The sequence below is a fragment of the Paenibacillus aceti genome, assembly GCF_003614185.1.
GTDB lineage: Bacteria > Bacillota > Bacilli > Paenibacillales > Paenibacillaceae > Fontibacillus > Fontibacillus aceti.
Map to the genome: position 1 here is coordinate 1,948,374 of NZ_KZ987724.1, position 57,671 is coordinate 2,006,044.

The window sequence follows — 57,671 nt, forward strand, 5'->3', positions numbered from 1 at the left end:
AATTGACCGGCCCGTCAGAGCTGACCGATAAGTCGGGCAGCAATAGGAACTTCTCCGCCCCATAGCCAAAGGCAAAAGAAGAGACGGGTGAAATATCCAGCGATCCCTCAAGCATCCTACGATTTAAGATCGACGGCACCTCCGTGATGAGGCGCGCCTTCTGCGACAGATCTGCTGGCTTGAAATGATGGAACATCGGCCAAGAGTTCGTGTATTTAATTTTGCCGATGAGGATGTCATCATTCTCCCGCTTGTTCATTGTGATCCCCCCATCTCGTAAATAGAGCATGTTCTATTCTTAAATTGTCCAGAACCTTGCCCACCAGAAACGCGACCAAATCATCAATGCTGGTTGGGCCAAAATAAAACGCCGGCATGGCAGGGATCATACGCACTCCCAGTCGTGCCAGCTTCAGCATATTCTCCAAATGGATGGCATGGAGCGGCGTCTCTCGCGGAACGAGCACGAGCGGACGCGCCTCCTTCATCATAACATCAGCTGCCCGGGCCAGCAGATTGTCGGAAGCTCCATTCGCGATCGCTGACAAGGTCCCCATCGAGCAAGGCATGATGATCATCCCTTCGACGAGATACGATCCGCTGGCAATGGAAGCGCCGATATCGTTAATCGGATGGTAAATGCATGCTCCGGTATAGCCGCCAAATTGCTCTTCTATAAGCCGTGCACGGTCCGCTACATTCCAGCCAAGCTCTTCCTTGATCACTCGCCAGCCGGCATTCGAGATGACCAGATGCACATCATAGCCGATTTCCAGCAAGGTCCGGACTAGCTTCACCCCATAGATCGAACCGCTGGCCCCAGTGATGCCGACGACCATCGCCTTCTGTCTGTTATAGCCTGTCACTAGTTGCGCACCACCAGATCGATCAAAGTGAAAGTGAAGACTACGATGCTGAGTACACCATTCATGTTGAAGAACGCAGTCTGCAAGCGGCTGAGATCTGTAGGCGATACGATGTGATGCTCATAGAAAAGAATCAAGTAAGCGATAATCATGCCAGCGGCGTACCACCAGCCCAGGTTAGTCATGAACAAGAGCAGAATGAAACCGATGGCGGTAACGATATGGAACCCCTTGGCGATCCTCAGCGCCCCCGCTACACCGAATCTGACCGGAATGGAATGTAACCCTTCCTTGGCATCGAACTCCACATCCTGACAAGCATAAATAATATCAAAGCCGGCAATCCAGAAGGAGATCGTCAGGTAGAGCACCATCGCGGAAGCATCGACCTTGCCTGTCACTGCCGCCCATCCGCCAAGTGGAGCCAGCGCGACCGTAAGCCCAAGCACAACATGGCAGAGCCAGGTGAAGCGCTTCGTATAGGAATAGAGCACCAGCATCACGACAGCGATCGGTAGCAATTTGAAAGCCAATGGGTCCAGCTCCGCTGCCGCCCAGAATAATAGTGCAAAGGAGAAAATAATGAATAATATCACTTCGCCGATTTTGAGTAGACCGGCAGGGATCGCCCGCCCTTTAGTGCGCGGGTTCCTCGCGTCGCTGACCCTGTCGATCAGGCGATTCAGCCCCATCGCCGCGCTGCGCGCACCGAACATGGCCATGAACACCCAACCGATCTGCGCCCAGGAAGGAAGCGTATGATGGATAGCTACCGAGCCGAGCAGCGCCCCCATAAAAGCGAAGGGCAGAGCAAAGATGGTATGCTCAAATTTAATCATTTGCAGAAATGTGACCGTTTTTTTTAGCATTAGGATGACTCCTTGATTCCAATATGTAGAGCGGCAATTCCGCCGGTTAGTGGATAGGCCTCAACCTGCCCAAGTCCCGCCTTGCGGAAGGCTTCCTTCAGTTCCTCGCGACCGAGGAACATCGTGAGAGAATCCGGTAACCACTTATATTGTTCGTAGCTCTTGGCGATCATTTTGCCGAGCAGCGGCATGATCTTCTGGAAATAGAAATAATAGATGCCCTTGAACGGCTGCCAGGTCGGCTTGGACAATTCCAGGCATACGACCATCCCGCCAGGCTTCACGACACGCCGCATTTCACGCAGCACCTGATGTAAGTCCGGCACATTCCGAAGCCCGAAGCCGATCGTTGCATAATCGAAGCTGTTATCCTCGAACGGCAGCTCCATCGCATTACCTTGCACGAGTGAAATTCGCTCGTCAAGGCCGTGCTCGCTCACCTTCCTGCGCCCGAACTCCAGCATATTCTCGCTGAAGTCGAGTCCGGTGATCTGTCCCCCGCTCGCCTCAGCCATGCTGATCGTCCAGTCACAAGTACCACAGCATAGATCGATAGCCGTATCACCTGGCTGCATATTCATCTTCTTCATCGTGAATCTGCGCCATGCCTTATGACGCCGGAAGCTCATAAGATCATTCATCATATCATATTTAGGAGCGATCCTCTCGAATACGGAATGGACATACTGCTCCTTTGGTTTTGAAGATACATTGCTCATAATCTTGTCATCACCTCAGCCTTCCTGCGCCGGCCGGCGCTGTATCGACAATACGGCCTGGAATGGCTCCAGCATGGCTGTAACCTCGGCGCGCAGCTTGTCTCCCCTGCACTCCTGGCTCAGCATTTGCACCCGTTCTACGGATTGCTGAAGTATCCCAGTCAATTGTTCCTTCACTTTGTATTTAACGAGCATGGAGCCCCATTCCCGTTCTCCGACCGGATGGCGCCGCAACAGCTCCTTATCCTCAGATGTTCCAGTCTCCAGAATATGTAAATAAGCATAACCCCGATGCTGATCCGGAATGCTTAAGCTGTGCTTCATTTCATCCAGTACCACTTCACAGCGGCTTAGCTCCGTAAGCAGTAATCTCCAGATATTCTGCTTGGACTTGTCCATCAAACCTGAGAAAGCCAGGAACAGGCTCATCTTAACCTGAGTGCTCTCCTTCAGATAATCCTCAGCCGATAGCAGCACTTGCTTCAACTTGGTATAGAGCTTGACCTTAAGCGTGTTCACCTCGCAGATCGCCGAGCTCATCGCCGATACCATATCGATCTCTCCAGCGCCAGCCAACAGCGCATAGAATACACTGCTGAAATAATCGCCGGCAAGCACCTTCAGTTGTCTGGAGCGCATCTTGCTCTCCTTCTGTTCCCCCCGGCCAAGATCAATCAGATCATGCGTATCCATTCCCGATTGCACAAGAAAAGCCGCCAACGCACAGTTCTCGGCTGATTTCTGCGAGCTGCCTTCCCTGTCTGTCAGAAATGTATAAAGCAAATGAACACGGGGTACCGGGAAATCCGGAAGCTCCGTGTGAGTTGAAATCATATCATATTCAACATACTTTCTTGCCAGTTCTGTTATGCGATCAAATCTCATCGTCTGCCTCCGAGCAACCTATTACTGACATGCCAAAAATTTAAAAATAGCAATGCCACAATCTTGTATATTATATCATATGTTATTTCCCAGCGCACGAAAGACCTGCTTCAATTTCCAGACTGCCGCCATAAATTCGTCCTGGTGATATGGAACCAGCTCAGCAAATCATCTGGCAGCTCCTCATCCCCGGTATTTCTCAGCAGCTCTAGTGCCCTCTGCGGCCACTCATCCCGATGGACATCTGCAGCCAGCAGCAAATACCTCGTACCCAGCCAGCGGTCTTCAGCGATGATACGCAGCAGCAGCTGATCAACATTCGTCGTGCGCTCGAACGCGAAGGAGATCAGCTCCGCCATGGCCGAGTATATCTGACTTTTATCGAATTGATCCTCGGCGATCTTCAAATCGACCGACAGAATTTCTTCGCCCAGATCCACCTTGGAGAGCGGCACCGGAAGCTGCAAGGCAACCAAGCCGTCAACCAGGTTTTCGTCACTTAGTAGCTCCGGCTGACCTTCTGCAAAGACCGTATACGCTGCCGTCTCCTTCAGCAGATGACTGTCCAGTCTGGATATTACGACCAGAAGCAGGACACTGCAAATCGATATACCTACCACTTGAAGCAACCATTTCCGTCTCATGAAGCCGCCCCTTCTTTTGTATTCACAGTCCTATTCCCATTGTACAAAAGAAAAAAGCAGGCTATGCCTGCAATCGCAAAAATCACTCATCCGTGTCAATAATACCATGCTTGGTGTACACAACCGCCTTGCCTCTCACCTTCACGGCAGAGGTGTGACTGGTGAACTGCGCGATAAGCACTTCACCTTTGTCCAGCTTCTCGGTATGGTGAAACCGCGTATCTTTACCACGGGTTAAGCCGATGACCGTCACGCCCTGGTCTTTGGCCTTCACAACGAAATAATCCCCGCCGCTCGTATTTGACCAGTCGTCATTATCCTTTTCTTGATGCCGCTGCTCCATGATCAACCGCTCCTTTTCGATACTACCATCTTACTTAAAAGAAAAGGCCGTGAACAAACGCCCACGGTCCTTCGCAAAAGAAGATATGTAGAAATCTTATTTAATTCCGTCTTTGAGCGCTTTACCCGGTTTGAAAGCGGGAATTTTGCTCGCAGGGATTTCGATTTCCTCTCCGGTTTGCGGGTTGCGTCCTTTGCGTGCGGAACGCTCGCGAACTTCAAAGTTGCCGAAGCCAACCAGTTGTACCTTGTCTCCACTTTGAAGCGCTTCAGAAATGGCTTCGAATACAGCGTCAACCGCTTTGGTTGCATCCTTCTTGGACAATTCTGTGCTCTCAGCTACCTTAGATACCAAATCCGATTTATTCATTACGATTCACCTCCCTAATCTAGAAAAATACTTCGCTCTGATATTCTGTGTTTCCGTTTTGCCGCAGAATATACGTTAAACCGCGTTATTACCATGTTTATTCCTGATAAAAGTTAAATTCAACACCCTTTTCAGTGACGCGGAACAAATTTATAGTAATACAGGAAATCAATATTTTCAAGCTCTTTAAATGCAAGTAACTGATTTATAGACAAAAAAGCAACCGCATGCAGCGCCTACGCAGCATACGGTTACTAGAGGAGGAAACCGGATATTCATTTGGAATCATAGTAGATGCGGTTCAAAACTGCACGGATGATCACAAAATCAGGCTACGAAATTACAAGATTATAGCGATCAAGCCACCGGAGCCTTCGTTAATAATGCGGCCGAGGGTTTCCTGTAATTTATAGCGGGCATTATCCGGCATCATAGCAATTTTGCCTTGAATTCCTTCTCTTACGATGGAGTGCAGGGAGCGTCCGAAGATATCGGAATCCCAAATCTTGATCGGATCGTTCTCGAAATCCTGCATCAAATAGCGGACTAGCTCCTCACTCTGCTTCTCTGTGCCGATAATCGGCGCAAATTCGGATTCCACATCGACCCGGATCATATGGATCGATGGTGCTGTCGCCTTCAAGCGTACGCCGAATCTGGACCCTTGGCGGATCAGCTCCGGCTCGTCGAGAGCCATTTCGGCAAGTGAAGGAGCGGCGATGCCATAGCCCGTCGTCTTGACCATTTCCAGCGCTTCCGCAAATCGGTCATACTCCCGCTTCGCATGGGTAAATTCCTGCATCAGCTGGAGCAGATGGTCTTTGCCGCGGATTTCAACACCGACGACCTCCATCAGGATATGATCATACAAGTCATCCGGCGCGTAGAGGTCGATCTCGGCGACGCCCTGCCCCATATTCAGGCCGCTAAGTCCGGCCCGGTCGATGAAGTCATATTCCATGAAATTATTAACGACGCGGTCCACATCGCGCAGACGCCGGATGTCTTTTACAGTATCCCGCACAGAATTCTCGTAATTGCTGCGCAGCCAGTGATTCTCATTCAACACCATAACCCAGCTTGGCAGATTAACGTTCACTTCATGAACCGGGAACTCATACAGGACTTCCCGCAGTACACCTGTTACATCTTCTTCCGTCATCGTGGCCGCACTGAGCGTAATGACTGGAATATCATATTTGGCGGCGAGCTCTCCGCGAAGCTCCTGAGCCTCCTCACCGTTCGGCCGCGTTGAGTTGATGACCAGGACGAACGGCTTGCCGACCTCCTTCAGTTCCGCTATTACCCTTTCCTCCGAGTCCACATAGGAATAACGCGGAATGTCAGCGATCGTCCCGTCGGTCGTCACGACAACGCCCAAAGTGGAATGCTCCTGAATCACTTTGCGCGTCCCTATCTCGGCCGCTTCCTGGAACGGAATCGGCTCTTCGAACCAAGGCGTCGAGATCATGCGCGGACCATTCTCATCCTCATAGCCTTTCGCGCCTTCTACTGCATAGCCGACGCAGTCTACCAATCTTACATTCACTTCGAGACCTTCAGAGACCTTGATCTGCACCGCATTGTTAGGCACAAATTTAGGCTCTGTCGTCATGATCGTCTTCCCGGCCGCACTCTGCGGAAGCTCATCCACAGCGCGGACCCGATCCGCCTCGTTCGTAATGTTCGGAAGCACGACAGTTTCCATGAAGCGCTTGATAAACGTGGACTTGCCTGTGCGGACAGCCCCGACAACACCAAGGTAAATGTCTCCTCCAGTTCGTTCGGCAATGTCCTTATAAATGTCTACTTTCTCCAATACCAATGATATCCCCTCCTCAAATTTTGCCGAAGGAAAAATGCCTTGAGAGCATCCGCTTCGCCATTCTCAATCCTTAACGCCTGCTGCTATAATAGGAGCGGCAGCTCCTCTTGCCCGTGCCCGCCGCCGCAAACCGCTGTGGAGTGAGTCTGAACGAGAGCGGCGTTAACTCGTACATGCATTTGGACTAGTATCATCATATGTACCAGACGCGGATTTATGACGGAAATATCAAGAGAAACCGTTTTTCATTTGAAACGCCGTAGGACGCCAGAAACGGGCATAATCCCGCCACACTGAATCCATATGATTATATGAGGTTAGTTATGACGAATAAAAAAAGAAGACTGCCAGAAAATATTCCGGTAATCTTCTCTACATCTCTATTCCATAACTGCTATAGGTGTATCATCCTGCCATAGATAGGGCAGAGATTTGACAGGAGCGTAATAGGAATGCTCCGTTAAATAAGTTCTCAGATCCTCATCTGCGCCTGGATTAATCTGCTGATGATCGATTACTTGCATAATATCAAATGCATAATCGAGATAGACTGTACCCGCCCTATTAACGAGAAAGGGCAGCTCCTGTCCTGAATAGACGCTGCTGACCTTATAATTTTGCGCTCCGGCCCGTTTCAAATCTACCGTGAACAAGCCTGGATAAGCCTCCCGCTCCTCTTGAAGCGGCAGAGCTTCGTCATGCTTGCTGCGATAGTTGTTAACCAGGCGCTGCACATCATTCACCTTCTGCACGGTTAACAAATCCATCACCTTGACCGTAGGCTGCACCTCTTCATTCAGCACAAGAAAATAAACGCTACCTCCTTGCTCGAACGCCGCGCTAGGGATTTCATCCAGGTAACCCTTACTATGCAGCTGATCCAGATCGATCCGGAATTTCTCATATCTCGGCGTCTCCGGCCCGGCGGTAATGATCGGCAGGATACCGGTGTCCGCCTGAAATTGATCCAGGGCCCGCTGGACGCGATCCACGCTTTCCTTATATGATCTCTTATTCCCTTCCCCACGCTCACCAGGGTACATACATCCCGTCAGCCCGATAAGCAGTGCAGCAAGCAGGATCAGGGCCAGGAAAGGCCTATATAATCGATTTATCGTTCTCTGATTCAATCCGATCAAGCTCCTCTCCCTCTTAGTCCAACTCCTGCTGCTCAAGCTGCTTGCGGATCGCCGCCTTGAGCGGATCCTCCGGCAGCTCTACCTTTGCGTCGCCGCGGATGATCGCCTGACAGGCTAGGCGATACCCTTGCTCCAGCAATGATCCGAGCTTACGCCGCTCAGCCTCATTCGGAGGCATCAGAGCCTGCGAATATTCCGGATCGACCTTGACTTTGCACATCAGGCAAGCGGCCTTGCCGCCACAGCGCGTCGTAATATGCACTCTAGCCTCCCGGGCAGCGCGCAGCACGCTGGTCCCCGGGCGCACCTTCACCGTCTTATGCGACGGATTGAACTCAATCTGCGTCTGTCCTTTCACCGCTTTTGCCTCCTAATTCATTTACTCGCGCCATGACCATGACAGCAGCGGCTGCTCCAATAGCTCGGCCATCCTGGCGATTAGCTCCCGGCTCCAATGATTACGCTCCAACAGGATCGCCAGCAGCGGCAGATGCTCCTGCGGCTGTTTCCGGATCTTGTCCGCAATATGAATATAGCGGTCTGGGCGCCCTCTGAGCACATTGAACACGAATTCATGGGCGAGCGGCATCAAGCTGAGCGGATGCCCCTGCAGCTCAACTTGCGGCGCAAATGGGGCCAGTACGTCGGCAATCTCTGTCCGGTACGTCGCCCCCTCCGCTTTCACCTCGAAGCCACCGACCAACTCTATGGAAATTCGGTCCATTGAATAGTGGCTCAGCAAAGAGACATAGCGCTCCGTCTGATCGAAGCGGGGTTCATCGACCGCGATATCCTGTAATAGCGCATGGACCCGCCCCGCATCATCCACATCGGTGTACACATCGATGTCCCGAGGTGAAGCCGAAAGGGCTACTTCCTGCAGCATGAGGCTGCAGCTCCCCCCGAGCAGCCAGATTCCTTCCACACTGCTTAATCGGGCCTCCAGCTCTGTCAACGCAGGGACCATCCCGGGATACTTAATGATGTCTGACTCGATCCCATCTGTCATGTTATTCCCTCTTTTCCTTATCCATCCCGAATCGGCGGTTATGTAATCGATACAAGTCCTGTCAGAAAGCCCGCCAGCATAATTACAAAAGCGATCAATGAAAGAATTCCTCTGAGCAGTCCCTTCGTCTTGGTTCTTGCCAACGTAATCAGGAATACGGACAAGCCCATGACGAGAATCGCAGCGATCGACAGCCACATCTTGGTCATTGCATCCAGAACCATTGTTCATACACTCCTATTAAGAGGTTGTTCAAAAAGGGACTAAAACCCGAACTTTTGAACACGCGCTATAAATTTCCACCGATTGATATGATGAATATTATAGCATTTCGACCGGAAACAGGCTATGCCATCATTACAAAATATAACAACAAAAAAGCCCTACAGAAATTTATATCAGCTGAACTGATGTTCAACATCTATAACTCTCCTGCAGGACTATTCCTAACTAATTCAGTTAGCCAAGTTACTTCTTTATCATCATCTTCATCAATGCTTGCATATTGCTCGTATTCATACCGCTCTTCTTCACTGCACTGACAATTTCATTGATCGTGCTCTCCGTAACAGGCACTTTGGCTGCTGCCGATACTTGCTTGATCAGCTTACGCAGTTCAGCTTCATTCTGCATTGTCGATGGTTTGACATTGCTGGCCAGCTTCTTGACTGTGCCTTCTGTTATATTTTTACCCGTTTTTTTATTAATGGCACCCAGAGCATCCTTGGAAAAATTGTTCATTCGTTCGCCTCCTCCGTTGTCCTCCTTCCCATAATATGAGAACAAGACGAAAAAGGTGAGTAGACTCCAAGATCAGATCTGTGTCAGCGAGCATTGGAGCTATTGTTTTATTTATGCCAGGTCTCCCAGGTTTCGATGGACATAAGCTCCATCTCCGTCTTCTTATCGCGACCCATCAGCGCCTCCACTGCGGTTCTCGGGTCCAGATCCTCGAACAGTACCTGATAGAGCTGCTGAGTAATCGGCATCTGTACGTTAAGCTTCCTAGAGATCGTATGGGCCACCTTGGTCGTACGAATTCCTTCCACCACCATACCCATCGAGCTTAGCACCGTATCGAGCTTCTTGCCTTCGCCGAGCATGTACCCCGCCCGCCAGTTCCGGCTATGACGGCTCGTCGCTGTAACGACCAGGTCGCCAACCCCGGCCAGACCGGCAAAAGTAAGCGGATTAGCGCCCATCTCAGCGCCGATGCGGGTAATTTCAGCAAGTCCGCGTGTGAGCAGAGCAGCCTTGGCGTTATCGCCAAAGCCAAGACCATCCGACATCCCTGCACCGAGCGCAATGATATTCTTCAGCGCCCCAGCAACTTCAACCCCGACCATATCGCGGTTCGTGTAGACGCGGAAATAAGGGTTCATGAACAGATCCTGGGCGCGAATTGCCTGGGATTCGTCCAGTGCCGCAACGACTACTGTCGTCGGACAGCGCTTCACGACTTCCTCCGCATGGCTCGGGCCGGACAATACGACAATCCGTCCCTCATCACACCCAAGCTCCTCGGAAATTACCGTCGAGATGCGCTTAAGCGATTCGATCTCAAAGCCCTTGGTGGCGTGAACCACCAGCATATCCTCTGTCCAATATGGACGCAACTGCCGGGCAACCTCGCGAACAGCGGCCGAAGGGGCGACGATGACGACAGCCTCTGCCCCATTCATCGCCTCTTGCATATCTGTAGTGGCCGTCAAATTAGGGGATAGAGTAACCCCTGGCAAAAAACGATCATTATGATGGAGTTGATTGATCTCATCCCTTTGCGACTCATTTCGAGTCCAAATGACAACATCCATCTCCTTGTCAGCCAGCACACTCGCGAGCGCGGTTCCCCAACTACCTGCTACCAGCACAGCTACCTTCCTAGCCAACACGTTTCCCTCCCTTAGAACCTAGCTTATTCTCCTTGCCCTGCACCAGCTTGACGATATTCGTCCGATGTCTCCACACAGCAAAGAGGCAGATCAACAGGCTGACCCAGAAATAAGGGCCAATCCCCTCGCTAATCACGAGAAAAACAGGAGTTAACAGCACGAAGATTAAAGATCCCAGCGATACATATCTCGTGAATACGATAGATAGAATAGCGATAATCCCGGCATACAGTGCTGGCAGGAAGAATAGGGAAGCCATCACACCGATCGTTGAGGCGATCCCTTTGCCCCCGCGAAAGCGGAAGTAGACCGGCCAATTATGTCCAATAATGACGGCTATCCCGCAAAGGGCCGGCACCCAGACCGAGCCGTCTCCGAGCCAGCGGCCGATCCAGACCGCAGCGATCCCCTTCAGCACGTCGAGCGTCAACACAAGAATGGCCGGACCTGTGCCGAGCACCCTGAGCGTATTCGTCGCGCCGGCATTCCCGCTGCCATGCTGACGTATATCAATTCCCTTGAGCGCCTTGGCAATCACAACACTGAAGCTAACCGAGCCTAGTAAATAAGAAGCAAGAACTGCAATGACGGATAAAATCAACTTGTCGTCCTCTCCTAACCCTCATCAGACTTACGCCGCGTGAACAGACGAATCGGCGTACCTTCGAAATCAAAAGCAGCGCGAATTTTATTCTCCAAGTAACGCTCATAAGAGAAGTGCATCAACTCAGGATCGTTGACAAATACAACAATCGTCGGCGGCTTCACCGCAACCTGAGTCACATAATTAATCCGCAATCTTCTTCCTTTATCTGTAGGAGGCGGGTTAATCGCCACCGCATCAGAGACGACATCATTAAGTAAATGGGTCTGTATCCGTTTCGTATGCTGGTCGGCAACATGCTGCACAACCGGAAGCAGCTTATGCAGTCTTTGCTTCGTCTTGGCTGACAGGAATACGATCGGTGCATAAGTCATAAACAAGAAGTGGTCGCGGATCTTCTGCTCAAATTGCTGCATTGTCTTATCGTCCTTCTCCACGACATCCCACTTGTTCACTACGAATGCAGAAGCCTTGCCCGCTTCATAGGCATAGCCCGCAATATGCTTGTCCTGCTCGATAATCCCCTCTTCGCCATTGATGAGCACAAGTACGACATCCGCTCGTTCAATAGCCTTCATCGCGCGCATTACGCTGTATTTCTCCGTTGTCTCATACACCTTGCCCCGCTTGCGCATCCCAGCGGTATCGATCAATACATACTTCTGTCCATCCTTCTCGAACGGCGTATCGACAGCATCGCGGGTTGTACCGGCGATGTCGCTGACAATAACGCGCTCCTCGCCTAATATAGCGTTGACCAGCGAGGATTTGCCGACGTTCGGACGCCCGATCAGCGCCACCCGGATCACATCTTCATCGTACTCATCCTCGGTCTGCTCAGGCAGATTCTCAACGATAGCATCCAGCAGATCGCCGATTCCAGTACCATGGCTGCCGGATACACCGATCGGCTCCCCGAAGCCAAGATTGTAGAATTCATAGATGAAATCCTGACGACCGAGATTATCGACCTTGTTCACGGCCACGATAACAGGCTTGCCGCTACGATAGAGCAGAGTGGCTACCTCCTCGTCCGCCCCGGTCACTCCCGTCTTGGCATCACACATGAACACGATCACATCTGCTTCTTCAATCGCCAGCTCCGCCTGCATGCGGATCAATTTCAGAATCGGTTCTTCATCACTTAGCTCAATACCGCCGGTGTCGATCACGCTGAATGGCGTACCATTCCATTCCGCTGTACCGTAGATCCGGTCTCGCGTAATGCCTGGCTTATCTTCCACAATCGCCAGACGGTCGCCGATCATACGGTTAAAGATCGTAGACTTCCCTACATTTGGCCTACCGACGATGGCCACTACGGGTCTTGCCATACGCATTCCTCCTAAGATTACTAAATCTATATTCGCTTACTTTTGTTTATCTCATTTAAATTACACCTAAATAATCATAGCAAAAAAAAACTGAATTGGCTAACTATAGTATTGCCAAAAAAAAGAGCGAACCCGCATAGGGGGTTCGCCGATATCTTAAGCTTATATCCGCTTATTTCAATTTGCTCAGCTTGTCACCGAAACGTTCGCCCAAAGTGATGCTAAGTCCTTGATTGCTGAGCGATACATTAGGGTTGTCGCCCAGATCTTCTTTTCTCACGCTGCTGCCCTTGGATGGTCTTTCGCTTCTAGGTGCTTGAGCTGGAGCTTCTTCCGTCTCCTTAATGCTCAGGCTAGCGCGTTTCTCAGCGGCGTTAAGGTCCAGAATCTTGACTTGAACCGTTTGGCCTTCCTTCAATACTTCGAACGGAGTGCCGATATGTTTATGGGAAATTTGCGAAATATGAACAAGGCCTTCCACGCCTGGAGCGATTTCAACGAAGGCGCCGAAATTCACGAGACGTTTTACTTCGCCGCTCACGATATCACCGATATGGAATTGCTCGCTAGCTGTATCCCAAGGTCCTGGCAGAGCAGCTTTGATGCTAAGGCTGATTTTGCCTTTCTCTGGATCAACTTTGAGAACTTTAACTTTGACTTTATCTCCTTCGGAGAGAACGTCAGCTGGTTTGTCCACATGGCTCCAAGAGATTTCCGATACGTGTACAAGTCCGTCCACGCCGCCCACATCAACAAATGCGCCGAATTGGGTCAAGCGTTGTACTGTACCTTCGATCACTTCGCCTTCTTGCAGGTTAGCCATTACTTTTTGCTTATTAGCTTCGAACTCTTCGTCAAGCACATCCTTCTGGGACAGGATGACTTTGTTGTTCTCTTTGTCGAGTTCTTTCACTTTAACGCGAAGCGTACGGCCTTTGTAATCGCTGAAATCTTCAACGAAATGGCGTTCCACCATGGAAGCAGGAATGAAGCCGCGCAGGCCTACGTCTACGACAAGACCGCCTTTAACGACATCGGCAACTACAACTTCGAAGGTTTCTTGGCTGTCCATGCGAGCTTGCAATTCATCCCAAGCATTCTCGCTGTCGATGGCACGCTTGGAAAGAACGAGGCGTTCCTTCTCATCGTCGATGCTAACGACCTTGGTCTCAACCTCTTGGCCAACTTGAATAGCGTCCGCAACGCTGTCCAGATGGACGGAGGACAATTCACGAATAGGAATAACGCCGTCATATTTATATCCAATACTCACATAAGCTTGGTTATCCTCGATTTTGACGATCGTTCCTTTCACGGTGTCCCCTTTTTTCAAGGATACGATTTGTTCCATTTCTTCCTGGCTTGCCTCAACGGCATCCAAACCATTTTTTGTTTCTTCCGACATGTCAATAACCTCCTCAATTCAAAAAAAACCATTTATTTAAACTCGCCATTAGCGTAGTTCAAAACAATTCACGAATATAGCTTTCCAATTATCCCCTATCTTCATGCATCGGCCTTTCAGACAGGTTGTGCAGCTATACCGATTTCTTAAGCTCGGCAATCCGGGACATGATAGCTTCCGTAGCCAGGTCGGCTGCTTCGGTCTTCGCTGCCTCCTTAAACTCGGTCATATCGATCGGTTCACCGTACACAACTCTCATTTTGCGAAAGAGCTTATAATTGCCAATAATAGCAACAGGAATGACCGCTGCATCGCTACGGAGCGCAAAAGTCGCCGCCCCCTTCTTACCTGCCCCCATATCCTCGCCCTTGGCCCGAGAGCCTTCCGGGAAAATCCCCATTACATGTCCACCACGAAGCAATGTGAGGGAGGTCTTGATCGATTCCTTGCTCACGGCGCCCCGTTTGACCGGGAAAGCGCCCAGTTCTTTAATCAACCAGCCGAGGCCGAAGATATCGAATAATTCCTTTTTCGCCATAAAATGCACCTTGCGTTTCGGCAGAATACCGATCGCCGGAGGGTCCAGCAGACTGATGTGATTCGAGCACAGCAGCACGCCTCCCTCTTCAGGAATATTCTCTAATCCCTTCGCCTCCAGGCGGAACAGCGCTTTATATATTAACCGCAGCACTGCGCGACAAAATCTATAAATCATTTATACTTCTCCCTCTCTCCCTTGTATGCTCTGCACTCTGGACACGATGAATTCGACAACGTCATCGATCGACATATGCGTCGTATCCAGGAGAATCGAGTCCTCAGCCTGGCGGAGCGGAGAAATCTCCCGTTCCCGGTCGAGGCGATCACGCTCAGCGATATCAAGTTCAAGCTGCTTCAGAGTAATGTCGCTTTGTTCCTTCATTTCCTTATACCTGCGAAGCGCTCTTTCTTCAATACTGGCTGTCATAAAAATTTTGACTTCAGCATCAGGTAGCACGGTAGTTCCGATATCACGGCCATCCATAACGACGCCTTTACGCAGAGCCATTTGCCGCTGAAGCGACACAAGCCAGCTTCGCAGCCCCTCGATCTGCGCATATCGGGACACTTTGGCGTTAACTGCAAGCGAACGGATCTCCCCGGTGACATCTACGCCACCGACCAGCACCTGCTGCCCGTTCTCCCCTGGAACCAGTTCAATGTCCAGCCTGTGTACCGCTTGCAATACTTGATCCTCAGCTTCCGAAGGTATCCCATGCTGGAGCATAAACCAGGTGGCAGCCCGGTACATAGCACCGGTATCTACATAAACATAGGATAACTTGCCTGCAACTTTACGGGCGATGGTACTCTTACCTGCCCCGGCCGGCCCGTCAATCGCGATGTTGATCCTGACGTTAGCCTTAGACGCTGCACTTGCCAATGGGGCATTCCTCCTCAAAAGTGGGTGTCAAGAAAAAAGCAGGCTTTGCCTGCGACGTGAAAATTATACCACACATAACTAAGGTATGCAAAAGAGATTAGCGCGAAAAGGGCAGGATTATCGCCTATTTTCCCGATGAATCGGTACCCCCTCGAGCCGATCTGCCGAGGACAACATATGTCTGATTTCCGGTATCCGCAGCGCCAGCTGCAGCAAGCAGAGACTGAGCACTAACAACAGGATCAGCCTGCGCAGCCATCTCTCCACCGGCCTACACAGCTGCAGGAATAACTCTGTATATCGATGTGCGTCATCCTTCATGCTTCTCACCCTCCGGGTGCTTTTTTGAATTAGCTAATATTAGCATATCCTCTTCCCGGGAAATCAGCCGCTTAACCACTTGAATGTCATATTACCTATTCTTAAAATCAAACTGCCTTTCGAAACAATAGCGGATAATCTTCTGGCGCTCCATATCTGAAATGTTGACCAGTTTCAACATGACAATTGTCCTCTGCGTCTCCAGCTTCTTCGTACGCACGACTTCAGCTTCAAACGGTACATGGTCGATCGACCCGTTCTTGTATGGAATAAGCAGCCAGCAATACAGCAGATCCCCTTGGGAAATCCCGTATTTAGTATCACACATGAATGAGACACCGCCGCCGCCGACATCTTCTGTATAAGTGACAAAGCGGGTATGATCCGCCTTCCTTACGGCAATTTCCAGCTCGGCCACCACGCGCAGGAAATCTCTCCGCTGAATCTTCGTGATCGTCTCCGGTTCCGGCTTGCGGATTCGTACCATCTGCACCTTATCATCGGCGAAGCCTATTACATATGTATTGAAAAAGTTCTTAATCCCGCCCTCCGTCAAAAAATATACAGAAAGCTCGTCCCCGATATGAAGCCGCTTCAGTCTTCCGGTTCCGCTCTCAATCGGCACCTCAATCAAGAAGGAATCCTCATTATCGTCGGCGATCCGTGATTTATATTCTTTCTCTGCCGCCTTCTTGTCAACGGAAGCAATATGAATGAAGACGAGATCATTTATTTTTGGATACAAGCTGACACCCCCAAATCTAGATATAAGTATAACATGCTTGTCCCGTCCCTGTTGATATGGAATTTCGAGATTCTTAAAGATGGACATTTCATGAAATCTGAAATAACAAAAGAGCCTGGTCACCCTTAGAAAGGTATGATCAAGCTCTGGCAAATCATAAAGTATTCTTCTTCGCTCTCGATTGTTTCACCGGTTCGTTCGCCTGCCGGTTGTTCGGCTTATTGCTCCTGACCTCTTCGATATTCTCTTCATTTCCATTCTCGGCATTAATGTATATCCGATAGTCCGAACCGTTGATAGAACCGCCGAATTCATAGGTAAGCACCTTCTCCGACAGCTCATTCTTGATAAGCGCAAGCCGGTTGTACTTCTCCTTAAAGTCGGAATTCAAATATTTCCGCGCTTGTTCCACGGTCAGCTTCGGCTCAGGGATCTTCTGATCGACCTCGCGCTCATACACATAGTCGCTCGCCTGCAGCCCGGTCACTTGACCGTTGTCCAGACCTACACGAACAGTCACCTTCTCCGGATAGATCAAGACATCCCCTTGCTTATTCACGAACGTCAAGCTGCCAATATTATCATACTCATCATAGGATACCGCCGTCATATTCGGATACCCTTTATCCTTCAGGAACTTCTCCGACTCGGCTCTCGCTTCCTTATATCCGAGCGATTTCTGTCCAAGGGTGCGGTCGCAGGAGTACGAGATCAAATGTCCTCCGTTGCGGGTGTAGTCAAGAGTGTAGCTCTCATCCTTCTTGCCTTTGGCTTTGGCCGTGAAGGAAGCCCATTCCGTACCGCGCCCATTCTCCACAACCTTGACATCGCCGTTGTGATGACCGATGAACTGTGCTGCCTTCTGCTTAATATTCTGCGCTGTGATCGGAGTTCCGCCCAGCTTCTTCACCGAGCGTTTTGTGTACATGCTGGATACGGAAGGTCCCCAGTCAAGCTCAGGATATTCTCCCACCTTTTTGTCCACCGTCTTGAAGCCGTCGATAATCGTATTGTCCTTCGCTTCCTTGTCCGTGGCCAAAGCCGTCTCTACGTCCATCCAGCGCAGACGATTGGAGATAACCTTGTCCTGAACGCCTTGCAGATCCTTGGAGATTTCCGCCGCGTTATTATATAGCTCCTTCAAATTTTTAAGCTCGCCGTCGGTCAACGGCTGCTTAGTCAAATCACGAACCGCCGTCTGATAGGAGAAGTTGGAGATTCGCGACAGGAACTCCTCTGTCTTGCTGAAAGGAAGCATGGTCAGCGGAAGCTGATTAATTTCATTTTGCGCTTCGCTCGTAATTCTCCACACATTCACCAGACCTTTACGCTGGGAACCGGTCGAGGCCGAATGAACCGCCAGCGTATTGCCAAGCTGATTATGCAGTCTGTCAACATGATACGACAAATCATGAAAAGCCCGCTGATATTGGTTCTCGGCCTTGATCAAAATCGCGTTCTTCTCTTGGTTCTCCTGATATCCCCATACCAATGCGCCGATTAATAAAAGAGTCGCAATAGGAAATAAAATCGCACTCAAACGTTTATACATTGGCTAAAGCCCCTTTCTTCATCTAAGCTGTGCTTATTTTGAGTTGAAAAAAGAAGCTTTATGCATACGGCTGGAAAATGAGGATACTCCGACCGTTCTATAGCGCTTCCTCGATCTCGAAATCCTCACGATTATCGCATAAACATTGCTTAAAGCCCGTCTCGATCTGTCCTTTATCTTTTCTTCCTCGCAATATAAATCTTTCGCCACAGGTTTTGCAGGTAATTCTTACTTTGATCCGCATCATAAAAAGGCACCCCTTCCAGATACAGGCGTTAAAGCCTATAATATCTAGAATCAGGATGCCCCATTCGAAACTGTATTAATCCTGTCCCCCCGCTTCGGTAAGACGGTAGGGTGAACGCTTGGTAGCCCGGTATATTTTGCCTAGACCTCCGTACCAGAAGAAGGCCATCAGTGGAACGATATACCAGATCCAATATTGAGTTAAATTATCCAGGATATAATCGTACACGCCATGCCAGAACAATGGCAGTAAGAGCGAGAACAGTAGATACTTACGATTCGTCCAGCCGCTTGTAAACTTCGCCCGGCCGATATAGTAACCCATCATTACGCCGAACATCGCATGTCCCGAGACGGGCAATAGCGCTCTGACGAGCATCGTCCCCAAGGTAGCTTGACTAGCGAAGGCGAAGATTACATTCTCAACGGTAGCGAACCCGAGCGAGATCGCTGTCGCATATAGAATTCCATCATACGGTTCATCGAACTCGGTATGGTGATATATTAAATGAAACAGAACGAACCATTTGAGCGCTTCCTCGACCCCGGCGGAGACGACAAAAGCTTGCACCAGCGGGCCGTCGCCTAGCCATATCGTTAAACCGCGCTGCAGTATCATCACAGGCAAAATGACCAAAAAACCGATCAAAAATACCTTAAGAACCATTTGCAACGGTTCAGTGTCGTACTTGTCCCTGAGGTAAAAATAAGTAAGCAGGGCGATACCGGGAGCGACCGCTGCGGTTAAAATTGAGAAAATAAGCAAACGGGATTCCTCCTTACTATCGTCCCTTATCTCAAAATAGCCTGACTCTCTATGTCATGCTTAATTTTGTAATTTAAAATGTTCGCAAATTACGCCCACTGCATCATCTGCAATGACGACATTGCCGTACTCTTCAAGCACTGCCGAAGTGACCGAAATGGCATCACCGAATTCAGCCAAGACCGCGATAATAGCTTGAATTTTGCTCTCCTCCAGAGGATCAGAATCCACCTGCAGTACCCATTTCCCTTTATATTTATACAGTCTGCCGGCCTCTACAAGCATATGGTTCAGAACGTGAGCCGCTTCGATTAACATTTCAAAATCATCGAAAGAATACAGAATTGTGTCACTGCTCTCCAGCGTCACTTCCATTTCATATACTTCATCCGGCAATTCATCCTCATAAGACGATCCAAATCCAGGATGGTGATGGTCATATTTCCCTCGTGTTACGATCACAACCATTCCCTGTGCAGGCAAGGCGATCACTTCAACAGCCAAAGGACCAGTAGCGTCAAATCCGACTTCCTTATAGGCCTGATCCATCATTTCAGTAAACAAATCATGAACCTTAGGAATCTCTTGCCACATATCCTCTTTCTGAATACCGCGCTCACTCAGATCGTCAAAAGTAAGGAAAATCCGTATCTTATCCTGGCCAAGTCTTTCTATCCTCATACAGGATCCTCCTCTCATGCCGTTGTTATAACAAATTATGAAACGTGCTTTAATATGTGATGGAAATGGTTCTTTGTATGTATGTTATCATTTATTCTCACTAATTGCACGCAATAATGTAGGCAAAAAAAGAATCATTTTTCGCTAGAAATTGCCTAATCTGCGAAAAATGATTCCAAAAGGAATATCTAAGCTGCTAGTTTCCTTTATTAACTGTTGATGCCCGGAATTTGCGTACTGTTATCCTTCAGAATCGCCTCTACCTCATGCCGGACATCCGGATTTCCTTTAATGAAATCTTGAATCTGCTTCAAAGAGTGTTCCTTCGAATGACTCGATAATGAGGGGCCTGCGCTTCTGTTACTGGGAAACACCTGGGCACTGATGGTGCTCCCTTGGCTGCTTGTTGCTCTAGCCTGCCTGTGACCGCATTCTGTCTTCATACCCGCCAGACTCAAGGCCGAACCAGCTTCGCTCAGCATCGCCATCCAGTTGATTTTGCGCTTGGATGCCATGACTCCTGCCGTGGCGCCAAGGATAACACCGGTTAAGAATGAGGATGATCTCACCAATATAACCTCCTTAGATGTGATAAAATCACACTTAGTGTTCGCCCTTTAAAACAAACTCATGCGGTATAAATACAGGAAAGCATTTCTGTCTAACCACAGCTTAAGCCCGCAGCACCAATTCGCTCCGTCCGCCCAAATATTGGCGCAGCGCAGGCGGTACATAGATCGATCCATCTTCCCGTTGATGATTCTCCAATAAAGGAATCAAAATCCGCGGCGAAGCTACAGCCGTATTGTTAAGCGTATAGCAGTATTGCAGCTTCCCCTGTTCATCCCGGCAGCGGATATTCGATCTTCTCGCCTGGAAGCTGTGCAGATCCGATGCGGAATGGGTCTCCCCGTAAGCGCCGCGGCTCGGCATCCAGGTTTCGATATCATACTGCTTATACGTCTTCTGCGACATATCGCCCGAGCATACCGACATCACCCGGTATGGAAGCTCCAAGGCCTGCAGCAGCTGCTCCGAATGGGAGGTGATCTCCTGCAGCATTCGTTCCGATAGCGCCGGATCAGGCTGGCAGATGATGACCATCTCCACTTTGGCGAATTGATGCACCCGATACAGGCCGCGAACATCCCGTCCTGCCGATCCGACCTCGCTGCGGAAGCAATTCGATACCCCGGCCAGCTTGATCGGCTGCGAGGCTTCGACCACTTCACCTCCATAGTAGGAGACGAGCGGAACCTCGGCAGTACCGACCATCCACAGCTCTTCGTCCTTTATCGCATAAGCCTGATCTCTTCCAGTAGGAAAGAAGCCAGTGTTCACCATATTCTCCTCCCGCACCATCAGCGGAACGTCAAGCGGTGTGAAGCCGTGTTCCAGCAGCATATCCAGCGCCAATTGTTGAACGGCGCGATGATATAACAGCCCCAGCCCCTTCAAATAATAGCTGCGGCTTCCTCCCACTTTGACCCCCCGCGGTATGTCGATCATATCGTGGCGAGTTCCCAATTCCATATGATCTAATGGCTCAAACGTCCACTCTGGTGGCGTTCCCCAGCTTCGCACCTCCACATTGTCCGCATCCGATCTACCCACCGGAGTGTCCGGTGATGGAACATTCGGCATCAGGAGCAGCAAGCGCTCCAGTGCTAGATTCACCGCATCCAGCTGAGCTGTTCCTTCGCTGATCCTCTCGTTAAGCTGCTTTAGCTGCGCTTTATATTGCTCAGCCTCTTCCGTATGGCCTGTGTGCATTAATTTTGCCACCTGCACCGACCCTTCATTCCTCTGTCTCCGTAAACTCTCGATCTCCTGCAGCAATTTACGTCTCTGCTCATCCTGCTGCAGACATTCCTCCACAGATACTTCAATCCCTTTGTTGTCCGCAGCAGCTTGCGCTTCGGCGGCATGGTCACGAATCCAATGAATATCCAGCATATCAATCGCTCCTTTTGGGCTTAATAAAATACAAAGAGCGCCCTCATCCCTTGGGACGAGGAGCGCTCTGCTCGCGGTGCCACCCAATTTACTGAAGCATTGGAAGTACGCTTCAATCACTTGGTTCCGCGATAACGGGCGGTCCGATTAACTTAGGATAGACTCGATCTATCTTGACGAGAACGCCTCCGAGTTGGAATCTCATCATCGGCATTTTTCGAATATAATTTTGTTTTTCAATATTATATACACTGGATCGGGATTTCGCAAGTGTACGTTGTTTGTCTAACGAAACTGTGTATCGTTATTTCCACCAAAACAGCGTTAAAAAAATTTTAACGAAACACCATATCGTTATTCGAAGGAAAACCTGGCTTTTGCCCCCTAAATCGCTCAAATAACGATACCCAGTTTCGTTACAATGTAGAGCAGCCCCTTTTGCCGCAAATAACGTTACCACGTTTCGTTAGAAAATAATCGAGTTCAAAATTACGGCTTTCAGCACCGAGAAGATTGGATGAAGCCCGGGTATGAGGAGCGCAGCGTACGCCGTTTGTACGTGAGCACCGGAAGGCCCGGGTGAATTCAAGATTCGATGCCGAATCCGCCTCCTCGAGCCACTTCGTGATCAAAGCCGTAATTTTGAACCACCTCTAAAGGCCGTATTTTTGGCCCCAGGGGGATTCGCTAATCCCCCACCACAACAAAAACACCAGCAATGCGATAAAAATGTACAGCAGTGAATTCAAAAACCACTTCTGTAGCCTCAACCGCTGGGACGGGAACATTTCCTTCCGAGTCGGTAAGCTCTGCAAATCTATTTTATCCTCAGACTCACTTGGTTCCTGATAAGCCGCTTCCGAAGCCTCAGCCGTGGTCGCCGCCTCAGCGTAGAAGGATTCATCCCACGTTGAAGTCGAAGCCTTGTTCGCCTCCTCCGGATCTTCGAGAAGAAGATCGGAAGCTGTGCTCTGTTGTCTTACACCCGATGAACGACGGTGTCTAGTCTTGGTGTGCTTAGTATTGCGGCTGCGTTCATACCGCTCTACCCTGCTCAAACGTTCGCTCATGATTCCCTCCGATATTTTATAACTAGTCCGGACACAAGATCGATAATGAAATGGCATAAAATAGGCGCCCACAGCGTCCCAGTCTGCACATAAATGTATCCCAGGCCATAACTGCTAAGAAATACCCAGCCGGTTGGAACCCAATGCTTCAAATAACGAACATGGATCACTGCGAAAAGAATGCTAGTCCAGTAAATTCCGAGACCGTACTGGATCGCTCCGCGAAACAGCAACTCCTCACATATCGACACGACGAGACATATGACTACAATATGCCAGATGGGACGGGAGCGAAAGAGCATATTGTTAATCCCGCCATCATCCATGCTATCCTCACCGATAAATCTGGAAATCAGCGTGTCCGCAAGGAACATAACCCCAGCCAATCCAATACTATAGTATGCAAAATCAGGATGTTCAGGAAATGTTAACAGAGTTAGGGGGTTCCGCTTCTGAAATAACAGGATGATCAGACCGATAAATAGAGTAAGTCCTTGAGTAAGGTACAAATTGATCAACAGGATTCGCTCGTTAAGTTGACCGGGATCGACCTTTTGTATCTTTATTTTGCCGAATTTAAATTTTTTCATATAATTTGTCAAACCCTGTCCTTTATAATGATATATAGAGATGAATACATATTTGTTTGCTCATGGACTGAACAATCTTAGAAAAGGAGCGGTACTCATGAACCATAAAACAAAATCCTCAAAAAGCGAGATGCTGTTTACAATGGGCTTTATCTTCGCCCTGATCGCCGCCTTCGGGACATTCTTCTTGGGACTGCGCATCGGCATCAATAAGACGGAAGCGAAGTATGCCAGCATCGCCAACTATGACTATGTGCTTGAAACCGACGGTTCTTATCAACAGCAGGATTTAGTTACCTTCTACTTTACTGTCTTTCAGCCATACCAGAACTTCAAGAACAGCTATGTTTCTACGATGGACAAGTTCCATAGAGGCGCACATGGTGATGGCGATAGCATATCCAGCCAAACCTTAAAGGATCTGCTTAAATCAGCACAGACGCAATATAAGGAAGTTGCTTCTTATCAGGTATCCAGCAACTCACCGCTTCTCCTTGAAGCCCAGGCTGATATACTCAAAAGTCTGAAGCTGTTTGAAGAAAAGATCAATCGCTCGCTCAAGTCGACCAGCCTGATTACCTTAGCCAAAGTATCGGAGAATACGAATAATCAGGATGAATTTCTGGAGAGCGCTGTGAATTTCGGGCTGCAGGCTCAGAACAAATTTTACGCATCTATCTTGAAATGGAGCTCCAAATACGATAAATCCATACCTGATTCATTTAACTTCAATGGACAGACATCGATTAAGGAATGGAAGAGCTATTCCTTTGCCGTTAAGAACAAGGCCGTGGCCGATATGATGCTTAAGGACAAAATGTATGTGAGCTATCTGCCTCAAGATATGACAGCCAAAATCGATCAGATGATTACAAGCGGCAAAGCATCGTCCTTAAAACTTGATTCTGTCCGCTCCGTTGTGAAAATTCTCACAGAAACCGAAGCTGTACAGGAAAATGAATTTCTAAAATGGAAACCTGCATTCTATAAATCCGAATCTCTTCCTGAGTTGCCATTTTTCTTTGAAGACTGACGGATCAGGCAGAAAATAGAGCTTTTTCGACATTATCAAAATCATAACTAAAAAAACGAGTAGATTCAAGAGCGTGACCATTCCCGGCAAGGTTGCCCTATTATTGTCTATTAATAGTATTGACACCTCTCTAGGTCCATGGTACATTATGAAAAATCATACTCGTGAAAAACAATGAAGGAAAAAAGCTGGTATATAGCTCCCAGAGAGCCGGTGGTGCTGCGAACCGGTAGTGAAGTAACAGCTTTAGCGATCCTGAGTCACTGCGTTGAACTGACTTAAGTAGATGCAGTCGGAGAAATTCCGTTATCAATTTTGTCTTGATGACATATGAGGCTGTTCTCTGCAAAGAGGCAGTGAATTAGGGTGGTACCACGAACAACTCTCGTCCCTTACTACGGAAGTAGTGTGCGGATTGAGAGTTTTTTTATTGCCTTGGAAAGTAAGCACCGGGTCAAACCGGGTCTTGGCTTAAGTCTCAGAACATGCTGCGCCTTTGTCGCAGTATAACGGGGAAACCGTTGAAGACCATGGAGCGAATGCTTCTATGAAGGGAGTGGGATTCACTCTCCGAGAGAGCAATGCTATATAAAAAGACCATATTTAGGAGGAAAGAAATCATGTTTAAAGTTCTTGTATCGGATCCAATCAGTGACCTGGGGATTCAACAGCTCGTGGAAGCAAATGATGTTGTAGTAGAGAAAAAGACAGGGCTTAGCGAAGATGAACTCATTCAAATCATTCCTGAATACGATGCATTGCTTGTCCGCAGCCAGACGAAGGTAACCGACAGGATTATGGAAGTCGCCAAAAACCTCAAGGTGATCGGACGGGCCGGAGTCGGGGTCGACAACATCAATCTTGAGGCGGCAACCAAACGTGGTATTATCGTCATCAATGCTCCTGACGGCAACACGATTACAACCTGTGAGCATGCCTTCGCCATGATGATGGCGCTGGCTCGCCATATTCCTCAGGCCTATGCCAAGACGATCTCCGGGACATGGGATCGTAAATTCCTGGGCGTTGAGCTGCGCAACAAGAAGCTGGGCGTACTCGGCATGGGCCGGATCGGCTCGGAAGTCGCCAAGCGGGCCAAGGTGTTCGGCATGGATATCCTCGGATATGATCCATTCCTGACGGAAGAACGCGCCGAGAAGCTAGGCATCAAGCTGTCCAGTGTGGATGAGATCGTCCGCAATGCCGATTTTATTACCGTCCACACCCCTCTCACACCGGAGACGAAGCATATGATTTCGCGCCCTCAATTTGAAGTGATGAAGAAAGGCATGCGCATCGTCAACTGCGCCCGGGGCGGAGTAGTGGATGAGCTTGCGCTTGTGGAAGCGATCGATCAAGGCATCGTAGCCGGGGCCGCCTTCGACGTATTCGAGAAGGAACCGCCGGAAGCGGATCATCCGTTCCTGCACAATCCGAAGATTATCGTGACTCCGCATCTCGGCGCTTCGACGGTAGAAGCCCAAGAGAATGTCGCGATTGACGTCTCCGAGCAAGTGCTGCATATCCTGCGCAATGAGCCGTTCAAGAATGCAGTGAATATGCCACCGGTCGCACCTAGTGTAATGAACAAGCTGACCCCTTATTTCGGGCTTGGCGAGAAGATCGGTATGCTTGCTGCGCAGCTGAATCAAGAAGCGGTGCAAGAAATTCATGTGGATTACGCCGGTGATCTGGCGGAGGTCGATACACAGCCATTGACCCGTTACATTATCAAGGGCGTATTGTCCCGTCATTTCGGAGACGATGTCAATATCGTCAACTCCATCCATCTGGCCAAGGCCCGCGATGTGAAGGTGTCCGTAACCCAAGCTTCGGCGACTAAGGGATTCACTAATTTGATCACCGTTACCTTGAAGGCTCCGAATGGCACCGAGCATAGCGTGGCTGGAACTCTGCTGAACGGCTATGGAGCTAGAATCGTGCAAATTGACAAATATCCGGTAGACATCGCTCCTGAAGGACATCTGCTATTCATTTCCCATAATGATAAGCCAGGTATGGTCGGCCACGTCGGCACACTGCTCGGCAGCAATGATGTCAATATCGCCTCGATGCAGGTTGGACGTAAAATCGTCGGTGGAGCCGCGATCATGGTGCTCACCATCGATAAGGCCGCTCCTGCTGAGGTACTCGATCATTTGATCAATCTGCCTGAAATTAATAAAGCGCAGCAAATCTTCTTCGTATAATCTACTTATAATCAATAGGGGCTGTCTCCTAGTAGTTAATCACTACTAAGGGACAGCCCCTTCTCTATGTTCCACGTTGAACAAGATTTCTCTTGCTCGTTCAACAAAAAACCATCCTTTCTGCAGGCAGGATGGTCATACCCTCAATTTATTGATGTCTTTCGACAGGCAGTATCATATGAAATACAGTGCCTTTGCCAAGCTCGCTCTCCGCCTGGATCGTCCCTTGATGGGAATCCACGATATTCTTCACAATCGATAATCCCAAGCCTGTACCGAGGGCCTCGCCCCGGACGCGAGCCTTGTCTGCCTTATAGAATCGCTCGAATATGAACGGCAAATCATCGGACGGGATACCAGCTCCGCTATCCTTGATTGAGACATGCAGTTCCTTACCAAGCTGACTCTCTCGGACCTGCGCGCTGATCCCGATTTCTCCCCCATCCGGCGTATGCCTGAAGGCATTGTCGAGCAAATTCGTCAGCACCTGCTCCAATCGATCCTCATTAGCCTGCTCCAGATACATCGGCGAGTCCTCTACATCCAGCTTGAGCACAATATCATGCTCCTTGGCCCGGACCAGGAACTTGCGGTACATCCGCTCCGCCAGCTCACGGAAATCCATCTGCGACATCGGCATATCGATATAGCCCGCCTCCATGCGGGCCAAATCGAGCAAATCACGGACCAGACGGGTCATGCGCAGCGATTCATCATGAATGACCTGCACCAGCTCCGCCTGCTCTTCCGGCGTCGCCGCCATCCCGTCAAGCAGCGCTTCGCTATAGCCTTGCATCATCGACAGCGGCGTGCGGATCTCATGGGAGACATTGGCCACGAAGTCGCTGCGCATCTTCTCCAGCTTCACTTGCTCGGTTACATCGCGAACCACCGCTACAGCTCCGCGAATCTCCCCATCCGAGTCGAGCGGAGTCATATGTACGGACCATACCCCTTTTTTGACATGGATGTTCATGCTCTGGTCGCCTTCCTGATCAAGCACCCGATGGAACATCGGAATGAGTGGCTTCGGAATCCGGCTCCAGTAATCATCCTCGGTCAATTCTTCCATCTCTGCCGCTGAATCCGGCAGATCTCCCCAGAGCTCCAGCACCTTATCTCCCGGCGGGTTGGTGAGTATAATCGCACCATTCCGGTCCAGCGTAATAACGGCGTCGTACATGCTGCCCAGAACGCTGGATAGATGCTCCTTCTCATGCTTCAGGCTGCGTATCGTATTCTCCAGTTCTTCAGCCATATGATTAAAGGTAATCGATAGCTGCCCAATCTCATCACTGGTACGAGGCGATAGCCGCGCATCGTATTTCCCCTTGCGAATCGAGTCCGCTGCCCGGATCAGCTGCTGCATCGGCTGTGTGATCTTCGTGAACAGGAACAAAGCGAAGAAGGTCGTGAGCGAGAAGCCGATCATACATACGATCACGAACATCTTCTTGATCGCGCCCGAATTCGTAAAGTTCGTATCGATATAGGGCAGCAGGAAAAGCCCCAAAGTCAGCAGGACACAGGCAACCAGGCCAATGATCGTCATCCACAGCTTGCCGACCAGCGATCTCCAGAAGCTCACTTACTTAGCAACCTCCAGCTTATAGCCGACGCCCCAGACTGTAGTGATCATTGCCGCTGATTCCGGAGATACTTTATTCAATTTTTCGCGCAACCGTTTGACATGGGTATCCACGGTGCGCAGATCACCGAAAAATTCATAATTCCATACATCCTTGAGCAGTTCCTCGCGTGAGAAGACTTTGTCCGGCGAGACGGCCAAATAATGCAACAGTTCGTATTCCTTCGGAGTCAAGCTGACCTCCTGACCGTTCGCGGTCACACGGTGAGCGTCATGTTCGATTATAAGATGAGGGAACACGATGTTGTTGCTGGTCCCGCTTTCTTTGGTCAAATAGGCTGTCGCAGAAGCGCGGCGCATAATCGCCTTGACGCGATAAATGACTTCTCGCGGGCTAAAAGGCTTGACGACATAGTCGTCCGCACCGACCTCAAAACCTTGAACCCGGTTCATCTCCTCACCCTTGGCCGTCAGCATCAGTACCGGAGTAGACTTCACCTGTCTCAATCGATTGCACACTTCAATGCCATCGATGCCCGGCAGCATCACATCAAGCAAAATCAAGCCATAATCGTTGGATGTCGCCTTTTTCAAAGCGATCTCTCCATCCTCAGCTTCATCGATCTCATAACCTTCTTTTTCCAAGTACATTTTCAGTAATCGACGAATACGCTCCTCATCATCAACCACCAAAATGCGATTTTCTTGATCTGACATCAACAACAACCCCTTCATCATCTTACCCATTCACCAGAGCGAATTATAGGATTAATAATATTGTTAGTCTGTGCCCGCGTAAGAATGCAAACCGGCAATAATAAGATTTACACCCACGAGCGTAAACATTACCACGAGGAAACCGAGTACAGCCAGCCATGATGCCTTGCGCCCCTGAAAACCGCGGGATAAACGCAAATGCAAATAGACGCTGTAGTACAGCCATGTAATTAAAGCCCACACTTCTTTTGGATCCCAACCCCAAAAACGCCCCCACGCCTGCTGGGCCCAAATCATGGCAAATACCAGTGCGCCAAGCGTAAAGATGGGAAATCCAATCGCTATCGCCCGATAGCTGATCTCATCTGCATCATTCGGATCGATCCCCCTGACTGCGGGGGCCAATACCTGGCCGAGCGGACGGCGAAGAATAAGCCTTAATATTAAATATAGCACAATCCCGGTAATTAGGGCCCATATCACCGTATTCAATTTGCGGGCTGCGCTGGCTCCGCTCATCCATGACGGCGCTTCAAACCAGGCCCGATCCATACCGAGAAAAGCCGGAACTGACACAGGCTTGCTCTCATATGGCGCTATGATCGGCGGCATATGATAAACTCCCTGTTTATCTATTGTACTATCTTGCTGTACTTGGCTGTCAATCGTTGTCTTATTTTGCGTATATACCGCTTCATACCCAGCGGCACGGAAAGCAAAAACCGACACAATAAAGCCCACTACTATAATAATAGAAAACAGCGTAAATTCAATCCACCATTTTTGGCGGCGTGCTGATTTGTCAGTGCTGTTGAATTCTATCGTCCGCAGCAGGTAGATCAGAGCCGCTATAAAGCCTACTGCAAAAAAGGCCTCACTTGTCGCCGCCAGCGTAACATGGATATACAGCCAGATGGAGCGTAGTGAAGGAATGAGCGGCTGCACCTCCCGCGGGAATACAGCGGCATAAGCCATGATGATAATCGCGATCGGCAGCGCGAACATGCCGAGTAATATTTTGCGATAAATGAAGAAGATTACGGTAAAAGCGATCATCACCATCATAGACAGGAAGGTCATGAACTCATACATATTGCTGACGGGGATATGACCGCTATAAGCCCAGCGTGCCGCACAATACACAAGATGGGATAATAAACCTAAAGAAGAAGTTACAAAAGATATTCTCCCCCATTTACGCTCATGCTGCTCGGGATCTCTGTTCTTCCACGTCTTCCCTGTTACGGCTACGACATAAAAAATGAATGAGGCACAGTAAAGAAAAAAGGCTATCATAAATCCATATCGACTGATTTCCAAAAAATCCATAGTTATTTCCCCCCGTTTTCCAATGACTTCTCATCTGCTTCTATGCCCATAGCAGCCAGGAATGAAGAAACTTCGCGGCGCATACCGAACCAGTTCTTGGTGGTATGGGCGCCGAGCGTCAGTATCCCGTCATCGATGCGGAGCCAGATCCGCCGATGCTGCCAGTAGAAGCTCATGATCAAACCAAGCATCACGATTCCAAGTCCCAGCCAGACAAAAGGCATGGCCCGGTCAATCCGGATATTCAGATAGCTGGATGAGGCTATAAAGTCAACATCCTCCATCCCCAGCACATCTATCTGTAATTTGTTCTGCAAGCCGCCCAATTTCTCATTGATGGCATCCTGCTGGAATCGTTCCTTATCGATCTGCTTCGGAAAATAGATGAACTGGCTGCCCTCCTCCGGTATATCCGGACCCTTCACCAGGAACAGAAAAGCTGGTGCATTCGGGTCCTTGGATTTGGAGATAGGCTGCCCTTGTTCATTTAAGGAGAAATCCAGGAATTTATTTTTCAATTCTAATGTATAGGGTCCTAGCTTGAATTCCTGCTGGGGGTTATTCATCTCAAGCTTGAATTTCCCGTATTGCTCTCCGGTTACCTTGTTGACTAGTACAGGCTGTACCGAACGCAGCTTCGGAGTCAGGTCAAAATCAAATTGATAGGCGCTCAGCCCTTTATAAGATAGAGGGTCATTCACCTGAATCGCATGACGCTTCACTTCCCTCAGCTGAGGCTGCTTGGAGGGATCATCACAATTGGCCGTGCATTCATAGAGGATCGCCTTCGTCTCGAACATCTTGGGTACTTCTTTCCCCGTCTTACGGAAGTCCTCCGACATCTCATCCTGCGAATAATACTCCACTGTGAATTTCTCGTTCTCCAGATAGAGATTCGTTCCGGAAATCTTCGTCTTCTCTCCTTCCGGGAACCAGTAATGCTGGTCCAGATGTAGTCCAGGCAAGCCACGGAACAATACGGCCAGCAGAAATACGATCAGCCCGATATGTATTATATAGGGGCCCCAGCGGCTAAAACGCTGCTTCTCCGCGAGCAATGCATCCTTCTCCGCATGCACACGATACCTCTTCCGCCGAAGCGGCTTAACGGCCCGCTCAACCCAATCCGTCTCTTCCCCTTCATGGATCGGGCCTTGATAGACCACCTTCTGACGGGTGAGGAATTGCAGATGCTTGCGAATCCGCTGTTTTGAAAGCGCTTTGTAAAGTGGCAGCACGCGATCAAGGCTACAGATGACGAGGGAAGCACCGATCATCACCAGCAGCAGCACGAACCACCAGGACTCATAAGTATGCGAGAGCCCTAATTTATAATAGATTTCGCCGATTTGGCCATACTTGTTCTTATAGAAGGTAGAAGGATCGAAATTAATAAAATTACTCTCTTGCTCAAAAATAGTGCCCAGCATCGCACCAAGCAGCGTAAAAAGGATCAAATAAACCGCAACCTTCACCGATGAGAAGAAGTTCCAGATACGATCTATGAAATTAGGATTTACGCGCTGGGAACGCCGGGCTACCCCATCATAACGCATCTCCAGCAATGCCTGGGATTCACCGCTATTATCCAGCGGCTTGCCGCAGGATTCACATAGCACCGTACCGACCCGGTTCTGGTGTCCGCATTCGCATTTCGTATTCTCAATCAGCGCCATAGCTTACCCCTCGGTCTGTACGAGCTGTTGAATCTGAGTATCCAAAGTACTCAAATTCAGCTCGCCCTCACGAATGGAGGCTATTCGGCCTGTCTTATCTACAAAGAAGGTCGTCGGCATCGGTACGACTCCATAATCCCGAACAGCTTCATTATCAAAATCGAACCAAATCGGAAAATCGGTTCCCAATTGCTGTGTGAAATTGGTTACGGTCATCCGGTCTTCACCGGTATTGATTCCGAGCACGACAACTCCCTGATCGCGCCACTTCTCCCACTGCTTCTGGAGGGCGGGCATTTCATTCACACAATAGGTACACCATGTGGCCCAGAAGTTGATCACAAGGGCCTTCCCTTTATATTCATCCAGGGTATGTACTTTGCCATCGAGTCCGAGCAGCTTCATGGCCGGCGGTTTGCCGCCTACAACAGGCTTATCACTGCTTCTGCCGGCTACTGCTGAATTGATGGCATATGCGCCCAATATTACGATACAGAGCAATACAATAATTTGTACCGGACGTCTCGCCTTCCCCATATCCATTCTCCTCACTATGACAATTTTCATAAATCAATGAACAAATCGTGAACATCCTATGAACATTATAACGAAAATTGCCATATTTTTAGCAAGGGGAATTATGAATATTGTGTGTCCGAATTAAAATTTACTTATTTTTCTTGCCTGGTTTGCCTGATCGTCCGGCTGCTTCGGCCAGTTTATACAGGCTCTCCACTTCCTCCTTCGTCAGATGACGATATAAGCCTCTCTTCAAGTTGCCGAGGAATAGATCGCCGAAGGAAATACGCTTCAGCTTAATCACCGGATGCGAGATGGCCTCAAACATGCGACGCACCTGACGGTTCCTTCCCTCATGGATCGTAATCGAAATCGTAGACTGCTTGCCTTCGGGATCGATGTCGTGGTATTCCACCTCTGCAGGAGCTGTCATCCCATCCTCCAGCATGATCCCCTGCTTCAGCTTGTCCAGCTCGGTACCATGGGGCACTCCTTTGACTGTCGCCAAATAGGTCTTGGAAACATGATGCTTCGGATGGGTCAGCAGATAGGCAAAATCGCCGTCATTCGTTAAAATGAGCAAGCCTTCCGTATCATAATCGAGACGACCGACAGGATACAATCTCTCTTTAATACCTTTCAGGTAGTCGGTGACTATCTTTCTTCCCTGCGGATCAGAGGCACTCGTAATGACGCCCTTCGGCTTATTGAATACGATATATACCTTCTTCTCTGTACCGATGGTCTTACCATTTACTGTAATGACATCTGTACTTGGATCCGCCTTCGTTCCAAGCGTGGTTACGACCTCATCGTTCACCATCACTTTACCGCTCAAGATCAATTCTTCACACTTCCGGCGCGAAGCTACGCCTGCATTTGCCAGTATTTTCTGTAGTCTTTCCATCTTCTTATTAGTCACCTCAATACACATGATACCTATAGGATAAGAAATTCACAATAGGACATTGAAATAAGAAATGCGAGTGAGCTTGAAGCATATATTTCATAGTTTCTTTATTCCGAAAAAAATAACCGCCAGCACAGGATTCGTCCTGAGCATGGCAGTTCAACCAAATAAAAGAAGACAGATCGCGATCGCCGCGAAAAATCCGACGATATCTGAGAATAAGCCAACCTTAAGGGCATAGCGCCCGTTGCGGATTCCCACAGCCCCAAAATATACGGTCAAGACATAGAGCGTCGTATCGGTGCTTCCCTGGATAGTCGAGGCGATCCGGCCGATCAGCGAGTCTGGCCCATAGGTCTTGATCAGATCCGTCGTGAACGCCAGAGAGCCTGTTCCCGTCAACGGACGCAGCAAGCCAAGCGGCAGCACCTCTGCGGGAATACGGAAGTAATCGAACAATGGCGAGATGAGGCCGACGAAGAATTCCAGCGCCCCTGAAGCCCGGAATACGCTGATCGCTACCATCATCCCGACCAGATTAGGAATGATTCCAATCGCTGTATTAAAGCCGTCCTTCGCTCCGTCGACGAAGGATTCATACACGGGCACCTTCTTGAAATAAGCATATAAAGGAATGAATGCGATCATGACCGGTACGGCCCAGGCCGACAGGAGGTTAACCCACTCCAGCAAAGAAGCTCACCCCTTTCTACCTCTTCATCGTAATCGTCGGAGGAGTGACTGGCGGCGGGATCTTCCTTGAATAGCGCCGACGGTAGAAACGGTCAGCTATGATCGCAGCCATCGTGGCAATCCCTGTTGCGATAAGCGTTGAACCGACGATCTCCGCCGGATTCGCCGAATTGAAATTAAGCCTGATCGCGATCAAAGTTGTAGGAATAAGTGTAATGCTCGCCGTATTCAAGGCCAGGAGCGTACACATCGCCGGAGAGGCCGTGTCTTTATGCGGATTCAGCTCCTGTAGCTGCTGCATCGCCTTGATCCCCATCGGTGTGGCCGCATTGCCCAGCCCGAGCACATTGGCGCTCATATTGGTGAGAATGAAGCCCATTGCCGGATGATCCTTCGGCACATCAGGAAATAAGTAAGAGACGACCGGACCGAGCATTTTGGAGATCGTCTTAATCAGACCCGCATCCTCGGCCATGCGCATCATTCCCAGCCAGAATACAAGCACACTGATCAGGCCGAAGCACACGGTGACCCCGGTCGCCGCACCATCGAAGGCTGCTTGCGTAACCGTATTTATATCGCCTTTGACCGCAGCGAACAAAAAGCCGATCACAATCAGGCCGAGCCATATTTTATTAACCATATCCCCTCATCCCCCTATCATTCAGCCCTTCAGCCCGCTTCCCCTAATCCCCTGAAAATAATGCTCTTAACGCATCCTGTAACGATCTTAGCCATCCCGGCTTGTGATCTGTAGAGCTGTATACCTGCTGGTATAGCTTCGGTGCTGCCGGAACGCTGCCGCGCTTATAGAGCGGGACCTTGCCGATCGGCTGCTCCCCCAATGAAATCTGGAGCTCTCCCCGATAGCCAAATCGAAGCGGATTCTCTTCGTGCAATACAAGTTTCTTCTCAATCAGTTCTGTCTCCGCTTCGTTGAGTGCATACTTGAAGGCTGCACCCGCTACAATTCCACTCTGCACAGTCTGACCCTTCTTGACGATCTCGACGAGCGGGAAATGGGCGAAGCCGTAATCGAGCAGCTTGCGATGATCATTCCAGTCATCCCCGTCATTGATCGTCACGACGACGAGCTGCTGGCCATTGCGGGTCGCTGAGCTGACCAGGCAGCGCTTCGCTATTTTCGTATAGCCGGTTTTAACTCCGTCCGCCCCTTCGTAAAAGCGCAGCATTTTATTTTTGTTAATCCATTTATAATCCCACGGATCATTCGGGTTGGGCGCTTGCTTCACCTGGGTTTTGACAATCTCTCTGAAATCCGGGTTATGCAGCGCGTAAGCCGTCAGTTTTGCTAGATCATTCGCGGAAGAGTAATGATTCTTGGCGTCGAGCCCATGCGGATTCTGAAATTGGGAATGAGTGAGTCCCAGCAGGGATGCCTTCTCGTTCATCAACCGCGCGAACCCTTCCTCCGAGCCTCCGACATGCTCAGCGATCGCTGTAGCGGCGTCATTGCCCGAGCGCAGCATCAAGCCGAACAGCATATTCTCAAGCGTCATTTCTTCCCCTAGATGAAGATAAATCGACGATCCCTCTTTGCCATAAGCCGCACGGCCTACCTTGACCTTATCGGATAATCTACCATGCTCAATAGCGACGATCGCGGTCATTATCTTCGTCAGACTGGCGATGGGAAGCTCCTCATCCCCGTTATGCTCGTACAATATTCTGCCAGATGTCACATCCATCAGAGTTACGGCGTGGGCATGGCTCCCCGGTGACGGCGGTATGTGGCCCTTGTCTTGCTCCTTGGCTTGTACCCCTAGCGGATACAATAACAGCAAGCAACTCGCAAGCAGGGATATAAGTCTTAACCTAGATGTTATTGTCATCGTAATATTCCTTTCGGCTAATTGCTTTGCGGATTGGTATCATTATATGCATTTCCCTAAGATAGTATGTCCCAGATCCCTATAGAGGTTGCCAGGGAACCCCGGTGCTCAAAAAAAGAACCCTCCCGGAGCTGCCGGAAAGGATCGAATAGTGTTACTTCTCAAATTTAAAGATCTGTGTGTATTTCAACCTCTGTGGTTGGCGGTGGTGTTGGTGTTGTGTCTTCCTGGCGCTTTGGAAGCATCGCTTGAATTTTGTCGATAACGTTAGGCAGCGTATCGATCATCTTCTCCGCCAAATGGGTCTGGTTATCGAGCGGAACGATATGCACCCCTTGATTGCCTACTACGAGAAAAGCGATCGGATTGATGGATACACCGCCACCGCTACCGCCGCCGAAGGGTCTTGTTTTGCCGGAAGCCCCAGAGCTGCTCGACGACGTGCTTTTCTCATGATCATCGTCATCATCAATACAGAAATCACTGCCACCGGCAGCGAAACCGAAGCCAACGCGGCTGATCGGAAGGATCACGCTACCATCTGATGTTTGAACCGCTTCGCCGACGATCGTGTTTACATCAACCATTTCCTTAATGTTCTCCATCGCCGTTTGCATTAACCCTTGAATTGGATGTTCAGCCATTGTTCTTCCTCCTTAGTAATGGGTTGAATAAGGACTATGCTTATCGTAGTCTGCTCATACCAGGGCAGTTGTATGTATGGGATTTAAGCCCTTGAAGCTTGATCTCCATCATCCCGACCTTCTCGGTTGGATCTTTTCAATAACTTCAACCATTTACGGAGCCCCTTATTCTCACGCAATACCCGAAAGATCAATACGAATAGCGCATATATTGCATAGCCCAAGCGAATTTGTGCCGTACATTGCAGTTCACTGACAAAAGAAGGAGAAACGCCGAATTTCGGTACTACAAGCAGCTTGGGACGTTGACGAAGTGAAATATGATATGACAAAAATCCGACCAATGTCGATTTGATCGCCCAAGCGAAGCCGGTCAATGTCGCGGTATGCGCAGCATCCGACAGCGCGATATAGGTAGACCAATCAAGCCGGGTTACCCTGAGGTGCCGGAACGTGGATTGGATCCAGCCCTTCAACCCGAGCGTCGCCTCCAGCATCATCTTGAATTCCTCTGTCCACTGCTTAATTTTCTGTTTATTAATATGAATCGCCTGCTCGTGATTCGCCGTCTGTCTCTCGTTCAAATTACTACTCTGCTCTCCTTTGATAATCAATCCATCCCGCAGGTTGTTCAGCTCGATCGTCGGTACATTATAGTGAAGCGAGACTAAGCCATAGAGCAAGGTTACATCGATCAAGACCATGTCATCCTTGTTATTCTTCTTGGCCATTAAGCGGAGCTTGATTTGGGATAACAGGAGTACAACGATGATGAGAAACAGCAGGAACAGGCCGCTTCCGAGCCAAATCCACACGAGAACGCCCTCCAAGCCTTTTCAGATAACAAGCTCTTCATAGTATGGCTGTTCAGCTTCGGAAACATTCAATTCTGTGAAAAGAGAGCATTAAAAAACCTTCACCGCTCATCGCTGGTAAAGGTCTTAAAAGCAATTAAAAAAGGGCTTATTCGAGCGGCCCCTCGGCATCCGTCAACTCTACTCTGTCACGTGCCACATCATCAAAAGTAAGCTGCTGCTGCTCCAGCTTCTTGAACAATAATTCTGTCTCTTCTTCAAGCTGATCCGTGCTCTGAATATCCTCCATCGCCGGCAGATCCTTCAAGCTGGCCAGTCCAAAATAATCGAGGAAGGCCTTCGTTGTTCCATACAGGATCGGGCGTCCAATCGCCTCTGCACGACCGACCTCCTCGATCAAATCCTTGTTCACCAGCGTATGAATAGCCCGCTCCGACTTGACTCCGCGAATCTCCTCAACCTCAATCCGGGTAATCGGCTGCCGGTAGGCAATAATTGATAAGGTCTCCAGCGCAGCCTGGGATAAGGAGGAACGCGAAGGGGAATAAGCTAATCTCTCAAAATAAGGCGCATGCTGCGGCAAAGTCGCCAACTGATAATTGCCGGCGATCTGTACTACCTGCAGACCGCGGCCTGCCCGTTCAAAAGAGTTCTTCATATCGAGCAAGGCATCATTCACAATCTCCTTACGCTGCTCGGTAACCTCCGCCAACTGGGCTACACTGATTCCCTCCTCCCCAGCTAGAAATAGCAAACCTTCAATAATCGATTTCAATTCCTGAAAATTCATCGGCCGAAACTTCACCTCTCCACTCTATGACTATATCATCAAAAAGTTTGTTCTGATAACAAACGATTTGTTTCATTTTCATTAATTCTAAAATTGCCAGAAACGTCACGACAATCTCATGACGATACATCTCCGCATGCAGCAGCTTGGAGAAGAGCAGCCGATCTCCCTTGCCATGGGCGGCGAGAACAGAGACTACCTCCTTAAGCCGATCTTTCACCGAGATCTCGTCCCGGTGGATCCGGGCAACCGCGTTGCGCTTGGCCGCTTTGCGGATCGCTCTCTGGAAGGCCTCGATCAGATCCTGGGTATGAAGCCCCTGCACCGGATTCTCCTGAATCTCCGGCATGAACGGCGTCAGATCCTCCGGTTCCTTCGTAAAGATCAAGCTGCGCTCCCATTCCATCTCATGAAGCTGTTCGGCGATCCCCTTATACTTCCGATATTCAATCAGCTGGCGAATCAGTTCTTCCTGAGGGTCCTCCTCATCCTCGTAGAAGCCGAAGTCATCATCCATCTCGATCACGGGCGGTTTGGGAAGCAGCTGCTTGCTCTTGATCGACAGCAATGTGGCCGCCATGACGAGGAATTCACTGGTAACCTCCAGCTCAAGCTCCTGCATATTGTGCAAATACTCAAGATACTGGTCGGTTATCTCGCTGATCGAGACCTCATTGATATCGATCTCTGCTTTATCTATTAAGTGTAAGAGAAGATCAAGCGGTCCCTCGAACGCTTCCAGTTTATATAATACAGTCGTCAATGAACATCCTCCACCCATAAAAATGCCTACATAACATAAACATCCAGATTAAAATCATGACCACCCGTCCAACGGGTGGTTTGCACTTGGGGTATAACCCCCTGTTGCCAAACTGCGCCTAAAGACGCTAGCCTGACCACAAATCTGTTCAGGCTCAGTGTAATTTGTCACTTTCACTAACCAGTTAAACTGGTTTATTTCTTTTTGCTCCTGTTACTGCTAAACGGATCTTCGTACTCTTTTACACTCAACTTATCTATTGCTTGGTCATGTGCTTCTTGTTCACGAATGTATTTTGCTACGGTTGCTTCATTTAGGCCCACTGTACTTACATAATAGCCTTCTGCCCAAAATTTTCGATTCCCATATTTATACTTTAGTTGCGCGTGCTTTTCAAAGATCATTAGCGAACTTTTCCCCTTCAGATATCCCATGAATGTGGACACGGCTATCTTTGGGGGGATCGCTACCAGCATGTGTACATGATCTGGCATCATATGACCTTCCAGGATGTCCACTCCCTTATACTTACATAAACGTTTGAAAATTTCGATTAAGTCTTTCCTCACTTGATTATAGATCTCTTTCCGTCTATACTTCGGGGTGAACACAATGTGGTATTTGCACATCCACTTCGTGTGAGCTAGACTATAGCTCTTGTTTGCCATCTAAGACCATTCCTTTCAATTGAGCCTGAACATCTCAATTCTATCGGGATGGTCTTATTGGTCAAACCCTCGATCCCTCCACCCGCATAGCGGGTGGTTTTTTGTTTCGCGCGTTTCACGCACTCAACTGGCTAAAGCCATAATGAAAATGCAGTACCCTATAAAGGGTACTACATTAAATAAGCACTATTTTAGCTGTTTAGTCAAGTTTGCCATTTCAATCGCCGCCATTGCCGAATCCCAGCCTTTATTGCCTGCCTTCGTTCCGGCCCGCTCGATCGCCTGCTCGATGTTCTCCGTCGTCACGATCCCGAAGATCGTCGGGACTCCGGTCTTAAGACCGATGGCCGCCACGCCCTTGGCCACTTCATTGCACACATAATCATAATGCGTCGTTGAGCCGCGGATGACCGTTCCAAGCGTAATTACAGCATCGTATTTACCGCTCTCCGCCAGTTTCTGCGCCGCGAACGGAATCTCGAACGCTCCCGGTACCCAAGCGACGTGAACCTCTTCATCCTTCACTCCATGACGCTGTAAGGCGTCGAGTGCTCCACTCAACAGTTTGCTTGTTATAAATTCATTGAACCGCCCAACGACGATCGCATATTTTAATCCTTCCGATACTAAATGTCCTTCGAATACTTGTGGCATATATATCCATTCCCTTCAGGTAGTGTATTTAGTTAATTCTGCTGTGAGGATTCATCTTGTTCAATATCATCAAATTGCAGCAAATGCCCCATTCTGGCCTGCTTCGTATGCAAGTACTTGGAGTTATCTTCATTGGCCTCCATCTGAATCGGTACTCGCTCGACAACTTCCAGACCGTATCCCTCCAGGCCGGTGATTTTCCGCGGATTATTCGTCATAAGACGGATTTGGCGGATGCCCAGGTCCTTGAGAATCTGCGCGCCGATCCCATAATCTCGCAAATCCGGCGGGAAGCCCAGCTTCAGATTGGCATCGACGGTATCCAGCCCTTGCTCCTGCAGCTTATACGCTTTTAATTTATTGATCAGGCCGATGCCGCGGCCTTCCTGACGCATATAGAGAAGAACGCCCCGGCCTTCCTTCTCAATCTGGCGCAAGGCAGCCGCGAATTGCGGGCCGCAGTCGCAACGATGCGAATGAAAGACATCTCCGGTGAGGCACTCGGAATGTACGCGTACCAGCGTTGGTTCTTCCCCGCCAATATCTCCCTTCACCAGAGCGACATGCTCTTTGGCATCGACATCATTGGTGTAGGCCACCGCCTTGAATTCGCCGAAATCAGTCGGCATGCGAACCTCGACTTCGCGATTGACCAGCTTCTCTTTTTCATTCCGGTAATGGATTAAATCCTTGACACTGATCAACTTCAGGTCGAATTTACGGGCGATCTCCGCCAGATCCGGTAATCTGGCCATCGTGCCGTCTTCCTTCACGACCTCGCAGATGACTCCGGCCGGGTAGGCTCCGCACATTCGAGCCAGATCAACCGCCGCTTCCGTATGACCAGCCCGGCGCAACACACCGCCCTTCTTGGCGATCAGCGGGAACATATGACCCGGTCGACGGAAATCGGTCGGCTTCGCATTTGAATCCATCAACTTCTGCACCGTCAAGGCCCGCTCATAGGCCGATATGCCGGTAGAGGTCTCCTGATGATCGATCGAGACGGTGAAGGCCGTCCCGTGATTATCCGTGTTCTGCGCCACCATCGGCCCGAGATCGAGCTCCTCGGCCCGCTCTTGCGTGATCGGCATACAGACAAGCCCTCGCCCTTCTGTAATCATGAAGTTGATAACCTCGGGGGTTGCTTTCTCGGCCAGAACTACAAAATCTCCTTCATTCTCCCGATCCTCATCATCGACGACAATAATGACCTTGCCGCGCATCAGATCATAAATCGCATCTTCAATGCGATTCAATTGAATATCGTTCATATCTATCCCCTCCTACAATGGCTGTGATTCAATAAATGTTGCCAGGAACCCTATCTTCAAGCAAACCCGTTCTCGACCAGAAATGATAAATCCACCTGGGAAGGCTGGCCTGACGGCTGCTCTCCCTCCGGGTTATGGCGACCGAATCGCAGTAAATGCTCTACATACTTGCCGAGCACATCCGTCTCCAGATTCACGGTATCACCCGTCCGTTTTAAGGCTAATACCGTTTCACTCCAGGTGTGAGGAATAATCGATACCGCGAACCTCCCCCCGGCGACACTTGCGACGGTCAAGCTGATCCCGTCGATGGCAATGGAGCCTTGAGGAATAATGTATCGGAATAATGCCGGATCGGACGGTTCAATTTCAACGAAGACAGCATTCTGATCCTGCCGCATGCTGGCGATCGTTCCGGTGCCATCCACATGGCCTTGCATAATATGTCCTCCGAATCTGCCGCCTGCCGCCATAGCCCGTTCCAGATTAATCTTGCTGCCGGGCTTCAGATCCTTCAGATTGGTATGACGATAGGTCTGCGGCATCACATCGACGGTGAAGCCGGATGCTTCCAGGGAAGTGGCTGTCAGACAGACGCCATTGACAGCGATGCTGTCCCCCAGCTTCACATCATCCATGATGCGGCTAGCCAGAATGCCCAGCACCATCGCCTCGCCCTTACGGCCTATCGACTTCATCGTGCCGATCTCTTCTACGATTCCTGTGAACATGCTCTTCCCTCCTTGTTCCATGTAAATCCGAGTTGATTCAAGATACACGAGATGCACGCAATGACGTGCTATGATGCACTATACGGAATAGATCGGTCTACCCTTGATACAGATATTATCTCCTATCTGCTCCACTTCCATATCCGTCAGCACCACACTATCTCTCATCCGTTCGTAGCCAGTAAATACGAAGCTTCCTGGTGACCCAAGCCCTCCGATCAATTTAGGAGCCAGGAACAGCATGATCTCATCGACCAGGCGCTGCTCCAGCATCGCTCCATTGATCTTGCCACCGCCTTCGACCAGAATCGAAGCGATCTCCCGTTGGCCGAGCAATCTCATCGCCAGCTCAAGATCGACCTGAGGACCATCTCCGCACACTATCACTTCAATCCCTCTATCACGCAGGGCCGCTATACGGTTCTCGCTAGCCCTTGTTGTCGTCAGCATCATCGTTGGGGCTAGCCCGTCCGTCAATACTTTACTATGATCCGGAATGCGTAAGGTTGAATCGACGATAATCCTCGTCGGGGATAATCCCGGCACAGACAATCGGGTAGTGAGCTGCGGATCATCAGCGATCACTGTGCCTGCTCCAACCAAGATCGCTTGATGCTGGTGCCGTAGCGTATGCACGATTTCCCGCGCAGCCTCATTGGAGATCCATTTGCTATCCCCGCTCTTCGAGGCGATCTTGCCATCTAGGGTGCTGGCCGTTTTCAGAGTTACATAGGGCAGCCTCGTGGTGATGTACTTGTTGAATTTCCGATTCAGCTTAAGTGCCCGCTCGCGTAGTACACCAACCTCCACCTCGATACCACTCTTGCGCAGCATCTCAATCCCTTGGCCGGCTACGCTCGGATTCGGGTCCTCACAGGCGACGACTACACGCTGCACCTTCTCCTCGATCAGCCGCTGCGAGCAAGGCGGAGTAATACCGTAATGGCTGCAGGGCTCAAGCGAGACATATACGGTGCTATTCTCCGCCGCTGCGCCCGCCATATTCAGGGCATGCACCTCTGCATGAGCCGTGCCACGCCGTAGATGGGTCCCTATGCCAACGACAGCGCCATCCTTGACCACTACTGCCCCCACAACCGGGTTAATCCCGGTCTGCCCTTGGGCACGTTCCGCCATATCGAGGGCCAAGCTCATATAGAATTCATCATTAATCGGCATCATACTTCTCACCTCCACTCCTGCTCATTTCAATAAATCGGATGAGGCAACGGGGGAATGACTTTTTCCCTCTCGCCTAGTCCTTGCAAATAAATAAAACCCCGACGGAAGATTATCCATCAGGGTTAGTATGAGAGCGACTACGCCAAAAAATCACATGAACTGAACAGACAAAGCCAGATCCAATTCCGGCGATGCTGAATCAGAAGCTATGTACCAGAAGCATGTACAATAACTTTGTGAAAATTAGAACTTATCGACTGCAAATAGAATGCATCATTCTAAAAAAACGGATGCACATTGTGCAAGCCAAAGGTTCATCTGCGTCTTCCTTCTCCCATCCAGACTATACTGTCGGTCCCGGAATCTCACCGGCTCAGCCATATATCGAATCGAGTAGTGTACAATTGTCACTTAACGATATACAGGTCACGGACTCGTGCATGCCAGTCATTTCATAAGCCATATCAGCCAATTTCGCCCCTAGCATGCCATCACCGTCGGTCGGGAATTACACCCCGCCCCGAAGGAAACAATATTCGGTTATTAAAACATCCTTGCATTTCGAATGTTAACACTATCAACCTTAAAAATCAAGGATTCACGGGAAACTATACAGCTGTATTTGCCCACCAACGTCTAATAATTGCAATAATGCACTTATCCTCCGGGAAATGGGATTGAGATGAGCAGGTAGATGCGAAAATACAACTATTTCCTTACTTCAGCCTCGATTCATGGATAATTCGCCCGGATAGATGTATAAAAGCAGCTATTTGCACTGTGGATCGCATAATGAGTCAATATAGTTGCATATTTGCATTTATCATTTGGAAGAGCTTAATGGGGGTCAGCTGTAAGAGGCTACTGAAGTTTTTAACTGCATAAAGTGCATCTAAAATATCGCAAATCGGCTGAGGCTCCACTTTAACTGCAAATAGTACATCTAATGATCAGTTTCCCTTAATTCATCAAGGAAAGCAGGATTTTAACTGTACAAAATGCAACAAAACGAAGGGGCATTCCCTCCTCTCCAGAAATAAGTGTAAGATTTGCATTAAGTACGCCCCAAGGCCGTATCATGAATAAAATCCTTGACCCAGCAGAAAGATAATACTGACGAGCAACGTCAAGTTTGCAATCTAAAACTAGAGGAGGCTGTTCCATGGCTAAGCCCGATGATCGTTCGGACAACGCAGAGAAATTAAGCAAGCATATAACAAATACTATCGACAATTTCCGTGAAGGTCAGGATTATTTAAGCGAGCATGCCGATGAAATATCGAGCTCCGAGAAGCAGCAAATCGAGGAAAAAAACAAGAAGCGTCTGCGCAGTATCGAAGGTTTTCGCGAGGAAATCAAGGACGAGACTTCGGATCAGCAATAGTTAAAGTAAAGGGATCTCTGATGTAATGTCAGAGATCCCTTTATTATGGTCTGCTATTGTGCTCTATTCGTCCCAAACGGATACTTCTTGCATCTTGTCGCCAGGGCGGACTTGGTCTACCAAATCCATGCCGGAGGTTACTTTACCGAAGACAGTATGCACTCCGTTCAAATGCGGTTGCGGTTCATACACGATGAAGAACTGGCTGCCGCCGGTGTCTTTACCCGCATGAGCCATGGACAGAACGCCGCGTTCATGCTTCGTCACATTCGTCGCAGTCTCACATTTGATGGTGTAGCCAGGGCCACCGGTGCCATTGCCGATCGGGCAACCACCTTGGGCCACGAAGCCAGGGATCACACGATGGAATGTAAGTCCATTATAGAAACCGGAGTTGGCCAGCTTCTCAAAGTTTGCTACCGTACCCGGTGCTTCTTCAGGCAGAAATTGAATTTCGACAACCCCGCCGTTTTCCAATACGATCTTACCTTTTTTCATATCGGTCACTTCCTTTTATTAATCTGTTAGACAAAAACCTATTCCAGTGTACTATGAAATGACCTGCAGAGCAAAGAGCAGCCGGACTGCAAAATTAAAAAACCGTGAAAGAATACGCTAAAACTGCGCGCTCTCTCACGGCCTATTTAGGTTCTCTTATTTGAGTGTTTTGCATAATTCCGTTTCAGAGAAGAAGCGATAGCATATTCACTGTCGTTAAGGGGTAATTTTCGAAAATGGTATTATATGGGTGAAGAAAAGGGCAGACTTGCAGAATTTTAGAACAGCTCGTTTTTTAAGCGGCAGCCCGTTTTGAATGATGAGAAACGGCGAGCGCAGATGCAAGCAGAACAATGGCATTCAAATACTGGTGAGTTGTGACTTTCTGAATGCCCCGGACATGTGCGGCGTCTGCCGTCAAATAGGTTTTCAATCGGGAGTTGCAGCGTTCTACGCTGGTTCGTTCATTGTAAAGTTCCTTCCAACGCTTTGTATCCCGATGAGGGATGCTGTATCGCCGGAGATCATCCTTCGCATTTACTTTGACGACCATTCCATAGTTTGAAGACGAGCAGGCAGCCATGCCAAGCGGACAGTCGACTTTACCCGTGGCATGCGGGCAGCGAAATTTATGCATATCGCCGTCAACTCCCCAGTATGTCATCGCATAACCCATGGAACAGCACGGTGTTCCGTTCGAGGTCATGCCAGCAGGCGGTTCCTTCTCCCCCCGCAGATTAAGGGGAATGATGGCTTGTGCCTTGACGTTGCGGGCGGCCTCATAAACTTTCATTTGGTCGTAGCCCGCATCGAGTATGAAAAATCGTGTGCTCGTCCTGGACGCTGTTTTCTCGATCAGGCCCGGCGCCATTTCTCCATCATTGACATGCGCCGGCGTTACTTCCAAGGCGATCGGCAATTCACTTTTCGTATCGACCGCCAGATGAATTTTGTAACCAAACCATGTGATTTTATTGCCGAAGGAATCAATTTTTGCGCCCCAGTTCGCATTACCCGTTTGCTCGCTTTTGCGTTTGGGCTGCTTTTTCTCGTAAGCGCGGAGAGCGGCGCTGTCTATGGCGACGTTACTGCCTTCTATGATACCTTCCTGCTGACAGCGTGTGACCAAATCCTCAAAAAGCCGTTTTGCCAAGTCCTTTCTCGTCAGTTCTGAGAAAACTCGGCTTAATGTGGATATGGAAGGAGCTTCTCGATCCAGCGGAAGACCACACTGATAACGAAACCGGAGATCCGTATCCAAACGCTTATGCAACCCTGAAAAGGTACTTATTCCTTCAAGCGGCGCAGCCAAGAGTGCTCGTAGAATACCTTGTCTGCAGTATCCCTCAGCGCCTCGGGGTGAACGGCTTCTCAGTTCCTTGGCATACGGTCTCAGATCGAGAGAACTGAAGAAGATCGGCAATCTCTCCTTGGGTTGAATTTTTAAAAGTTCTTCGAAGGAAAACAGACATTCTTGGAGAATATACAAAGTGACTTCCTCCATCCTTGAGGTTTTTGGGTTTGGTCACTTGAAAACTTCTCCAAGTTGGGGTGAAGTCCCTTTTTTATGTCCGAAAATCCTTACGGCTCAAGGCCTCAGATTACTGCAAAACGCTCATTTAAATGACGGCTGCTTCAACATCCGTGCCGGAACCACATCATAAGCAACAATATCTTGCAGCGTCTCGCGCCGCACGACAACCTCACTCTGTCCATCCTTGACGAATACGACAGCCGGACGCGGAATCCGGTTATAATTGCTGGCCATGGCATAGTTATAAGCTCCTGTGCAAGCCACCGCTAACAAATCACCAGGATTAGCCGTAGGCAGCTCGATATCCCAGATCAGCATATCACCGGTCTCGCAGCATTTGCCGGCAATGGATACCGTCTCCTCATTCGAATCATAGGCCCGGTTCGCCAGCATCGCCTCATACTTGGATTCATACAGAGCCGGACGCGGATTGTCCGTCATCCCCCCATCTACTGCTACGTATTTACGAACACCTGGAATATCCTTGCTCGTTCCAATCGTATATAACGTAGTGCCCGAATCGCCTACAATGCTGCGGCCCGGTTCTACCCAAATCTCCGGAAGCTTTGGATAGCTTAGGCTGAAATACTTCTTCACTGCATCCGTAATCGCCCGGACATAATCAGCCACATGCAGCGGCTTATCTTCCTCCGTATAACGAATACCGAAGCCTCCGCCGAGATTGACAACCTGGAACAGAATGCCCAGCTCTTCCTTAACTTTTGCAGCAAAATTCGCTACTCTCTCCACAGCCAGCTGGAAGCCGTCCACCTCGAAAATCTGCGATCCGATATGGGAATGTACCCCGAGCAGATTTAGATTCGTGCAATGTTTTGCTTCCCCAACCGCCTCAAAAGCTGAGCCATTGCCGATATCAAAACCGAACTTGGAGTCAATTTGGCCCGTAGAAATGTACTCATGTGTATGCGCCTCAACACCGGGAGTTACCCGGAGCAGAATATTTACCGTAGTCTTCTTCTCAGCCGCGATCGACTGCAGCATATGCAATTCCACCATATTATCGACTACAAAACAGCCGATGCCTGCATCGATCGCCATTTCAAGCTCAAACGGTGTCTTATTATTTCCATGGAAATGAATTCTGTGCGCGGGAAATCCCGCTTGAAGTGCAGTATACAATTCACCCTCGGAAACGACGTCCAGGGATAAGCCCTCTTCTTCTGCCAGCCGGCACATAGCCATAACACAAAAGGCTTTGCTTGCATATGCAACCTGGAAGGACAAACCGGATGCTCTGAAGGCATCCATATATTCACGGCTCCGTCGCCGTATAAGGTCTTCATCTACAACGTAAAGCGGTGTGCCGTAGGTCTCTTTGAGTTCTACCGTGTCACAGCCGCCGATTTCCAGATGGCCTTTTGTATTAATTTTGCTCGTACCGTGTAAATACATCTATGCAATCCTCCACTGTTTTCAATTTTACACCAGTATAGCAAACAAACGGTGAACTGAAAAATGGATTATTATGAACATGATTTGTGTTTTTTGGTAGACACGCCCACCATCTATTCGTTTTGCGGCATGCGCGTTCGATCCCGCGGCTTGTTGAAGGACGACCTTTGCTTGGAGGTCATTACAGGAACGCGGAACAATATCGCCGCCATCGCCTTGGCATTAAAAGGAATAAACGGCCATAAATATGGCGAATTATACGAACGCTGAAAGGTCAGGAACAGAATGTACAGCGTCGTTCCAACGACCATGCCCGGCCCGCCAAAAATAGAGACCGCAATAAGCAGGAAGAGTCGGACCATCCGATTAGCCAGCCCTAATTCATAGCTAGGTGTTGCAAACATCCCGATCGCAGCGACCGCCATATAGAGGATCACCTCATTGATGAACAGGCCCGTCTTCACGGCAATATCGCCGATCATGATCGCCGCAATCAAGCCCATCGCCGAGGCCAGCGGCGTAGGGGTATGAACTGCGGCCATCCGCATCAGATCCACCCCGAACTCGACGAGCAGGAATTGGGCGATCAACGGAATTTTGGCCTGATCATGCGGCCCGACGAAGGACAGTAGCCCTGGCTTGAATTCCGGATGAATAACGATCAGGAGCCATAGCGGCAACAGGAACAAGGAAGAGAAGATACCAAAGAATCTTACCCACCTCAAATACGTGCCCATAAATGCGGTCTGCCTGTTCTCTTCGGCATGCTGGCATAGATCAAAGAAGGTCGTAGGCAAAATGATGACACTCGGGGAGGTGTCGACGAACAGAACGATCCGGCCCTCCAGTAAATGCGAAGCTACAACATCCGGGCGCTCTGAATAACGGACATGGGGATAAGGACTCCAGCCAGTGTGCAAAACGGCTTCCTCAAGCTGTTTGTCGGCAAGCGGAATTCCGTCCATGTTCAAAGCTTTTATTTTTTTGCGTACCGCTTCAATTTCCACCTTATCCGCAATATCATCGATATAGGCGAGGCAAACATCCGTCTTCGTCCGTCTTCCCACCTGACAGGCTTCGAACTTCAAACCGGGATCGCGCAAGCGCCGTCGCACCAAGGTTACATTCGTCAGCAGTGTCTCTGTAAACCCGTCCCTGGCCCCACGGACCACCCGCTCCAGCGAGGGCTCCTCCGGGCTGCGCACTGGATAATTACGCGTATCCATAATGATCGCGGTCTGCTCGCCTTCAATGAAGAACGCACTCATTCCGATCATGACGTTATCGATCACTACGCTCAATTGCTCCGCCTTCTCCACCTGAATATGGGGAATATACAAGTCGAAGAAGGAGTGTAGTGCCCCCGAGGATAAATTATCCGGCGTCAAGTAAGTGAGACGCTTAATAATCTCCGTCATAACCTCACTGCTGGCAAATCCGTTAATGAAGAGCAATCCCGTCTTCTTGCCGGCAAAGCTCATTTCACGAAAGACAACATCAAAGCTCTTGCCTAGACCGATGACTTCCGCGAGCGTCCGCTTGGTGGTAGGCAGGCTTTTGCTGATCTTATCGCTCTGCTGCCAATATATGATGGAATCCTCCAGGGAGTCAGACTTTTCTGCCTCTCTTTTTTTCTGGAGTTCATTTTTGGTCCATACGCCTAGACGAGGTTGCTCCGCAAGCTTACCCTTGTCCGATTGATTACCCTGTTCTGAATGCTCCTCCACAGTCTGATCAGCCTCATGAATAAAGCCGGGCAGGTTCTCATTATCGCGGCTATGCTGCTGAGAATTTTGATTCTCTTGATCCATACTACCTCTACTCCCTTCAAAAAAACGCCATTACCTTCCAATTTCCTGATTTATGGTTTATAAATAAACCACTCAAAAAACGAGCCAGCCACCTTCCCAAATACCATCGCCAGCAGCAAGCCGAATAAAAAACGCTGCATATGCAGCCGCTTGGCAATGATCGGTAATACGTTGAGCACCTCGGTCAACGCCGCCGCCAGCATCCCGACGAAAATCCCGTTAAAAAGCCCGATAACGCCGCTAAAAAGCCAAGGCCCGGCCATTTTCCAATTCCAGAAATCTGCAATCGTGCCGATGAACGAGCCACTGACCATCGCGCCTTCATACCAATGAACCTTATCGAAGGTTCTCGTAATCTGAGCCAGACGCGGGATCATATCGAGTACGATGAATAAGGCGATTACTCCAGCTCCGACGGCGATGCCTCCAGCAAACCCAAGAAAAACAACACCCACATACATCAGCAGACTATTCAAGGGGATTTCTCCCTGGATTCCAGCTCTCCCATCCGCTTGTACTCTTCGGCGATCGTATATTGATTCAGATTCTCCTGATATAAGAACATCTCCACCTCCAGGGGAGTCGGCTCCTCATTCCATTTTTTCTTGAATAAATGATTGAAAAAGATGATCATCCCAAACCCGATCCCTATCGAATACGCGCCCTGAAAAAGATAAGGATGCTCATCCTTATGTCCAGTAATCATCTCGACGATCCGCACCTGAACGGCAGGCATGCTCACATCCGCATGGAAGTTCATAATGGTCAGTGCAGCGCCGAAGAACAACAGAAGCCAGACCACTGCGAATAAAATAAGGGACGGCTTCTTCTCCTTCGCGATCATCTCGACAAGCACATGCGGTTCGCCGATCACTTCGACCTGGGCCAGAGGAAAGCGCTGTTTGATGACCGAGATCACCTGCAGAGTATCAATTACGATCAAATTGCCGTCGCTCTTCTCCGGGCGCTCGAGCATCAGATCAAGTACGATCCCTTCCTGATCAGGTTCGGCGAGAACCCGGGCGATGTCGCGTACCCTTATGGAGGACCCGGCCGGAAGTCTTACTTGCTTGCGCAAACGTAAGTAAATACAGGGAAGAGGAAGAGGTATCTTGCTCAATATAGTCACCCCTTTATTCCGTAATGCCCATAGTATGCCAAAGCAGACAGACATTTAGTCGAGGAACCATTGTTGCATGGCGTAATGCCAGACAATAGACCTTAGGCAGATTCATTCGAAGGGCGCAAAAAAACAGGCCAAGGTATTAGATAACACCTTAGCCTGTTTATCCTGCATTTCCATATATCCCATGCCCTATTGGGCGATCTGATCACGAATATTCTGTAGAATCTTCTTCTCCAGCCTGGATACCTGAACCTGTGAAATTCCCAGCCTGGCCGCCACTTCGGATTGCGTCTGATCACGGTAGTAGCGCAGATATACGATCAGACGCTCGCGCTCTGACAATCCGTCAATCGCTTCATGCAGAGCCAGCTTATCGAACCAGCGCTCCTGAGATTCATCCGCGATCTGATCCATCAATGTGATCGGGTCTCCATCGTTCTCGAACACCGTCTCATGGATGGAGGCTGGCGGCTTGTTCGCTTCCTGAGCGAATACAACATCTTCCGGCGTAACCCCGAGCTCCTCCGCTACTTCCTTCACAGTCGGAAGCCGGTTCAATACCTTGGACAGCTCGTCCTTCTTCTTACGCACCTTATTGGCCATTTCCTTCAACGAGCGACTGACCTTCAACGTTCCGTCATCGCGCAGGAAGCGCTGAATTTCACCGATAATCATCGGCACCGCATAGGTTGAGAACTTGACGTCATAGCTCAGATCGAATTTATCCACCGACTTCAACAGTCCGATGCAGCCGATTTGGAACAAGTCCTCCGGCTCGTAGCCACGGTTCATGAACCGCTGCACGACCGACCAGACCAGTCTTGTATTGCAGTTCACGAGCCGGTCTCTGGCCACGTTATCGCCGGCCTGGCTCAAGGCAATCAGCCTTTTCACTTCCGCATCGTCCAAATACTCTCTCGAGGCTTGCTTCACTTCGGCATCCATAGCTCCAACCCCTAATTGTATAAAGCTTTCTTCGATACGATCCTCTTCTTCATCCGAATCGAAGTGCCGCCGCCAACCTCACTCGCGACGTCAAACTCATCCATAAAATTCTCCATGATCGTAAAGCCCATCCCGGATCGTTCCAGCTCCGGCTTGGAAGTATAGAGCGGCTGCTTGGCCAGCTCCAGATCTTCGATTCCGCGGCCTTTGTCCTCAATGACCAGAGTAACCGTGTCCTCCTCAATCGATGCGGAAATGGTGACGATGCCTTCCGGATTTTCTTCATAGCCATGAATAATTGAGTTGGTTACCGCTTCGGACACCACTGTCTTCAAATCCGTAATCTCCTCCATCGTCGGGTCAAGCTGGGAGACAAAAGCAGCCACTGTTACTCTGGCGAAGGACTCATTTTCCGATTTTGCCGCGAATTGCAAGGTCATATGGTTGCGATTATTTTCTTTCATAGGGCGACCTCCAATTCTGAGAGCGCACTGCTCTCATTTTCATAAATGGACATAATCTTGAACAAGCCCGACATTTCCAGCAGACGAAATACCGGCGGATTAACGTCACTGACGACCATCTTTCCGCCCTTTTGCTTAATCAGCTTATAGCGGCCGAGGATGACGCCAAGCCCTGAGCTATCCATAAACTGCAGCGATTTGAGGCTAAGCAGCAAATTGCGGCAGCCTTCCCGCCCGATTTCCTCATCCATCCGCATTCGCACCAAATCGGCTGTATGATGGTCGAGCTCCCCCGATAATCGTACAATCAGCGTCTCGCGATGCCTCGCAGTTTCCATATGCAAATTCACGTCTGTTCACTCTCCTCCCTGACATGAACACAACAATTCTACATCGCTTCAGATGAATCCTGCCCTATGACAAAACTAGAAGAAAAAACCTATGAATCTACAAAAAACATTTGGGATGCCGTACGCTTGAACAACGTCCACCAGCCGGCCTTCTTGACGGAGGAGGCAGCGGTCAGATCAAACTGGGCCAAGGTGCGACCATCCTGGGTAATGATCAGCTCGCCGATCAATTGCCCCTTGCTAATCGGAGCGGCAATCTTGTCCGGGATATCGAGCTTCTGCGATATATTCTCCAGTTTGGTTCCCTTCTTGACCAGAACGCTCATCGTCCGGGATGCGGTCAATTCGAGCTGCGCAGTCTCTCCCTTCAGCACTTTCACTTTGCCGATAACTTCACCGGCTTTGTAAATCGGCTGCAGCGCATATTGGGAGAAAGCATAGTCGAACATCGCGGATACTTCGCTATTGCGCGTCTTCGTATTCGGTTCCCCGAGCACGACCGCGATCAATCGCATGCCATCGCGCTTCGCGGTGGCGGCCAGACAGAACTTCGCCTCCGAGGTATAGCCTGTTTTTAGGCCGTCAGCACCACTGTAGAAGCGGACAAGCTTATTCGTATTCACCAGCCAGAACGGCTTGGGCGAATCCTTGCGCAGGTAATCCTGGTAAGACCCGGTATACTTCGTGATCCCCTCATATTTGAGCAGCTCCCGGCTCATAATGGCAATGTCATGGGCGGAGCTATAATGATTGGCTACCGGCAAGCCATTGCAGTTGGCAAAATGAGTGTCCTTAAGTCCAAGTTCCTGAGCCCTCTCGTTCATCAGCTTGACAAACTCTTGCTCGGTACCAGCGATTTTCTCAGCCAACGCCACCGAAGCATCGTTGCCGGACGCCATCGCCACCCCTTTGAGCAGATCATCAACGGTCATCTCTTCCCCAGTCTCCAGGAAGATTTGCGACCCGCCCATTGAAGAAGCGCGATCGCTAGTCGTCACTTTATCGCTCAGCTTCAATCGTCCTGCATCGATCGCTTCCATCGTCAATAGCATCGTCATTATTTTCGTAATACTGGCCGGAGGCAGCTTCTCATGACTGTGCTTCTCGTAAATAATCGTCCCGGTGTCTGCGTCTATCAGAACTGCGGAACGGGCATTCTCCGCTAACGTCAGCACCTCTCCACTATTATGCGCTCCCTCGTCCTCTGCCAAGGCTGCGGCAGGCCACACAGGCATAGCCAATATAAGAGCCATTAGCCCGCTGATTAGCATTCTCTTCAAGATGGGTTCCCCCTTTATACTAAAACTCTGGATTCTGCTAACCTAGTATGCTCCATTTCATGGCATTATATTCCTATCTCATTCACGTCAAAGAAAAAACGGTGTTCCTGCGAAGCTTACGCCTCATCAGGAACACCGTGTGTGATCAATATTGTATATGATTCTCTTAACTACATTTTCGGAATAATCGCCTGCACCAGACTGAGGAACTTCTCGCGGACGCGGTCGGTCGTCTCCATAACTTCCGCATGCGACAATGGCTGATCCAAGATACCTGCAGCCATATTGCTGATGCATGAGATGCCCAGCACCTGCAAGCCAGCATGACTGGCTACGATGACCTCCGAGACCGTGGACATGCCCACGGCATCCCCGCCGAGCGTGCGCACCATCCGAATTTCTGCCGGAGTCTCATAGGATGGCCCGAGGAAGCCAGCATAGACACCCTCTTGCAGCGAGATACCCAGCTTATCCGCTTCTGCCCGCGCTATTTCGCGCAATTTACGGCTATAAGCCTGCGACATGTCCGGGAAGCGCGGCCCAAGCTCAGCATCATTCGAGCCGAGCAGCGGATTCGTGCCAGTCAGATTAATATGATCGGAGATCAGCATCAGATCACCTGGTTCGAAGGAGGTGTTCACTCCACCAGCTGCGTTAGTCACGAGCAGCGTCTTCACACCAAGCTCTTTCATGACCCGCACAGGGAATGCTGTCAGTTGCGGGCCATAGCCTTCATACATATGGAAGCGGCCTTTCATAAGTACGACAGGCTTGCCTTGCACATGTCCAATCAATAGCTCACCAGCATGTCCTTCCACCGTAGACTGTGGGAAATGAGGAATATCCTCATAACGGATGCTAACCGCTTGCTCGATATGATCTGCGAGGATGCCAAGGCCTGAGCCAAGGATAAGACCTACCTCCGGTTTAATCTTGGCCACGGATTGAATATACCCCGCCGCCTCGGTAATCATCTCTTTAGTAAGCGTCATTGTCATATCTCCTTTGAGTTTATTGTAATAAGTTTATTTTAAATGCTGCAAGAAGCTCTTCCCATGCTTGGTCGCAAACACGCCGAAATTGTCGGCAATCGTCGCCGCGAGATCCGCATAAGTATCCCGAATCCCCAGATTCCCTGGCGTTCTCAGCCGCTTGCCGTAGACGAGCAACGGAACATACTCTCTAGTATGATCTGTCCCGGGGTGAGTCGGGTCATTCCCATGATCGGCGGTAATGATCAGCAGATCATCATCTCCGGTTCTGGCCATCAGCTCCGGCAATGCGTCGTCAAACTCCTCCAAGGCTCTAGCATATCCTACGGGATCACGGCGATGCCCATACATGGAATCAAAATCGACAAGATTCGCGAACAGCAAACCTTCGAAGGATTCGTTCATAAGACGCAGCGTCTCTTCGATCCCCTGCCTATTGCTCTTCGTCGGATGCGAAGCGGTAATTCCCTGACCCGAGAAAATATCATTGATCTTCCCGACCGCAACGACCTGCTTACCGGAATGCTTCAGGGCATTCAACACGGTAGGCTCCGGCGGCTTCACCGCATAATCATGACGGTTCGGTGTCCGCTGGAAATTCCCCGGCTGACCGATATACGGACGGGCAATGACCCGACCGACAAAATGATCCGGCTCAAGGGTTAGACGGCGAGCGATCTCACAAGCGCGATATAGCCCCTGAAGCGGAATCACTTCCTCATGCGCCGCAATCTGCAGCACGCTGTCCGCAGAGGTGTAGACGATCCATGCTCCCGTCCGCATCTGCTCCTCACCCAGCTCGTCGAGAATTTCCGTCCCGGAGGCCGGTTTATTCCCGATCACCTTGCGACCTGTCTCACGCTCGAAGCGAGCGATCAGATCGCGAGGAAATCCATGGGGATAAGTCTGAAAAGGAGTCTCTGTCTTCAGCCCCATCAGCTCCCAATGCCCGGTCATCGTATCCTTGCCCGCTGAGATCTCGGCCATTTTGCCGTAATACGCCAGCGGTGACGGCACGGGAGCGAGCTGCGGCAGTGGACTAATATTGCCAAGACCCAGTTTCCTCAAGTGAGGCAGCTGCACAGGCTGAACCGCTTCCAAAATATGACCCAGCGTATGTGCGCCTGTGTCACCAAATTTAGCAGCATCCGGTAATGCTCCGATTCCTACGCTATCCAGTACAATAACTGTAATCTTATTAAAATACGGACGGCTTGGCATTTCTCATCACTCCTCTATTCGTTGCTGTTCAAGTTTGTGCAAAAAATCTACGTTAGATTGCCGAAATGAATCAGGAAGTGAACTTACGCCCGCGGGTGAAAAGAATCATAAACCGACTTCAAATTCCCGCCAGGTTTGCTCAAATAGAGCTGGATCGTGGATGCGCTCTGATTGCCGAGCATCTCTTGCACAGCGCGCACATCCGCTCCGCCCTGGAGCAGATGGACAGCGAAGGAATGCCGCAGGGTATGCGGCGTTATCGTCTGAGTAATCCCTGCCTCTGCCCCATATTTCTTAATGATCTTCCAGAAGCCCTGGCGACTGAGCGCCTCGCCCTGGCGATTGGGGAATAGCGGCCCCTCAGTATCTGACTTCGCCCAGCGCGGGCGACATTCGCTAAGATAACGCCCTAGCCAGTCTGCCGTTAATGTCCCGAACGGAATAATCCGCTCCTTGCCCCGCTCCCCCGCACAGCGTAGAAAACGCAGCTGCAGGTTGATATCGCCGACATTTAGCGAGATAAGCTCGCTCACTCGAATCCCGGTAGCATACAATAGCTCCAGCATCGCCTTGTCCCTAAGCCCAAGCGGCGTGCCCGGATCAGGTGCATCCAGCAGGGCCTCCGTCTCCGCGATCGTCAAGGTCTGAGGCGGCACCTTGTCCAGTTTTGGAGCTTCGATCATCAGAAACGGATCATGATCCACAATCCGCTCCAGCAGCAAATAGTGCATGAAGGTACGTAGCGTCACAGACACCCTGGCGATCGTCGAAGGCGCTCTGCCCTTATCCTTCAAGGCGGAGAAATAGAGCAGGATTCCTGCCCGGGTAATCTCCTTGAAATCATCGATCCCTTTATTCTGTAAATAGGCTATAAACTGCTGCAAATCTCGATGGTAGGCTTCCTGCGTCCGCTGGCTTAACCCCTTGCGATCCGCCAAATAGGAAATAAAAGAGGCAACTACCTGTTCCAATGTATCGCCCCCTTCCCTTCTCTATAACCATTGTTCAAATTAAATTCCACATTTTCCGTAAAATTACCTTCTTCATGTCCATAAAAACTCCATTATTCACCATACCAGAAAAACAACTTCAGTCTCTGCAGAGGCGTCTCCGGCTCCATCGTATCGATGCCCGTATGAAAAACCTTCACCGCCGATCCTTCAGGAACGCGGTACTTATCCATCGGAAGCAGAGTTACATCGAGAAAGCCAAATACTTTATAAAGGGCATAAGCGAGCATGACGAACACGATAAGATACTTCAGCAGACGCAGACTTCTGCGCAAGGAAATGACCAACCTTCTCCCCTTCCTTCATCACGGAGTTGCGGCCTGCGCTTGTCTTACTGCGCA

Annotated in this window: 64 protein-coding genes, 1 riboswitch and 1 other annotated feature (1 of these 66 only partly in view); of the genes, 3 read left to right on the plus strand and 61 right to left on the minus strand. The window is 49.7% G+C overall.

Going from position 1 to position 57,671, the window contains the following annotated elements; all coding sequences use genetic code 11:
* From BFJ94_RS08575 to BFJ94_RS08715, 29 genes are all read right to left on the minus strand, one after another.
* On the minus strand, positions 1-259 hold the beginning of the coding sequence (locus BFJ94_RS08575) for a menaquinone biosynthesis protein (RefSeq protein WP_120462286.1). 608 nt of this gene lie to the left of the window's left edge; only the first 259 of its 867 coding nucleotides appear in the window; it begins with the start codon at positions 257-259; the stop codon falls past the left edge of the window.
* On the minus strand, positions 240-866 hold the full coding sequence (locus BFJ94_RS08580) for a UbiX family flavin prenyltransferase (RefSeq protein WP_498043778.1): 627 nt from the start codon (positions 864-866) through the stop codon (positions 240-242). Before BFJ94_RS08580 ends, BFJ94_RS08575 begins: the two co-directional genes overlap by 20 nt.
* On the minus strand, positions 866-1,735 hold the full coding sequence (locus tag BFJ94_RS08585) for a UbiA-like polyprenyltransferase (RefSeq protein ID WP_120462287.1): 870 nt from the start codon (positions 1,733-1,735) through the stop codon (positions 866-868). Before BFJ94_RS08585 ends, BFJ94_RS08580 begins: the two co-directional genes overlap by 1 nt.
* Entirely contained in the window at positions 1,735-2,454 is a 720-nt protein-coding gene (locus tag BFJ94_RS08590) for a demethylmenaquinone methyltransferase (protein WP_120462288.1), read from the minus strand. The genes BFJ94_RS08585 and BFJ94_RS08590 overlap by 1 nt, the downstream gene beginning before the upstream one ends.
* A gap of 15 nt (positions 2,455-2,469) precedes the next feature.
* Entirely contained in the window at positions 2,470-3,339 is an 870-nt protein-coding gene (locus BFJ94_RS08595) for a heptaprenyl diphosphate synthase component 1 (protein WP_120462289.1), read from the minus strand.
* 110 nt (positions 3,340-3,449) lie between these two features.
* Entirely contained in the window at positions 3,450-3,983 is a 534-nt protein-coding gene (locus tag BFJ94_RS08600) for a hypothetical protein (protein ID WP_120462290.1), read from the minus strand.
* Between the two features lie 82 nt (positions 3,984-4,065).
* Entirely contained in the window at positions 4,066-4,326 is a 261-nt protein-coding gene (gene mtrB / locus BFJ94_RS08605; protein ID WP_120462291.1) for a trp RNA-binding attenuation protein MtrB, read from the minus strand.
* A gap of 96 nt (positions 4,327-4,422) precedes the next feature.
* Positions 4,423-4,695, minus strand: a complete 273-nt coding sequence (hbs, locus tag BFJ94_RS08610) for a non-specific DNA-binding protein Hbs (protein WP_068781750.1) — start codon at positions 4,693-4,695, stop codon at positions 4,423-4,425.
* Positions 4,696-5,035: 340 nt separating this feature from the next.
* Positions 5,036-6,514, minus strand: coding sequence for a stage IV sporulation protein A (spoIVA, locus tag BFJ94_RS08615; RefSeq protein ID WP_120465159.1), 1,479 nt, complete (start codon positions 6,512-6,514; stop codon positions 5,036-5,038).
* 386 nt (positions 6,515-6,900) lie between these two features.
* On the minus strand, positions 6,901-7,650 hold the full coding sequence (locus BFJ94_RS08620) for a YphF family lipoprotein (RefSeq protein WP_229717069.1): 750 nt from the start codon (positions 7,648-7,650) through the stop codon (positions 6,901-6,903).
* Positions 7,651-7,672: 22 nt separating this feature from the next.
* Positions 7,673-8,017, minus strand: coding sequence for a 2Fe-2S iron-sulfur cluster-binding protein (locus BFJ94_RS08625; protein ID WP_120462292.1), 345 nt, complete (start codon positions 8,015-8,017; stop codon positions 7,673-7,675).
* A 21-nt stretch (positions 8,018-8,038) separates the two neighbouring features.
* Positions 8,039-8,668: a nucleotidyltransferase family protein gene (locus tag BFJ94_RS08630; RefSeq protein WP_229717070.1), complete on the minus strand. Its 630-nt coding sequence runs from the start codon at positions 8,666-8,668 to the stop codon at positions 8,039-8,041.
* Positions 8,669-8,706: 38 nt separating this feature from the next.
* Complete coding sequence (locus tag BFJ94_RS08635) at positions 8,707-8,886, minus strand: DUF2768 family protein (protein WP_120465162.1); 180 nt, start codon at positions 8,884-8,886, stop codon at positions 8,707-8,709.
* A 250-nt stretch (positions 8,887-9,136) separates the two neighbouring features.
* Entirely contained in the window at positions 9,137-9,409 is a 273-nt protein-coding gene (locus BFJ94_RS08640; protein WP_120462293.1) for a stage VI sporulation protein F, read from the minus strand.
* Positions 9,410-9,516: 107 nt separating this feature from the next.
* Positions 9,517-10,557, minus strand: a complete 1,041-nt coding sequence (locus BFJ94_RS08645; protein WP_120462294.1) for an NAD(P)H-dependent glycerol-3-phosphate dehydrogenase — start codon at positions 10,555-10,557, stop codon at positions 9,517-9,519.
* Positions 10,550-11,161, minus strand: coding sequence for a glycerol-3-phosphate 1-O-acyltransferase PlsY (gene plsY, locus BFJ94_RS08650; RefSeq protein ID WP_120462295.1), 612 nt, complete (start codon positions 11,159-11,161; stop codon positions 10,550-10,552). The genes BFJ94_RS08645 and plsY overlap by 8 nt, the downstream gene beginning before the upstream one ends.
* A gap of 14 nt (positions 11,162-11,175) precedes the next feature.
* The gene (gene der, locus BFJ94_RS08655; RefSeq protein ID WP_120462296.1) at positions 11,176-12,498 is read right to left on the minus strand and encodes a ribosome biogenesis GTPase Der; all 1,323 of its coding nucleotides are present in this window, start codon (positions 12,496-12,498) and stop codon (positions 11,176-11,178) included.
* Between the two features lie 172 nt (positions 12,499-12,670).
* Positions 12,671-13,903, minus strand: a complete 1,233-nt coding sequence (gene rpsA / locus BFJ94_RS08660; protein WP_120462297.1) for a 30S ribosomal protein S1 — start codon at positions 13,901-13,903, stop codon at positions 12,671-12,673.
* Between the two features lie 133 nt (positions 13,904-14,036).
* Positions 14,037-14,618: a lysophospholipid acyltransferase family protein gene (locus BFJ94_RS08665; RefSeq protein WP_120462298.1), complete on the minus strand. Its 582-nt coding sequence runs from the start codon at positions 14,616-14,618 to the stop codon at positions 14,037-14,039.
* Positions 14,619-15,326: a (d)CMP kinase gene (gene cmk / locus BFJ94_RS08670; protein WP_120462299.1), complete on the minus strand. Its 708-nt coding sequence runs from the start codon at positions 15,324-15,326 to the stop codon at positions 14,619-14,621.
* 117 nt (positions 15,327-15,443) lie between these two features.
* A complete protein-coding gene (locus BFJ94_RS08675; RefSeq protein WP_229717071.1) occupies positions 15,444-15,647 on the minus strand; it encodes a hypothetical protein in 204 nt (67 codons plus the stop codon).
* Positions 15,648-15,738: 91 nt separating this feature from the next.
* Positions 15,739-16,392, minus strand: a complete 654-nt coding sequence (locus tag BFJ94_RS08680) for a flagellar brake protein (RefSeq protein WP_188831457.1) — start codon at positions 16,390-16,392, stop codon at positions 15,739-15,741.
* 154 nt (positions 16,393-16,546) lie between these two features.
* Positions 16,547-17,944 (minus strand): germination protein YpeB, encoded by a 1,398-nt coding sequence (gene ypeB / locus BFJ94_RS08685; RefSeq protein ID WP_120462301.1) that lies wholly within the window; start codon positions 17,942-17,944, stop codon positions 16,547-16,549.
* Between the two features lie 322 nt (positions 17,945-18,266).
* Positions 18,267-18,956: a glutamic-type intramembrane protease PrsW gene (prsW, locus tag BFJ94_RS08690; protein WP_120462302.1), complete on the minus strand. Its 690-nt coding sequence runs from the start codon at positions 18,954-18,956 to the stop codon at positions 18,267-18,269.
* 60 nt (positions 18,957-19,016) lie between these two features.
* Complete coding sequence (locus BFJ94_RS08695) at positions 19,017-19,637, minus strand: genetic competence negative regulator (RefSeq protein WP_120462303.1); 621 nt, start codon at positions 19,635-19,637, stop codon at positions 19,017-19,019.
* A gap of 209 nt (positions 19,638-19,846) precedes the next feature.
* On the minus strand, positions 19,847-20,206 hold the full coding sequence (locus tag BFJ94_RS08700) for a hypothetical protein (RefSeq protein WP_120462304.1): 360 nt from the start codon (positions 20,204-20,206) through the stop codon (positions 19,847-19,849).
* A gap of 103 nt (positions 20,207-20,309) precedes the next feature.
* Positions 20,310-21,593: a serine--tRNA ligase gene (serS, locus tag BFJ94_RS08705; RefSeq protein ID WP_120462305.1), complete on the minus strand. Its 1,284-nt coding sequence runs from the start codon at positions 21,591-21,593 to the stop codon at positions 20,310-20,312.
* A gap of 653 nt (positions 21,594-22,246) precedes the next feature.
* The gene (locus BFJ94_RS08710; RefSeq protein WP_120462306.1) at positions 22,247-22,663 is read right to left on the minus strand and encodes a hypothetical protein; all 417 of its coding nucleotides are present in this window, start codon (positions 22,661-22,663) and stop codon (positions 22,247-22,249) included.
* On the minus strand, positions 22,660-23,253 hold the full coding sequence (locus BFJ94_RS08715) for a CPBP family intramembrane glutamic endopeptidase (protein WP_120462307.1): 594 nt from the start codon (positions 23,251-23,253) through the stop codon (positions 22,660-22,662). Before BFJ94_RS08715 ends, BFJ94_RS08710 begins: the two co-directional genes overlap by 4 nt.
* A gap of 97 nt (positions 23,254-23,350) precedes the next feature.
* Between BFJ94_RS08715 and BFJ94_RS08720 the strand changes: the two genes are divergently transcribed.
* Together BFJ94_RS08720 and serA are read left to right on the plus strand one after the other, a co-directional pair.
* Positions 23,351-24,286 carry a hypothetical protein gene (locus BFJ94_RS08720; protein ID WP_120462308.1) on the plus strand — a complete coding sequence of 312 codons (936 nt, stop codon included), beginning with the start codon at positions 23,351-23,353 and terminating at the stop codon, positions 24,284-24,286.
* A gap of 165 nt (positions 24,287-24,451) precedes the next feature.
* Positions 24,452-24,682: a binding site (T-box leader), on the plus strand.
* A 224-nt stretch (positions 24,683-24,906) separates the two neighbouring features.
* Positions 24,907-26,496: a phosphoglycerate dehydrogenase gene (serA, locus tag BFJ94_RS08725; protein ID WP_120462309.1), complete on the plus strand. Its 1,590-nt coding sequence runs from the start codon at positions 24,907-24,909 to the stop codon at positions 26,494-26,496.
* A 148-nt stretch (positions 26,497-26,644) separates the two neighbouring features.
* On the opposite strand, the gene BFJ94_RS08730 is transcribed toward serA, so the two are convergent.
* The 18 genes from BFJ94_RS08730 to ribD form a co-directional block, all read right to left on the minus strand.
* Positions 26,645-28,084, minus strand: coding sequence for an ATP-binding protein (locus BFJ94_RS08730; RefSeq protein WP_120462310.1), 1,440 nt, complete (start codon positions 28,082-28,084; stop codon positions 26,645-26,647).
* Entirely contained in the window at positions 28,085-28,801 is a 717-nt protein-coding gene (locus tag BFJ94_RS08735; protein WP_120462311.1) for a response regulator transcription factor, read from the minus strand. It abuts the gene before it with no gap.
* A 63-nt stretch (positions 28,802-28,864) separates the two neighbouring features.
* Positions 28,865-30,130 carry a cytochrome c biogenesis protein CcsA gene (gene ccsA, locus BFJ94_RS08740; RefSeq protein ID WP_120462312.1) on the minus strand — a complete coding sequence of 422 codons (1,266 nt, stop codon included), beginning with the start codon at positions 30,128-30,130 and terminating at the stop codon, positions 28,865-28,867.
* 2 nt (positions 30,131-30,132) lie between these two features.
* The gene (gene resB / locus BFJ94_RS08745) at positions 30,133-31,800 is read right to left on the minus strand and encodes a cytochrome c biogenesis protein ResB (RefSeq protein WP_120465164.1); all 1,668 of its coding nucleotides are present in this window, start codon (positions 31,798-31,800) and stop codon (positions 30,133-30,135) included.
* Between the two features lie 9 nt (positions 31,801-31,809).
* Positions 31,810-32,343 (minus strand): TlpA family protein disulfide reductase, encoded by a 534-nt coding sequence (locus BFJ94_RS08750; protein WP_120462313.1) that lies wholly within the window; start codon positions 32,341-32,343, stop codon positions 31,810-31,812.
* A gap of 130 nt (positions 32,344-32,473) precedes the next feature.
* Complete coding sequence (locus BFJ94_RS08755; protein WP_120462314.1) at positions 32,474-33,232, minus strand: pseudouridine synthase; 759 nt, start codon at positions 33,230-33,232, stop codon at positions 32,474-32,476.
* Positions 33,233-33,394: 162 nt separating this feature from the next.
* Positions 33,395-33,928, minus strand: a complete 534-nt coding sequence (locus BFJ94_RS08760) for a spore maturation protein (RefSeq protein WP_120462315.1) — start codon at positions 33,926-33,928, stop codon at positions 33,395-33,397.
* Positions 33,929-33,944: 16 nt separating this feature from the next.
* On the minus strand, positions 33,945-34,571 hold the full coding sequence (locus BFJ94_RS08765) for a nucleoside recognition domain-containing protein (RefSeq protein ID WP_120462316.1): 627 nt from the start codon (positions 34,569-34,571) through the stop codon (positions 33,945-33,947).
* 43 nt (positions 34,572-34,614) lie between these two features.
* Positions 34,615-35,781 (minus strand): D-alanyl-D-alanine carboxypeptidase family protein, encoded by a 1,167-nt coding sequence (locus BFJ94_RS08770; protein ID WP_120462317.1) that lies wholly within the window; start codon positions 35,779-35,781, stop codon positions 34,615-34,617.
* 167 nt (positions 35,782-35,948) lie between these two features.
* The gene (gene ytfJ, locus BFJ94_RS08775; protein ID WP_120462318.1) at positions 35,949-36,425 is read right to left on the minus strand and encodes a GerW family sporulation protein; all 477 of its coding nucleotides are present in this window, start codon (positions 36,423-36,425) and stop codon (positions 35,949-35,951) included.
* A gap of 83 nt (positions 36,426-36,508) precedes the next feature.
* Positions 36,509-37,240: a DUF2953 domain-containing protein gene (locus tag BFJ94_RS08780; protein ID WP_120462319.1), complete on the minus strand. Its 732-nt coding sequence runs from the start codon at positions 37,238-37,240 to the stop codon at positions 36,509-36,511.
* A 148-nt stretch (positions 37,241-37,388) separates the two neighbouring features.
* Positions 37,389-38,030, minus strand: coding sequence for an SMC-Scp complex subunit ScpB (scpB, locus tag BFJ94_RS08785; RefSeq protein WP_120462320.1), 642 nt, complete (start codon positions 38,028-38,030; stop codon positions 37,389-37,391).
* A complete protein-coding gene (locus BFJ94_RS08790) occupies positions 37,999-38,793 on the minus strand; it encodes a segregation and condensation protein A (RefSeq protein ID WP_498043779.1) in 795 nt (264 codons plus the stop codon). Before BFJ94_RS08790 ends, scpB begins: the two co-directional genes overlap by 32 nt.
* A gap of 194 nt (positions 38,794-38,987) precedes the next feature.
* Positions 38,988-39,461 (minus strand): IS200/IS605 family transposase, encoded by a 474-nt coding sequence (gene tnpA / locus BFJ94_RS08795; RefSeq protein WP_120460925.1) that lies wholly within the window; start codon positions 39,459-39,461, stop codon positions 38,988-38,990.
* Between the two features lie 186 nt (positions 39,462-39,647).
* Positions 39,648-40,115, minus strand: coding sequence for a 6,7-dimethyl-8-ribityllumazine synthase (ribH, locus tag BFJ94_RS08800; protein WP_120462322.1), 468 nt, complete (start codon positions 40,113-40,115; stop codon positions 39,648-39,650).
* A gap of 32 nt (positions 40,116-40,147) precedes the next feature.
* The gene (locus tag BFJ94_RS08805) at positions 40,148-41,389 is read right to left on the minus strand and encodes a bifunctional 3,4-dihydroxy-2-butanone-4-phosphate synthase/GTP cyclohydrolase II (protein WP_120462323.1); all 1,242 of its coding nucleotides are present in this window, start codon (positions 41,387-41,389) and stop codon (positions 40,148-40,150) included.
* A 56-nt stretch (positions 41,390-41,445) separates the two neighbouring features.
* Positions 41,446-42,120 carry a riboflavin synthase gene (gene ribE, locus BFJ94_RS08810; RefSeq protein ID WP_120462324.1) on the minus strand — a complete coding sequence of 225 codons (675 nt, stop codon included), beginning with the start codon at positions 42,118-42,120 and terminating at the stop codon, positions 41,446-41,448.
* 78 nt (positions 42,121-42,198) lie between these two features.
* Positions 42,199-43,302: a bifunctional diaminohydroxyphosphoribosylaminopyrimidine deaminase/5-amino-6-(5-phosphoribosylamino)uracil reductase RibD gene (ribD, locus tag BFJ94_RS08815; RefSeq protein WP_120462325.1), complete on the minus strand. Its 1,104-nt coding sequence runs from the start codon at positions 43,300-43,302 to the stop codon at positions 42,199-42,201.
* Positions 43,303-43,624: 322 nt separating this feature from the next.
* Positions 43,625-43,834, minus strand: a riboswitch (FMN riboswitch).
* Positions 43,835-44,464: 630 nt separating this feature from the next.
* Between ribD and tlp the strand changes: the two genes are divergently transcribed.
* Positions 44,465-44,686, plus strand: coding sequence for a small acid-soluble spore protein Tlp (tlp, locus tag BFJ94_RS08820; protein WP_120462326.1), 222 nt, complete (start codon positions 44,465-44,467; stop codon positions 44,684-44,686).
* Between the two features lie 63 nt (positions 44,687-44,749).
* On the opposite strand, the gene BFJ94_RS08825 is transcribed toward tlp, so the two are convergent.
* From BFJ94_RS08825 to BFJ94_RS08890, 14 genes are all read right to left on the minus strand, one after another.
* A complete protein-coding gene (locus BFJ94_RS08825) occupies positions 44,750-45,184 on the minus strand; it encodes a peptidylprolyl isomerase (RefSeq protein WP_120462327.1) in 435 nt (144 codons plus the stop codon).
* A 295-nt stretch (positions 45,185-45,479) separates the two neighbouring features.
* Positions 45,480-46,673, minus strand: a complete 1,194-nt coding sequence (locus BFJ94_RS08830) for a transposase (RefSeq protein ID WP_016311143.1) — start codon at positions 46,671-46,673, stop codon at positions 45,480-45,482.
* Positions 46,674-46,799: 126 nt separating this feature from the next.
* On the minus strand, positions 46,800-48,131 hold the full coding sequence (gene lysA / locus BFJ94_RS08835; protein WP_120462328.1) for a diaminopimelate decarboxylase: 1,332 nt from the start codon (positions 48,129-48,131) through the stop codon (positions 46,800-46,802).
* A 113-nt stretch (positions 48,132-48,244) separates the two neighbouring features.
* Positions 48,245-49,942, minus strand: a complete 1,698-nt coding sequence (locus BFJ94_RS08840) for a spore germination protein (RefSeq protein WP_120462329.1) — start codon at positions 49,940-49,942, stop codon at positions 48,245-48,247.
* Between the two features lie 50 nt (positions 49,943-49,992).
* A complete protein-coding gene (locus tag BFJ94_RS08845) occupies positions 49,993-50,403 on the minus strand; it encodes a stage V sporulation protein AB (RefSeq protein WP_120465165.1) in 411 nt (136 codons plus the stop codon).
* 11 nt (positions 50,404-50,414) lie between these two features.
* The gene (locus BFJ94_RS08850) at positions 50,415-51,062 is read right to left on the minus strand and encodes a stage V sporulation protein AA (RefSeq protein WP_229717227.1); all 648 of its coding nucleotides are present in this window, start codon (positions 51,060-51,062) and stop codon (positions 50,415-50,417) included.
* Between the two features lie 195 nt (positions 51,063-51,257).
* A complete protein-coding gene (gene sigF / locus BFJ94_RS08855; RefSeq protein ID WP_120462331.1) occupies positions 51,258-52,013 on the minus strand; it encodes an RNA polymerase sporulation sigma factor SigF in 756 nt (251 codons plus the stop codon).
* 11 nt (positions 52,014-52,024) lie between these two features.
* Positions 52,025-52,477, minus strand: coding sequence for an anti-sigma F factor (gene spoIIAB, locus BFJ94_RS08860; RefSeq protein ID WP_120462332.1), 453 nt, complete (start codon positions 52,475-52,477; stop codon positions 52,025-52,027).
* Entirely contained in the window at positions 52,474-52,827 is a 354-nt protein-coding gene (gene spoIIAA / locus BFJ94_RS08865) for an anti-sigma F factor antagonist (RefSeq protein ID WP_120462333.1), read from the minus strand. Before spoIIAA ends, spoIIAB begins: the two co-directional genes overlap by 4 nt.
* Before the next feature lie 89 nt (positions 52,828-52,916).
* Positions 52,917-54,107 carry a D-alanyl-D-alanine carboxypeptidase family protein gene (locus BFJ94_RS08870; protein ID WP_162944222.1) on the minus strand — a complete coding sequence of 397 codons (1,191 nt, stop codon included), beginning with the start codon at positions 54,105-54,107 and terminating at the stop codon, positions 52,917-52,919.
* A gap of 170 nt (positions 54,108-54,277) precedes the next feature.
* Entirely contained in the window at positions 54,278-55,105 is an 828-nt protein-coding gene (locus BFJ94_RS08875) for a purine-nucleoside phosphorylase (protein ID WP_120462334.1), read from the minus strand.
* A gap of 27 nt (positions 55,106-55,132) precedes the next feature.
* Positions 55,133-56,320 (minus strand): phosphopentomutase, encoded by a 1,188-nt coding sequence (locus BFJ94_RS08880; RefSeq protein ID WP_120462335.1) that lies wholly within the window; start codon positions 56,318-56,320, stop codon positions 55,133-55,135.
* Positions 56,321-56,403: 83 nt separating this feature from the next.
* On the minus strand, positions 56,404-57,291 hold the full coding sequence (locus BFJ94_RS08885) for a site-specific tyrosine recombinase (RefSeq protein WP_120462336.1): 888 nt from the start codon (positions 57,289-57,291) through the stop codon (positions 56,404-56,406).
* A gap of 92 nt (positions 57,292-57,383) precedes the next feature.
* Positions 57,384-57,617, minus strand: a complete 234-nt coding sequence (locus tag BFJ94_RS08890; RefSeq protein ID WP_120462337.1) for a DUF4227 family protein — start codon at positions 57,615-57,617, stop codon at positions 57,384-57,386.
* Between the last annotated feature and the right edge of the window lie 54 nt (positions 57,618-57,671).

Coding starts and splice junctions, on each gene's coding strand:
- BFJ94_RS08715 (WP_120462307.1), bottom strand. CDS start 23,253: ATGAAAAAATTTAAATTCGGCAAAATAAAGATACAAAAGGTCGATCCC.
- BFJ94_RS08600 (WP_120462290.1), bottom strand. CDS start 3,983: ATGAGACGGAAATGGTTGCTTCAAGTGGTAGGTATATCGATTTGCAGT.
- spoIIAB (WP_120462332.1), bottom strand. CDS start 52,477: ATGAAAGAAAATAATCGCAACCATATGACCTTGCAATTCGCGGCAAAA.
- BFJ94_RS08665 (WP_120462298.1), bottom strand. CDS start 14,618: ATGATTTATAGATTTTGTCGCGCAGTGCTGCGGTTAATATATAAAGCG.
- BFJ94_RS08770 (WP_120462317.1), bottom strand. CDS start 35,781: ATGACAATAACATCTAGGTTAAGACTTATATCCCTGCTTGCGAGTTGC.
- ribD (WP_120462325.1), bottom strand. CDS start 43,302: ATGATGCCGATTAATGATGAATTCTATATGAGCTTGGCCCTCGATATG.
- BFJ94_RS08845 (WP_120465165.1), bottom strand. CDS start 50,403: ATGTATGTGGGTGTTGTTTTTCTTGGGTTTGCTGGAGGCATCGCCGTC.
- BFJ94_RS08675 (WP_229717071.1), bottom strand. CDS start 15,647: ATGAAGGATGACGCACATCGATATACAGAGTTATTCCTGCAGCTGTGT.
- BFJ94_RS08805 (WP_120462323.1), bottom strand. CDS start 41,389: ATGAACGATATTCAATTGAATCGCATTGAAGATGCGATTTATGATCTG.
- BFJ94_RS08640 (WP_120462293.1), bottom strand. CDS start 9,409: ATGAACAATTTTTCCAAGGATGCTCTGGGTGCCATTAATAAAAAAACG.
- BFJ94_RS08750 (WP_120462313.1), bottom strand. CDS start 32,343: ATGGGGAAGGCGAGACGTCCGGTACAAATTATTGTATTGCTCTGTATC.
- BFJ94_RS08755 (WP_120462314.1), bottom strand. CDS start 33,232: ATGGAAAGACTACAGAAAATACTGGCAAATGCAGGCGTAGCTTCGCGC.
- mtrB (WP_120462291.1), bottom strand. CDS start 4,326: ATGGAGCAGCGGCATCAAGAAAAGGATAATGACGACTGGTCAAATACG.
- BFJ94_RS08825 (WP_120462327.1), bottom strand. CDS start 45,184: ATGAAAAAAGGTAAGATCGTATTGGAAAACGGCGGGGTTGTCGAAATT.
- lysA (WP_120462328.1), bottom strand. CDS start 48,131: ATGTATTTACACGGTACGAGCAAAATTAATACAAAAGGCCATCTGGAA.
- ccsA (WP_120462312.1), bottom strand. CDS start 30,130: ATGGATTTTTTGGAAATCAGTCGATATGGATTTATGATAGCCTTTTTT.
- tnpA (WP_120460925.1), bottom strand. CDS start 39,461: ATGGCAAACAAGAGCTATAGTCTAGCTCACACGAAGTGGATGTGCAAA.
- hbs (WP_068781750.1), bottom strand. CDS start 4,695: ATGAATAAATCGGATTTGGTATCTAAGGTAGCTGAGAGCACAGAATTG.
- ypeB (WP_120462301.1), bottom strand. CDS start 17,944: ATGTATAAACGTTTGAGTGCGATTTTATTTCCTATTGCGACTCTTTTA.
- serS (WP_120462305.1), bottom strand. CDS start 21,593: ATGCTGGATATTCATTGGATTCGTGACCATGCCGCCGAAGCGCAAGCT.
- ribH (WP_120462322.1), bottom strand. CDS start 40,115: ATGCCACAAGTATTCGAAGGACATTTAGTATCGGAAGGATTAAAATAT.
- scpB (WP_120462320.1), bottom strand. CDS start 38,030: ATGAATTTTCAGGAATTGAAATCGATTATTGAAGGTTTGCTATTTCTA.
- BFJ94_RS08875 (WP_120462334.1), bottom strand. CDS start 55,105: ATGACAATGACGCTTACTAAAGAGATGATTACCGAGGCGGCGGGGTAT.
- ytfJ (WP_120462318.1), bottom strand. CDS start 36,425: ATGGCTGAACATCCAATTCAAGGGTTAATGCAAACGGCGATGGAGAAC.
- BFJ94_RS08880 (WP_120462335.1), bottom strand. CDS start 56,320: ATGCCAAGCCGTCCGTATTTTAATAAGATTACAGTTATTGTACTGGAT.
- BFJ94_RS08735 (WP_120462311.1), bottom strand. CDS start 28,801: ATGTCAGATCAAGAAAATCGCATTTTGGTGGTTGATGATGAGGAGCGT.
- BFJ94_RS08720 (WP_120462308.1), top strand. CDS start 23,351: ATGAACCATAAAACAAAATCCTCAAAAAGCGAGATGCTGTTTACAATG.
- tlp (WP_120462326.1), top strand. CDS start 44,465: ATGGCTAAGCCCGATGATCGTTCGGACAACGCAGAGAAATTAAGCAAG.
- BFJ94_RS08590 (WP_120462288.1), bottom strand. CDS start 2,454: ATGAGCAATGTATCTTCAAAACCAAAGGAGCAGTATGTCCATTCCGTA.
- BFJ94_RS08630 (WP_229717070.1), bottom strand. CDS start 8,668: ATGACAGATGGGATCGAGTCAGACATCATTAAGTATCCCGGGATGGTC.
- rpsA (WP_120462297.1), bottom strand. CDS start 13,903: ATGTCGGAAGAAACAAAAAATGGTTTGGATGCCGTTGAGGCAAGCCAG.
- serA (WP_120462309.1), top strand. CDS start 24,907: ATGTTTAAAGTTCTTGTATCGGATCCAATCAGTGACCTGGGGATTCAA.
- der (WP_120462296.1), bottom strand. CDS start 12,498: ATGGCAAGACCCGTAGTGGCCATCGTCGGTAGGCCAAATGTAGGGAAG.
- sigF (WP_120462331.1), bottom strand. CDS start 52,013: ATGGATGCCGAAGTGAAGCAAGCCTCGAGAGAGTATTTGGACGATGCG.
- BFJ94_RS08595 (WP_120462289.1), bottom strand. CDS start 3,339: ATGAGATTTGATCGCATAACAGAACTGGCAAGAAAGTATGTTGAATAT.
- BFJ94_RS08765 (WP_120462316.1), bottom strand. CDS start 34,571: ATGGTTAATAAAATATGGCTCGGCCTGATTGTGATCGGCTTTTTGTTC.
- BFJ94_RS08585 (WP_120462287.1), bottom strand. CDS start 1,735: ATGCTAAAAAAAACGGTCACATTTCTGCAAATGATTAAATTTGAGCAT.
- BFJ94_RS08710 (WP_120462306.1), bottom strand. CDS start 22,663: ATGAGCGAACGTTTGAGCAGGGTAGAGCGGTATGAACGCAGCCGCAAT.
- BFJ94_RS08695 (WP_120462303.1), bottom strand. CDS start 19,637: ATGAGGATAGAAAGACTTGGCCAGGATAAGATACGGATTTTCCTTACT.
- BFJ94_RS08840 (WP_120462329.1), bottom strand. CDS start 49,942: ATGGATCAAGAGAATCAAAATTCTCAGCAGCATAGCCGCGATAATGAG.
- ribE (WP_120462324.1), bottom strand. CDS start 42,120: ATGTTCACAGGAATCGTAGAAGAGATCGGCACGATGAAGTCGATAGGC.